This window comes from Flagellimonas pelagia (genome assembly GCF_003584135.1).
Classification (GTDB): domain Bacteria; phylum Bacteroidota; class Bacteroidia; order Flavobacteriales; family Flavobacteriaceae; genus Flagellimonas; species Flagellimonas pelagia.
In genome coordinates this window covers 1-44,943 of record NZ_QXFI01000034.1, presented here as the reverse complement: position 1 = coordinate 44,943, position 44,943 = coordinate 1, and the positions used below count along the sequence as shown (strand labels likewise).

The 44,943-nt window shown below is 44.8% G+C and carries 46 protein-coding genes; 29 read left to right on the top strand and 17 right to left on the bottom strand.

Annotated elements, in window-relative coordinates; genetic code table 11:
* Positions 1-39: 39 nt before the first annotated feature.
* From D2V05_RS16430 to D2V05_RS16355, 17 genes are all read right to left on the bottom strand, one after another.
* Complete coding sequence (locus D2V05_RS16430) at positions 40-249, bottom strand: heavy-metal-associated domain-containing protein (RefSeq protein ID WP_051947607.1); 210 nt, start codon at positions 247-249, stop codon at positions 40-42.
* A gap of 27 nt (positions 250-276) precedes the next feature.
* A complete protein-coding gene (locus D2V05_RS16425) occupies positions 277-2,535 on the bottom strand; it encodes a heavy metal translocating P-type ATPase (protein WP_119647235.1) in 2,259 nt (752 codons plus the stop codon).
* A 297-nt stretch (positions 2,536-2,832) separates the two neighbouring features.
* Complete coding sequence (locus D2V05_RS19840) at positions 2,833-3,171, bottom strand: DUF305 domain-containing protein (protein ID WP_234414759.1); 339 nt, start codon at positions 3,169-3,171, stop codon at positions 2,833-2,835.
* A 336-nt stretch (positions 3,172-3,507) separates the two neighbouring features.
* Positions 3,508-3,732 carry a heavy-metal-associated domain-containing protein gene (locus D2V05_RS16415; protein WP_036383512.1) on the bottom strand — a complete coding sequence of 75 codons (225 nt, stop codon included), beginning with the start codon at positions 3,730-3,732 and terminating at the stop codon, positions 3,508-3,510.
* A 203-nt stretch (positions 3,733-3,935) separates the two neighbouring features.
* A complete protein-coding gene (locus tag D2V05_RS16410; RefSeq protein WP_036383511.1) occupies positions 3,936-4,523 on the bottom strand; it encodes a helix-turn-helix domain-containing protein in 588 nt (195 codons plus the stop codon).
* Position 4,524: 1 nt separating this feature from the next.
* Positions 4,525-4,707: a hypothetical protein gene (locus tag D2V05_RS16405; RefSeq protein WP_072882342.1), complete on the bottom strand. Its 183-nt coding sequence runs from the start codon at positions 4,705-4,707 to the stop codon at positions 4,525-4,527.
* 77 nt (positions 4,708-4,784) lie between these two features.
* Positions 4,785-5,486 carry a PepSY domain-containing protein gene (locus D2V05_RS16400; protein ID WP_119647234.1) on the bottom strand — a complete coding sequence of 234 codons (702 nt, stop codon included), beginning with the start codon at positions 5,484-5,486 and terminating at the stop codon, positions 4,785-4,787.
* Positions 5,486-5,983: a YybH family protein gene (locus D2V05_RS16395; protein WP_072882341.1), complete on the bottom strand. Its 498-nt coding sequence runs from the start codon at positions 5,981-5,983 to the stop codon at positions 5,486-5,488. The genes D2V05_RS16400 and D2V05_RS16395 overlap by 1 nt, the downstream gene beginning before the upstream one ends.
* A gap of 31 nt (positions 5,984-6,014) precedes the next feature.
* The gene (locus D2V05_RS19910; protein WP_262706548.1) at positions 6,015-6,140 is read right to left on the bottom strand and encodes a hypothetical protein; all 126 of its coding nucleotides are present in this window, start codon (positions 6,138-6,140) and stop codon (positions 6,015-6,017) included.
* Between the two features lie 182 nt (positions 6,141-6,322).
* Positions 6,323-6,781: a heme-binding domain-containing protein gene (locus tag D2V05_RS16390; protein WP_036385864.1), complete on the bottom strand. Its 459-nt coding sequence runs from the start codon at positions 6,779-6,781 to the stop codon at positions 6,323-6,325.
* Positions 6,782-7,411: a DUF3347 domain-containing protein gene (locus D2V05_RS16385; protein WP_119647252.1), complete on the bottom strand. Its 630-nt coding sequence runs from the start codon at positions 7,409-7,411 to the stop codon at positions 6,782-6,784.
* Between the two features lie 131 nt (positions 7,412-7,542).
* Positions 7,543-8,850 carry an APC family permease gene (locus D2V05_RS16380; protein WP_036385867.1) on the bottom strand — a complete coding sequence of 436 codons (1,308 nt, stop codon included), beginning with the start codon at positions 8,848-8,850 and terminating at the stop codon, positions 7,543-7,545.
* On the bottom strand, positions 8,851-11,307 hold the full coding sequence (locus D2V05_RS16375; RefSeq protein WP_036385870.1) for a multicopper oxidase domain-containing protein: 2,457 nt from the start codon (positions 11,305-11,307) through the stop codon (positions 8,851-8,853). It lies immediately after the preceding gene.
* Positions 11,308-11,332: 25 nt separating this feature from the next.
* Entirely contained in the window at positions 11,333-13,174 is a 1,842-nt protein-coding gene (locus tag D2V05_RS16370) for an efflux RND transporter periplasmic adaptor subunit (protein ID WP_119648632.1), read from the bottom strand.
* Positions 13,175-13,178: 4 nt separating this feature from the next.
* Complete coding sequence (locus tag D2V05_RS16365; RefSeq protein ID WP_090294896.1) at positions 13,179-14,402, bottom strand: TolC family protein; 1,224 nt, start codon at positions 14,400-14,402, stop codon at positions 13,179-13,181.
* 1 nt (position 14,403) lies between these two features.
* Positions 14,404-18,240 carry an efflux RND transporter permease subunit gene (locus tag D2V05_RS16360; RefSeq protein WP_036385877.1) on the bottom strand — a complete coding sequence of 1,279 codons (3,837 nt, stop codon included), beginning with the start codon at positions 18,238-18,240 and terminating at the stop codon, positions 14,404-14,406.
* Positions 18,241-18,344: 104 nt separating this feature from the next.
* Complete coding sequence (locus D2V05_RS16355) at positions 18,345-18,761, bottom strand: HYC_CC_PP family protein (protein WP_036385878.1); 417 nt, start codon at positions 18,759-18,761, stop codon at positions 18,345-18,347.
* Positions 18,762-19,324: 563 nt separating this feature from the next.
* On the opposite strand from D2V05_RS16355, the gene D2V05_RS16350 reads away from it, so the two are divergent.
* From D2V05_RS16350 to D2V05_RS16210, 29 genes are all read left to right on the top strand, one after another.
* Positions 19,325-19,744, top strand: a complete 420-nt coding sequence (locus D2V05_RS16350) for an HYC_CC_PP family protein (protein WP_036385880.1) — start codon at positions 19,325-19,327, stop codon at positions 19,742-19,744.
* 166 nt (positions 19,745-19,910) lie between these two features.
* Positions 19,911-20,492 carry a helix-turn-helix domain-containing protein gene (locus tag D2V05_RS16345; protein ID WP_036385881.1) on the top strand — a complete coding sequence of 194 codons (582 nt, stop codon included), beginning with the start codon at positions 19,911-19,913 and terminating at the stop codon, positions 20,490-20,492.
* A gap of 108 nt (positions 20,493-20,600) precedes the next feature.
* Positions 20,601-20,975, top strand: a complete 375-nt coding sequence (locus tag D2V05_RS16340) for a c-type cytochrome (protein WP_226789941.1) — start codon at positions 20,601-20,603, stop codon at positions 20,973-20,975.
* Complete coding sequence (locus tag D2V05_RS16335) at positions 20,972-22,129, top strand: hypothetical protein (RefSeq protein ID WP_036385884.1); 1,158 nt, start codon at positions 20,972-20,974, stop codon at positions 22,127-22,129. The genes D2V05_RS16340 and D2V05_RS16335 overlap by 4 nt, the downstream gene beginning before the upstream one ends.
* Before the next feature lie 20 nt (positions 22,130-22,149).
* On the top strand, positions 22,150-22,467 hold the full coding sequence (locus tag D2V05_RS16330; protein ID WP_147378303.1) for a hypothetical protein: 318 nt from the start codon (positions 22,150-22,152) through the stop codon (positions 22,465-22,467).
* A 24-nt stretch (positions 22,468-22,491) separates the two neighbouring features.
* Complete coding sequence (locus tag D2V05_RS16325) at positions 22,492-23,004, top strand: hypothetical protein (RefSeq protein WP_119648631.1); 513 nt, start codon at positions 22,492-22,494, stop codon at positions 23,002-23,004.
* Positions 23,005-23,034: 30 nt separating this feature from the next.
* A complete protein-coding gene (locus D2V05_RS16320; RefSeq protein ID WP_081894146.1) occupies positions 23,035-23,298 on the top strand; it encodes a hypothetical protein in 264 nt (87 codons plus the stop codon).
* Positions 23,299-23,312: 14 nt separating this feature from the next.
* Positions 23,313-23,528 carry a heavy-metal-associated domain-containing protein gene (locus D2V05_RS16315; RefSeq protein ID WP_036385886.1) on the top strand — a complete coding sequence of 72 codons (216 nt, stop codon included), beginning with the start codon at positions 23,313-23,315 and terminating at the stop codon, positions 23,526-23,528.
* A 27-nt stretch (positions 23,529-23,555) separates the two neighbouring features.
* Positions 23,556-23,774 carry an SHOCT domain-containing protein gene (locus tag D2V05_RS16310; protein ID WP_036385889.1) on the top strand — a complete coding sequence of 73 codons (219 nt, stop codon included), beginning with the start codon at positions 23,556-23,558 and terminating at the stop codon, positions 23,772-23,774.
* 39 nt (positions 23,775-23,813) lie between these two features.
* Complete coding sequence (locus D2V05_RS16305; RefSeq protein ID WP_036385890.1) at positions 23,814-24,029, top strand: SHOCT domain-containing protein; 216 nt, start codon at positions 23,814-23,816, stop codon at positions 24,027-24,029.
* Between the two features lie 39 nt (positions 24,030-24,068).
* Positions 24,069-24,515: a hypothetical protein gene (locus D2V05_RS16300; RefSeq protein ID WP_036385892.1), complete on the top strand. Its 447-nt coding sequence runs from the start codon at positions 24,069-24,071 to the stop codon at positions 24,513-24,515.
* Positions 24,516-24,589: 74 nt separating this feature from the next.
* A complete protein-coding gene (locus D2V05_RS16295; RefSeq protein WP_036378938.1) occupies positions 24,590-24,865 on the top strand; it encodes a DUF5676 family membrane protein in 276 nt (91 codons plus the stop codon).
* 146 nt (positions 24,866-25,011) lie between these two features.
* Positions 25,012-25,806, top strand: a complete 795-nt coding sequence (locus D2V05_RS16290; protein ID WP_051947114.1) for an AlbA family DNA-binding domain-containing protein — start codon at positions 25,012-25,014, stop codon at positions 25,804-25,806.
* Between the two features lie 4 nt (positions 25,807-25,810).
* On the top strand, positions 25,811-26,524 hold the full coding sequence (locus D2V05_RS16285) for a lycopene cyclase domain-containing protein (protein ID WP_036378939.1): 714 nt from the start codon (positions 25,811-25,813) through the stop codon (positions 26,522-26,524).
* Positions 26,525-26,552: 28 nt separating this feature from the next.
* On the top strand, positions 26,553-27,011 hold the full coding sequence (locus tag D2V05_RS16280) for a universal stress protein (protein WP_036378941.1): 459 nt from the start codon (positions 26,553-26,555) through the stop codon (positions 27,009-27,011).
* 119 nt (positions 27,012-27,130) lie between these two features.
* Positions 27,131-28,495 carry an NAD(P)/FAD-dependent oxidoreductase gene (locus tag D2V05_RS16275; RefSeq protein ID WP_051947539.1) on the top strand — a complete coding sequence of 455 codons (1,365 nt, stop codon included), beginning with the start codon at positions 27,131-27,133 and terminating at the stop codon, positions 28,493-28,495.
* Positions 28,496-28,517: 22 nt separating this feature from the next.
* Complete coding sequence (gene nhaA, locus D2V05_RS16270) at positions 28,518-29,828, top strand: Na+/H+ antiporter NhaA (RefSeq protein ID WP_231562577.1); 1,311 nt, start codon at positions 28,518-28,520, stop codon at positions 29,826-29,828.
* Positions 29,825-30,838, top strand: coding sequence for a type II glyceraldehyde-3-phosphate dehydrogenase (locus D2V05_RS16265; protein WP_036378943.1), 1,014 nt, complete (start codon positions 29,825-29,827; stop codon positions 30,836-30,838). The genes nhaA and D2V05_RS16265 overlap by 4 nt, the downstream gene beginning before the upstream one ends.
* A gap of 9 nt (positions 30,839-30,847) precedes the next feature.
* Entirely contained in the window at positions 30,848-31,909 is a 1,062-nt protein-coding gene (locus D2V05_RS16260; RefSeq protein WP_036378945.1) for a class I fructose-bisphosphate aldolase, read from the top strand.
* 16 nt (positions 31,910-31,925) lie between these two features.
* Positions 31,926-33,296, top strand: coding sequence for a dicarboxylate/amino acid:cation symporter (locus tag D2V05_RS16255; RefSeq protein ID WP_036378947.1), 1,371 nt, complete (start codon positions 31,926-31,928; stop codon positions 33,294-33,296).
* Positions 33,297-33,303: 7 nt separating this feature from the next.
* Entirely contained in the window at positions 33,304-34,998 is a 1,695-nt protein-coding gene (locus D2V05_RS16250) for an alpha-amylase family glycosyl hydrolase (protein WP_220473567.1), read from the top strand.
* Positions 34,999-35,041: 43 nt separating this feature from the next.
* A complete protein-coding gene (locus D2V05_RS16245; protein ID WP_235855480.1) occupies positions 35,042-35,938 on the top strand; it encodes an alpha/beta fold hydrolase in 897 nt (298 codons plus the stop codon).
* A gap of 43 nt (positions 35,939-35,981) precedes the next feature.
* Complete coding sequence (gene glgP, locus D2V05_RS16240) at positions 35,982-38,522, top strand: alpha-glucan family phosphorylase (protein WP_036385906.1); 2,541 nt, start codon at positions 35,982-35,984, stop codon at positions 38,520-38,522.
* Between the two features lie 24 nt (positions 38,523-38,546).
* Positions 38,547-38,768 carry a hypothetical protein gene (locus tag D2V05_RS16235; protein WP_036378951.1) on the top strand — a complete coding sequence of 74 codons (222 nt, stop codon included), beginning with the start codon at positions 38,547-38,549 and terminating at the stop codon, positions 38,766-38,768.
* Positions 38,769-38,782: 14 nt separating this feature from the next.
* Positions 38,783-40,081 carry an acetate/propionate family kinase gene (locus D2V05_RS16230; protein WP_051947116.1) on the top strand — a complete coding sequence of 433 codons (1,299 nt, stop codon included), beginning with the start codon at positions 38,783-38,785 and terminating at the stop codon, positions 40,079-40,081.
* A 126-nt stretch (positions 40,082-40,207) separates the two neighbouring features.
* A complete protein-coding gene (locus tag D2V05_RS16225; RefSeq protein ID WP_036385910.1) occupies positions 40,208-41,176 on the top strand; it encodes a 6-phosphofructokinase in 969 nt (322 codons plus the stop codon).
* 7 nt (positions 41,177-41,183) lie between these two features.
* Positions 41,184-43,541, top strand: a complete 2,358-nt coding sequence (locus D2V05_RS16220) for a hypothetical protein (protein WP_147378302.1) — start codon at positions 41,184-41,186, stop codon at positions 43,539-43,541.
* On the top strand, positions 43,538-44,620 hold the full coding sequence (locus D2V05_RS16215) for a site-2 protease family protein (RefSeq protein WP_036378954.1): 1,083 nt from the start codon (positions 43,538-43,540) through the stop codon (positions 44,618-44,620). Before D2V05_RS16220 ends, D2V05_RS16215 begins: the two co-directional genes overlap by 4 nt.
* On the top strand, positions 44,620-44,943 hold a 324-nt coding region (locus tag D2V05_RS16210; protein ID WP_235855466.1), incomplete at its 3' end, for an MgtC/SapB family protein. The genes D2V05_RS16215 and D2V05_RS16210, both read left to right, overlap by 1 nt.

Sequence of the window (44,943 nt, the reverse complement as noted above, 5' to 3'; positions counted from 1 at the left end):
CCTATTCGAACCATTTAATATATTCTTCTGGACATTCCTTTATTTCTTGGTCAAATGATATCCAGCCGATTCAACAGCAGAAGTGATTTCCTCTTCCGTAGCACTTGTAGTCTGTACGGTCAACAATTTGTCTTGGGAGGCAAAGTCAACAGACCAATCGGTCACGCCATCCACCTTATCCAAAAATGGTTTTACGGTATTGGCACACCCACTGCACTTAATATTTGATTTGAATTGTAATGTACTCATGTTCATCGATTTTAAATTAGAAAATTACTATAGTTTAATCGTTTTAAGCCTCAAACTGTTCAATACGACCGATACACTGCTAAAAGCCATAGCGGCACCAGCTATCATCGGATCTAACAAAAATCCATTGATCGGATACAGCAGCCCTGCAGCTATAGGAATTCCAATGATATTGTATATAAAGGCCCAAAAAAGATTTTGCCTTATACCTATAACGGTCTTATGGGAGAGCTTCAACGCTTTGGGAATGGCATTTAAATCAGAGGTGATCAAGGTCATTTTCGCGACATCCATGGCAATGTCGGACCCTTTGCCCATCGCGATACTGACATCTGCTTGGGCAAGTGCCTGCGAATCATTGATACCATCGCCCACCATGGCGACCACCTTTCCACTTTCTTGAAGCCTTTTCACAAAATCAGCTTTCTCTGATGGGAGTACTTCGGCTTCATAGCTTTTGATACCCACCTGTTGTGATACGGCTTCGGCGGTCATCTTGTTATCACCGGTCATCATGTAAACTTCCATACCATTCCCCTGCATTTCCCGTATGGCTTCCTTTGAGGATTCCTTTATACTATCCATAATGGTCAAAATCGCCTTCACCTTGCCTCCACCGCCAAAGTATATGACCGTTTTGGCCTCCTGCTCTAACCCTTCGACCATGTGCCCCAGGTTGTCATCCATGGCGATTCCTTTTTCGACCATCAACTTATGATTGCCCACAAGGTATAGGGTTCCATCCAATGCCTCAGCGCGAACACCTTTTCCTGTAATACTATTGAAGTTCAAAATTTCGACCGGATTTACCTTTCTATTTTTTAAAAAGGAGACCACGGCTTCAGCCAAGGGATGTTCGGACTGTCCTTCCATGGCATATAAAATTTGCTCCAGGGCCCTGTGATCGGTCACATGGTCCGCAAAGACCATATCGGTCACCACAGGCTTTCCTTCAGTTATGGTACCCGTTTTATCCAGGACAATGGCATTCACTTTGTAACCCAACTCCAGGCTTTCCGCATCTTTGATGAGAATATTGTGGTCGGCCCCCTTGCCGATTCCCACCATGATGGCCGTGGGGGTTGCCAAACCCAGCGCACAGGGACAAGCTATTACCAATACGGCAACTGCGGTCAACAGTGCATGGGTAAAAGCGTCCTCACCTCCCAGGAACATCCAGGTGATAAATGTCACCAGTGAAATCGTCATTACCACGGGAACAAAAATACCGGCAATCCTGTCCACCAATTTTTGTACGGGCGCCTTGCTCCCCTGTGCTTCCTGCACCATCTTGATGATCTGGGACAAAAGGGTCTCCCCTCCCACCCGGTCAGCTACAAACTGAAAGCTTCCTTTTTGGTTTACGGTACCGGCAAAAACTTTTTCATCCTTTGTCTTTTCTACAGGGACGGGTTCGCCCGTGATCATACTTTCATCAACATAGGAACTTCCTTTGGACACCGTTCCATCCACAGGGATTTTCTCTCCCGGTCTGACCAAAATCGTTTGACCTACCTTGACCGAAGAAATAGGGATTTCCCTTTCCTCCCCATCTGCTATCACCTTTAAGGTCTTGGGCTGCAACCCTATCAATTTCTTTATGGCGGAGGATGTATTTGATTTCGCCTTTTCTTCCAATAATTTCCCCAATGAAATAAAGGTGATGATCACTGTGGCCGCCTCATAATATACATGGGGTTCCATGCCTTTACTGAGCCAAAATTCAGGAAAAAAGGTATTGAATGCACTGAACAAAAAGGCAATGCCCGTACTGAGTGCGACCAAGGTATCCATATTGGCCTTACCGAATCTGGCCTGTTTGAGGGCATTTATGAAAAAACTTCGGCCAAACCAGAACAGGATAGGAACGGCAAGTACCAACGAAATCCACCTACCCAGGACCCAATCCATAAAAAACATCCCCAGAAGGAAAATGGGAAGTGTCAAAATAGCGGACCAAAGGGTTCGCTTTTTTATGGATACATAATGCTTTTTCGAAAGCTCTTCCTGTACTTCGGTAGGATCCTCGGCATCCACAATTATATCATAACCGATTTGACGTACCGCATTTTGAAGATCGCTTAGGTCCATAGCACTGTCATACTCCACAAGGACCGTACTATTGGCAAAGTTGACACTGGCATTGTAGACCCCTTCCGTATGGCCCAGCATGGATTCCACGCTGGATGCACAGGCAGCACAGGTCATTCCAGTGACCGGGAAAGATTTTTTTGACACCGTCTTCGCTTTCCTTTCGGTGTCCTCAATAATATCGATTGCATCCATTTTCTACTCCGATTTGTATGGTACAAATTTCAGAATAGACCTAAAATGCACTGTTACGTTATTTACTGAAAGAGTTGTAGAATTTTCCGAAAAATCAACCTTTACCTTTCTTCGTCAAGTACTTAACCTTAATTGGTGAGTGGTTTTTAGAATTCGGCAACATCTATGAGATCAGGTTCGCCCACGTCAATCTTTTTTGGAGAATTTGCCCCGATCAGTTTAGAATATATTCGATAGGACAAACCATTGTAGTGAACTTGGGGCAAAACGAAAGCATTGGTAGTAAGTAATCGCCTCTCATTCGGCCAGATTCTTTGTTTCTTCGCTAAGCGATCCCTCGAATTTAGGAATAGGCCGCTTTTCTTTCCCAGCTTCGGTTTCCACTATTCCATTTTCCTTGATGTCGTTTATCAACCATTGCATTTCCATTATCTCCCTGCGTTGTGCCTTGATAATTTCATTGGCAAGCTCCCGTACCCTGACATCTTTTATTTGAGAACGTTCACTGGTCAAAATAGCAATGGAATGATGGGGTATCATTCCTTCCATGTAGTCGACCCCTGATACGGTAACCTGACTCCTGACCAGCCATATCCCACCTGCAATCAACAAAACACCCAAGGCTAATATTGACATGTTCTTGCGTCGGTCTTTATACATCTGTAGCATATATAGCAGCATAATAATGATCATCGATCCCCCCATGATCAAAGTCATGAAAAATCTAGTCTCACTATACCAAAAGTGATCAATGATTTGATATGAGTGGGTGTACATTAAAAAAAACATGGCGACCATTGAAGTACCAATCATCGCAAAAAACTTTAAATAATTATTGGATTTCCTTTGACTATCTTCCATTGTGCAAATTTTATCTGGTTATTGTGATTATTCCTTGACTTTCGAGTATTGTATTGTTCCATTCCAATTATAGGCCTGACAATTTACCTGTCCCAGTTATCGTATATCGGTTTAATTGGCTTTGTTCATCGCTTGTATTTTATATTGACCCCCCTTATTTTCCAATGCCTTTTGTAGATTTTCAAGGGGGACCTCAAATTGCGACTCCACTGTAGCTTCTGCGTTTTTTAGATTGACCGCTACATCGGCTACACCGGCCACATTGAAAAGAGCTTCTTCAACGTGCCCCCTACAGCCATCACAAGTCATTCCTTCTATTTGGTATCTTCTTTTCATGTTGTGATCATTTTTTATTTTAACAATTTTACACCTAGAATCAACAATGTTGGTTCCAACACGTATGGGAAAAGTAACATTTTCTGTATAGGGGCGTTGTTTGAAAAAAACAAACCTTGACCCATTTGCGAAGAAAGGTGTTTTTTAAATAGCGTTTAGGAGGCTGGTTCCTTGGGAAGGTATTGCGCCCTTAATGGTTGAGGTTAAATATCATCAAGCGATATTCTATTTTGAATGGCACTTTTCTTAAATTGTGTAGGTGTCATTCCAGTTACTTTTTTAAATTGGTTGCTTAAATAGGCAACGCTGCTATAGTCCAATTGAAACGCTATTTCCTTTAAGCCCAATTCGTCATAAACAAGAAACTCTTTGATCTTTTCAATCTTTTGGTTGATGATATATTGCTCCAAGGTAATGCTTTCCACCGCGGAAAACAGCGAACTAAGATACTTATAGTCAAGATGCAATCCATCGGAAAGGTATTCGGGCCATTTGACCTTTTCCATGGGTCCGGTGTAATGTATCGCCTCAATCACTAGGTTTTTGATCTGTTCTATCAACTGACCCTTACGATCGTTGATGATCGTAAATCCAATTTTCTCAAGTCGTTCGTTGAGACCTTCCCGTTTTTCAGGCGTGATTTTCCCATTGAGGGTGATTTCACCCAACGACACATTCATATAGGGAATGCCCTCATCGTCCAAAATACCTTTGACGGCCATGATGCATCTCGGACAGACCATGTTTTTGATGTACAACACATCTTTCGATTTACTGGACCCAACTTCCATATCATGCAGTGAATTTCCACAGGGCCTTCAAAAAAATGACGACCACTGCCAATATAACGATCAATATCAAGGCCAATATGCCAAGGATTTTCATTCTTTTTTCCTTTCTATTCTTGGCCGGGTCCCGTTTCCTTTTCGCCAGCCCCCTTTTTTTCTTTCGTCTTTGCCTCCTAAGTTCGCTCATTTTTCCAAAAATGATTCAACTGGTTCAATGGTCAACTATTTGCTCCTCACAGGAGTCCTTTGCCAAATAAGTTTGAACTATCGCCTTTTCCATAATTTTCTGATTGTTGGCGAGCTGACATACCACAACAAGAATCCGCTCAAAACGGTAATCAATCCCATCAGGGAAAAAATCCGTAAAACCATGGTGTTAAAATCGTCCCGTCCCTCATAGTCCATGGTATGGGTCATCCACAAAAAATCGAACCATCTCCAGGACCGATGTCTTACATGTTGAAACGACCCATCGGTCTCTGAGACATACGCTTTAAGGTTTTCATCCGTTTCATAGGTGATCACATAGGCCGGTAATGGACGTCCACGATACTCGTGCTGCCCACCTGTTTGGGTGAGTCTTTCAACACTTTTGACCTTAAGTTCGGGCAACATATAGTGTGAAGCAACGGCCAAGGCCTGTTGTTCATCGATACCCTTTTTGATCTCCCCCGTTTGTGCATCCATCAAAACCCCACCATTGATCCAATAATAGGGACTCCCCCCTATATTTCTCATTTCCAAAGATTTGATTTTAACGTTCCCGTGTCCATTGGGAGCAATTAAATTCCCAAATTCTGACTGGTCCGGATGCTCCTTGATGAATTGATCTCCATGGATCTCGTCAATGTCCGTCCAACTAAAATATAGTCCACTGATGGTCCACATTAGGAACTGGATCCCAATAAATAGGCCAAGATATCTATGTATCTTTCTGACCTTCATCGATGTTTTTCTTCCGACCATTAGTTCTTCCCGTTGTTCCGTGAGGAGTTATGCATCTTTACAATTTTCCAATCCCCATCCGTTTTTTTAAGGATGGTGGTGGCAACCCCTTTTCTGCTGATCGTTTTGCCCTCACCTCCATTTTCCGATTTTAGGCCAATGGTATAGACATAGCTTTCCGTAGTAAAGGCAAAGGGTAGCTCCACCTTCACTTCAATGGTATAATCCGAGAACCTAAAACTGTTGAAATGTCCAAGTTCTGGACCTATATGATGGTCGTGATAATGTTGATAGGTGCCTTCCACGCCCCCGGATTCAAAAACTTCGGAATCTTCCGCAAAAAGCTCCAAGGTACCTTCCGTGGTCAAGTTTTGCAGTGCTTCTTTATAGCTTTCCAATATCCTCAGCACAGCGGCCCTGTCCTGGTCTAGGTTTTCCTTGTTAGGGTTTGTTTGGCCAAAGCTTGTCCCTGTGAGAAATACGGCCATTAGAAAAATCTGTAAAGTAATACGTTTCATTGGTTTGTTTTAGCATTGTTTAGGTTAGTATTTATTGTATGATAAAGGCTCCCAGGGCAATCGAAATGACGATCCCATACAGGATATGGGCCAACCATTTTTTTAAAATGGCCTTTTTCGACTGGACAGGTCCATTGTCACGACAACAATCTTTCATCTTCTTTTCCATTAGTGCCTGACAAGGGAAGGGAACGATTAACTAACTAACTCACCAACCAATCAACTTTGGGTGTTCCCCTCCCTTTCAGGACTTTATTTCCTTATTCATAGTAACCGGACATGACCAACAACAATAGCAATATCGTTTGTCCCGGTTTTAGGGTGATTTCCATGTCATTTTCAATTATCCAATTCTTCCATTAGATCATTTACCAAGGTCAATATCCGTTCTTTCTCTTCCACCGATAATTTTGCATCCTTATGGATCAGGGTATAGGAAGATAGGGGCATCTTATCGTCTTCGATCTGACTTGCGATGGACTTTAGTTTGCTCCTTTTTCTTCGATCCGAATAGTCGCCCCATTCATTGAAATTGAGTTCTTCCTTTCCCTCTTTTATGTGTTCTTCCAAAAACCAGGCGATGGGTTGGACCTTATTGTACCACGGGTATTGGGTGTTGTTACTGTGGCAATCATAGCAAGATACCCGCAAATCGTGTTCGATATCCTTGGCAACCTGGTTCACCGACATGAAGTCCGTATCGGGAACCACATCGCTCAAGTTGGGATCTGTGGGCACAAACTGGATGCCCACAAATCCCAACAGCACTACCAATACTATGATTTTCAGTACTTTCATTTAATTGATTTCCTTTTGCACCTTACCACAGGTCAACATCTTACTTCCAAAAAATGGATTCTGGATTTCGCTGCTTGCGCTGAGCCACGTTCCTCCTTGGTTGTTGTTGTACATGGGGCAGAATTGTTGGTACAAGGTTTTGGAAGTCCCGGTTATGGCAATAAAATCGACCATATCCTTGCCCAGTCCCTCAAAGTGTTCCCGTTGGTGACCGATATCACTTTTGGCGATATGCTCCCCATGTTCCTTGGCCACTTCAATGATATCGGACAGCTCCTTCTGTTGCTGTTCATCGTATCCGCTGATATCAAAGCTGCCCAAGGCACTGGCCAAGGCTTGGCCCGATTTGGCCGCTTCATCCTTATTGTCCGCCACCAGGGCATCCTTCAGTTGGAGGTAGCTATCGATCACAGATGTGCCCTGTGCATCGGACGAACCCATATCATGGTCCATGGTCCCGTGGTCCATTTCCCCCGCAGAGCTCTCATGGTGATGGCCCTCTTCCGTTCCCATCTCCATATGGGCTCCTTCCTTGTCATTTGTTTCCTTCTTACCGTCCTTACAGGAAATCACGGTAATGGTCAAAAGCGCAATGGCAATTGTACTTAATGTAACTGTTGTTCTTTTCATTGTAATTGATTTTAAGATTAATTCCTCATTTTGATTGCCCAGGGTCGGCATATTTGTATTATCCCCCATTATTGTTGCTATTTTAATTTTTTCATCTAATTTTCCATTTCTCCCACGCAGGCACTCTACCCTTATTCTTCCTCGACCGTACGCTTTTTCCCCAAAAACAATCGTTCCCCGAAAAAAATAAGCACCATCAATACCAGGGCAACAATGACCACCAAAAGATCACTACCGGCCTTTGACCAAATAAAGGCGCCCAACACCAGTACATCCAGCACAAGGGCCGTAATGAGGATAATGGGATTTGCACCGATTTCCTTTCGTAGATTGTTTAGGACCCCCCAATGGATCCCGATATCCATGATCAAATAAAAGATGGCCCCCAATGCAGCGATCCGGCTCAGATCGAACAACATGGTGAGCCCTATGGCAATCACCACGGTATACACCAACATATGTTTCTGTATGTCCCCGGGAATCCCAAAATGTCGATGTGGTATCAATTCCTTTTCAGTGAGCATGGTGGTCATCCGGGAAACGGCAAAAATGCTGGCAACGACCCCGGAAACGGTGGATATGATCGCCAGACCAACGGTGAACCAGACCCCATATTTTCCAAAAGCGGGTCTGGATGCCTCGGCCAGCGAATAGTCCTTGGCCGCAATGATTTCCTGGATGGAAAGATTGGAAGAGACCGCAAATGCCACCATGAGATAGACCAGGGTACATATCACCAAAGAAATGACAATGGCCCGTCCCACGTTACGTTTGGGATCGACGATCTCATCCCCACTATTGGTAATGGTGGTAAAACCCTTATAGGCCAATATCGACAGTGCCAATGCCCCCAAATAATCCACCAGGGAATGCTCGGTCAAGGACTGGGAAGGAACGACCTGATCAAAGGTAAATCCAGCTGCCCAAAGGCCACCAATGGCAAAAACCGCTATCCCGCCGATTTTTAGTATGGCCATGACCAAGGACGATCCCCCGATAGCTTTGTTTCCCATCACATTGACAATAAAGGCTGTGATCAACAACAATACCCCAAGGATCGGGGGCCAGAATCCTTTCGACTCCACATCAAAAAGCTCCAATACGTAGGTCCCGAACGTCCGGGCCACCAAACTCTCATTGATGACCATGGAAAGGGCCATCAGCAGTGCACCGGTAGCGGTCCAGGCCGTTTTACCGTAAACCTTTTTGAGGTACATGCCAATGCCCCCGGCAGAGGGGTAGGTATTGGACATTTTGACATAGGTGTAGGAACTGAAACCTGAGATGACTGCCCCGATTAAAAAAGCAAAGGGAAACCATTGGCCGGAGAGTTCGGCAACCTGACCCAAGAGCGCAAAAATTCCCGCACCGATCATCACACCGGTTCCCAAAGCAATGGTATTGGTCAGACTCAGGCTATTTTTTTTGTATTCTGCCATTTAAAAACGGGCTAGCAGGCCTCCGCCCCAACCATATCGGTTGTTGTAATTGGCCTGGATTGAAAAATTACGTGAAAGGATATAGGAGGCCCCTACCAGCCATTGGGTCTCACTTTCATAGGATGAATTCCCCAAATCGTTGACCCATCCAAAATCGGCCCGAAATTCATATTCCCCCTCGAGGAAAATCCTGGGAAAAAGCAATAGTTCCCTATCCAACCTTATTCTTGGACGCAGCTGGTGGTCCATACTCACATCCATATTAAAGCGGTATGGGGTAAAATACTTGACCCCTATCAGTCCCACTGTATTGAAACGGTCATAGGAATCAGGGATGGAGGTTTCCGTGTTTACCCCTGCATAGACCCGTACCCAGTCATTGAGATACCTGTTATAATTGACTTCCACCTCGGCATTTTGGTCGTAGTCAAATTCTGCCCGTACCCCAAATTCATTCCTGATATTACTTGAAACAAGGAAGAGTTCATTAAAATTGGAACCCAATCTGGCAGCACCCCAAGCATAATAATGGTCAGTTTCATCTACCAACTTTTGAACAGGAAAATCCTTCATCCTCAGATCCCTTGGGGTATCATAACTGAAAACCCTGGCCATGCCCCCCATCATGTGGTAGAGGATATGACAGTGGAAAAACCAATCCCCGTACTCTTCATTATAAAATTCGATGACCACTTTCTGCATGGGCGGCACATTGACCGTATGTTTCAAGGGTGACTTTTCACCATTCTCATTGATGACCCTGAAATAATGCCCATGGAGGTGCATCGGATGGTGCATCATGGTCAGGTTGTTGAGGGTGATCCGGGTTACTTCCCCACCTTTGATCTTGATCTTATCGGTTTCTGAAAGTGGCACACCGTTCATACTCCAGATATACCGTTGCATATTTCCCGTCAGGTTCAACAGAATGTCATTGACGGGCAGATCGGCATTATAGGTAGTACTTTCCTTTGCTTTTAAGAAGTCATAGTTGAAATACGTTTTACGGGTATCGTAATCAAAAGCTGAAGTGTCTTTCTGCATCATTGGCATAGTCTGAACCATAGGGTTTTCCATCTTGTCCTTATGTCCGGTGGATTTCATTGACGTTGAATCCTTTTCCATTCCTGCCATATCCCCCATCTTTTTATCCATCTCCATGTGCCTATGATCTTCATTCGCATTCATAGGCCTTTTATCATCCATCTTCGCAATGGGTTTATCCTTTTGACCGCTCATTTCGGTCTTATCCATCGACATCCCATTGTGCATACCCATATCCATGCTGCCATCCTTCATGTCCATCTGCATCCCATACTTTTGCATCAAATATTCGGGTGTATTTTTCTTCTTGTTGCCGGCCATTGCCGGAGCTCCCATTTTCATGTCCATTTGGGCCATTTGTTTCATCATCGCCACTTTGTCGGGCCTATCGATGGTCGTTGCGGGAAAAAGCGTTCCCTGCCCTAAATGCAACGAGGTATGCCCGGAGCCGTCCTGTGCCGTGGCCGTTACCTCCAAAGTGCCTTCAGGAACGGTCACGATGACATCATAGGTCTCGGCAATGCCAAAAAGAAAACGACTTTTGGAAACAGGCTCCACATCGACACCATCCCCGGAAACCACCATGGGGTTACCGCCACCGAAATCCATCCAATAATAGGTGGAGGCAGAGGCATTGACGAACCGGAGCCGCACTTTTTCCCCTGGTTTGAAATCAGGGTATTCGGCCAATGTTTTCCCATTGGTCAAAAATGCGGGGTAGTAGATATCCGCAATATCCGCTCCTTCCATACGATCTCGCCAAAATTTGAGTTGTGCACCTAGTGCACCTTCCTTGATGACCCTGCTCAAGGGCACCGCGGTCCCTTTTTTGACCTGGTACCACTCGTTTCCCCGTTTAAGGTTTCGGAGCACGTTCATGGCCTTTTCGTTCGTCCAATCGGAGAGCACCACGACCAAATCCTTATCGTAGTCCAACGTCTTTTCCTTGGGATGGATCAGTATCGAGCCATACACCCCCTTTTGCTCTTGCAGCATGGTGTGGGAATGGTACCAATAGGTACCTGATTGGTTGATCGGAATCCGATATTGGAAAGTTGTGCCAGGTTCTATGGGCGGTGTGGTCAAATAGGGAACCCCGTCATAAAAATTGGGCAAGATCAATCCATGCCAGTGTACGGAGGTTTCCACATCCATCTTATTGGTCACGTTGATCAGGGCGAAGTCACCCTCGTTGAATTCCAAGACCGGTCCCGGAATACTCCCATTGATGGTCATTGCATCGGCAGTGACCCCACCGAGGGTCAATTTGTTCTGTTCCAGTACAAGATTGTATTCCCGAACGGGTCTACCTTCCTCTTTTCTGTCCTCACCATTTGTCCCCACTTGCCCAAAAACATGGGTCGTCAAGGCAGTTAGGACAAAAAACAAGATTTTAGATTTCAATATTTTCATCATTCATTCATTTACATTTGTTCAATTACATTTCATCGGTGATTTCACCGCAGGTCAACATAGCCTCTCCGAAATAGGGATTTTTGATCTCTTTGGTCGTACTCAACCAATAGGCACCTTTGTTGTTATCGGCCATCGGGCAAAACTGTTCGTATATCTTTTGATCGACCCCAAAAAGCTTGACACCTTTGGATAGATGGGCGGACAGATGTTTAAAATGATCGCGTTGGGCTTTGATATCCGATATCTTTGAAATGGAATTCGCCGAATTGGAGATTTCCTTCGATATCGTCATCCAATGGCCGTGCGCCTTTTTGTCCGTCAATTGTTTCATATCCACATGTTCCAAGGCCGACAACACTTTTTTTGCAGCGGCATTGGACTTGGCGGCATTATCATTGACAAGCGCATCCTTTAACTCCAAGTAGGCGCTCAACACCTGTTTTAATTGGTTTTTAAAAGTCGCTGTCGCCGTCATTCGCTGGTTCATATCAGAATGGTCTGTTTTGTTTTCCAAGCCGGGATCCCCCATATCCATTTCCGAATGATCGCTACCGCCTGTACCCTTGTCATCCCCCATCTTCATGCCTCCGTGGTTATGTCCCGTCATGGCGGGCCCACCTTCAGGATTCATCATGCTCGGTTTCCCGGCCAATTGGGCCGCCGCGTCGATACTAAAGGTCCCGTTTACCGCGATCTCATCCCCTTCTTGCAGCCCCTCCTTGACAATGAAACCATTTCCCAACGATGGTCCCAAGGTGACATCGCGCAACACAAAATTCACCCCATTGGACGTGGTATTCTTGATGTATACCACAGAACGTTCCCCGGTCCACATCACTGCCGACTTAGGAATGGTTATCGCTTCTGATGCAATGGGCTGTTTTGCTTTTACGGTTCCGGAAGCGAACATTTCCGGCTTTAACCTTAAACCGGCGTTCCCGATCTCGATTCTGGCCTTGGCAACCCTAGTCATGGGATTGATCACCGGGTCGATATAGGAAATCCTGCCTTTGAAGTTTTCGCCCGGGAGCGAGGGTATGGTAAAGACCACTTCATCGCCTTTTCTTACCCAGGGCATGTCGGACTCATAAATATCGAACAGTACCCAAACGCTGTTCAGGTTGGCAATTTGATATAATGCCTTGCCCTTGTTGACATAGTCGCCAAGGTTTACCATTTTTTCGGTAACGTAGCCTGAAACATCGGCATGTATCGGCAATTCCTCCTTAACGGTCCCGGATTGAAGTATCTGTGCGATTTGGTTGTCGGAAAGCTTCCAGTTTTTTAATTTTTCCTTGGCGGCATTAAAAAACTGCGGTTGGGTGTCCGCCACCTTTCTTGCTTCAAAAAGTTCCTCTTGTGCAGTGACCAGATCAGGGGAATAAATATAGGCGATGATCTGCCCCTGCTTGATATACTCCCCTGTAAAATTCACCATTAGCCGTTCCACCCTGCCGGGAATATGGGAAGATTGGGAATAGATCGATCGTTCATCCGCTTCCACCTTGCCATTAAGATCGATCAATTTGACCGGGGCGGTCTTGCCCACGATTTCCGTAGTGACATTGGCAAGCTGCATGGCGGTTTTCGACATGCTAACGGCCATGGGGTCCAGTTCCGAACCGTTGTCATTTTCCAAAGGGATCAAGTCCATCCCACAAATGGGACAATCTCCCGGTTCCGTCTGTCTGATCTGGGGATGCATGGAGCAGGTCCAAATGGTTTCTCCCGATACTTCCGAAGTATGTTGGTGTTCCTCTGTGGCATTGCCCTTGGAGCCCCCGAACAATAGCCATCCCAGCAAAAGTCCAAGAACCAAGGTGGACAAGGCTATTTTTACTATTTTTTGTGTTTCTGATTTCATCTGATTATTTTTTTGCCGTGATATAGTTAAACTTGGCCAACGCTATTTCATATTGCGTCAATGCGCTTATTTTCAATTTAGTATACTTCAACAATTGTTGCTGCATTCGTAACACCTCCTCGAAGTCCTTCCCGGAATTCCCATAGGCTGTGAACAACAGATTGAGTGCTTGTTCCGATTCCATGATCTGTTCATCAAAGAGGGAAATCAAATCCGTCTGCTGCCTTATGTCAAAAACGGCCATTTCATAATTGGTCTTCAATGTATTGGTGACTTCCTTTTTTTGCAGTGCATAACTTTCCTGCATCAATTGGGCCTCCTTTTCGGCTGCCCTGTACTTACCCCTGAATAGGGGCAGGCTCAAGGTAACCATGGGCATCAATACATCCTTGCCATTATCGGGAACCACCATGTCGGTACGCTTATCAACCATTACATAGTCCAGTCCGACCCCCACTTTTGGCAGGCCTTGTTTAAGGGCTGCCCTTTCGGATGCCGCTGCAGCCTTGACCTTTAATTCCAGGGAATTCAAGAGCGGATGGTCCACTACCAAGGAATCTTTGACATAATCAATGGGCAGTACATTGACCCCAAAGGTCTCAGGGATGTTTATTTGTTCATCTTCCTTACGGTCCAATAGTTTATTGAAGGACGCCAAAAGGGGGATTTCCTTATGTTTAAGGATACCCAGATTCGTCCGGGCTTCCTTTAAAAGCACGTCCACCCTTAAGACATCGACCAATGATCCCAAGCCATTTTTGAATTTCGTATTGGAAACCGTCCTGTAGGATTCCAGAATGGCAATGTTGTCCTCTTCGATCCGTACCCACTCCTTAAGTTCGTACAATGGAAAATAAGCTGCTGAAACCTCGTAATAAAGTTTGTTCCTGGCATCCAAAAAAGACTGGTACTTGGCCTCTGCCATAAGTGCAGCGGCATCACCTTGGGCCTTTAAGGTTCCAAACCAAGGAAACATCTGAGTCAGTGAAAACCTTGCCTTTTGGGGCCCTACCCGGGTTTCGACCGGGGAGATGAAGTACCCAAAGGACAGGTTTGGATCTGGTAAAGCCTTCACCTGCGGTACTTTTTGTAACGCCGCCTCAAAATCTTTGTACTGTGAAAGCAACCCTGGATTGTTCTCAGCCGCTACCTTAAAGTAATCCTCCAAGGTCTGGCCGTTGGAAAGGATACTTGTCAAGACAAATATGATGGTCAATACATTTTTCATTTTACTGTATTTTTTTCAATGCTTTGTTGCGATTTATAATGACTGTTTCCCTCCAATAGGCTTGGAGTACCGGGACCACGAACATGGTCATGATCTGAATGGCCATTCCCCCAAAAGTCGGGATGGCCATGGGAATCATAATGTCGGCCCCTTTTCCGGTAGAGGTCAGCACGGGCAAAAGGGCGATGATGGCCACGGCGGCCGTCATCATGGCGGGACGGACCCTTTTTTTCCCTGCCTCCAAAACCGCCGCTCTTACATCCGGTACGGTTTGAGGGTTCTTTTCCTCAAAAACCTGGTGGATGTACGTACCCATGATGACACCATCATCGGTGGCAATACCGAAAAGTGCGATAAAACCAACCCAAACCGCAACGCTTAAATTGATCGTGTGCATTTGGAACAGATCCCGCATGTTGACCCCTGAAATGGCAAAATTCATGAACCAATCCTGACCATAGAGCCAGAGCATTATGAAACCTCCCGCAAAAGCAACAAAAACTCCGGAAAAATGGATGGAGGATGCGATGACCGTCTTGAACTGAAAAAACAGGAGCAAGAAAATCACAATCAAACTGATCGGTATGACAATGGACAGTCTTTTCACTGCCCTGATTTGGTTCTCATAACTCCCAGAAAACTTATAGCTTATTCCGGCGGGAACCGTTAATTCCCCTGCATCGATTTTTTTCTGGATGGCTTCCTGGGCATCGTTCACCACATCGACTTCCGCAAAACCGTCCCGTTTATCAAAAAGCACATAGCCCACCAAAAAGGTGTTTTCGCTCTTGATGGCCTGAGGCCCGCGGACATATTCAAAATCCACCACTTGGGATAAGGGAATTTGCGCCCCTACCGGTGTGGGAATCAAAATTTTCTTCAACGATTCCGGGTCGTCCCTCAATTCCCTCGGGTAGCGCACCCGCACGGGAAAACGTTCCCTACCTTCAACGGTGGAGGTGATTTTCATCCCACCGATCGCTGTTTCGATGCTTTGCTGCACATCTTCAATGTTCAAACCATATCGGGATATCCCGTCCCTGTTGATATTGAGGTGCAAATAAGGTTTGCCCACTATTCTATCGGCGAATACGGCTTCTGCCTTGACCGAGGGCACTTCCTTCAAGATACCTTCCAATTGCATCCCAAAATCCTCGATGGTCTTCAGATCGGGACCAAAAACCTTGATCCCCATGGGAGCGCGCATTCCGGTCTGCAACATCACCAACCGGGTTTCTATGGGCTGTAATTTGGGAGCAGAGGTTATGCCCGGGATCTTGGTGACCTTTACGATCTCATCCCAGATATCGTTGGGGGATTTGATATGAGGCCTCCAGTTTCGGAAAAACTCACCGTCCTCATCCACGATCAGGTCCTTCTCGGCAATCCCTAACTGCAAGGCCTCCTCATTGGTCAAAGTGTCTTTATGCTGGGTAATGAACCTGTCCTTTCGATCTACTTTATAACGGACCCTATGTCCGTCTTCATTCACAATGAATTCAGGTTTATAGTTGATGATGTTCTCATACATGGAAATGGGTGCAGGGTCCAGTGCGGATTCAACGCGACCGAGTTTACCGACAACCAAGTCCACTTCGGGTATGCTTCCCAAGAGCATATCCAACTGTCCAACCACCCTTTTGTTGTATTCCACCCCTGAATGCGGCATGGATGTCGGCATCAACAGGAACGAACCTTCATTGAGCGATGGCATGAACTCGGATCCTATTCCCGGGAATCTCTTGGAAGCTGCCTGCCATCCCGAGGTCTGTCTGACACTTTTCCAACCTACCGATTCAAAGCCTTTGGCCACGATTCCAAAGGTGCTATCGAACCCCAGCCAAACCAATACCCCAAAAAACAGGGTCACGAATGGGATGAGCATGAACTTTCCTTTGTTTTCCAGACACCACTTTAGGACCGGGGTATAGAAATGTACGATTCCCATCAAAGCGGCCAGGATAATGCCCACTAGGAACAACACAAAAAAGTAGTTGACCACAATACCGTTTTGGGGTCCCAAGGGCATCCATTCCTCGGTCAGGAAGAAGGAAGCGATAAAAACGGTCAGTCCCAAATTGATATAGTTGGGAAACGATTTATAATGCTCCGGCCATTTGGGTTCCATCAAATTGTTCAACCCAATGAGTGAAATGACCAATGGCAACCACATCTGGGCATAAAATGCAAAAATAAGCCCGGTGGATATCAATAGAATGGACCAAAACCGTCGCACCCGTTTCTTGTCATAATCCACCCCCATTACAAAATGGGCCAATGCCGGAAGCACAACGATTCCCAGCACAAAGGCGCTCAACAGGGCAAAGGTCTTGGTAAAGGCCAAGGGCCTAAATAGCTTCCCTTCTGCCGATTGCATGGCAAAGACAGGCACAAAGCTCACGACGGTGGTCGCCAATGCGGTCGTAATTGCCGAGGCCACTTCCACGGTGGCCTTATATATTACCTGAATGAGTTCCTTGCCCTTGGCACCATGGTTCTCGGGCATTTCCAAATGACGGATAATGTTCTCGACGAACACGATCCCCACGTCCACCATCACCCCTATGGCAATGGCTATCCCGGAAAGGGCCACCACATTGGCATCTACCCCGGCATATTGCATGACAATAAAGGTCATTAGGACCCCGACAGGCAATAGACTGGATATGATCACAGAGGCCCTCAGGTTGAGGACAAGTACCAGTACAACGATGATGCTGATCAGTATTTCGTGGGACAGGGCATTTTCCAAAGTACCTATGGTCTCGTGGATGAGCTGTGTCCGGTCATAAAACGGGACCACGGTCAATTGGCTTTCCACACCATTGGCCAATGTCTTTTTGGGCAAACCGGGTGCGATTTCCTTGATCTTGTCCTTCACATTATTGATGACCGCCAAAGGATTGGAACCATAACGGGCGACCACGACGCCACCTACCACTTCGGCGCCCCCTTTATCGAGCACGCCCCTTCGTGTGGCCGGTCCCAAGCTGACCACCCCAATATCCTTGACCCGAACCGGGACATTGTCAAAGACGGCAACCACGGCCTTTTCTATGTCTTCCGTATTTTTGACATATCCCAAGCCCCTGACCAAATATTCTGCTTGATTGACTTCAATGGTCTTGGCGCCCACATCCCTGTTCGACTTCCGTACGGCCTCCATGACCTTGTATAAAGGAATATTATAGGCTTTCAGGGCATCTGGATTTACATCCACTTGATATTCTTGGACGAAACCACCGATCGAAGCCACTTCGGACACCCCGTCCACGGCATTCAACCCGTATTTCACATAAAAATCCTGGGCAGTCCGTATTTCGTGCAGATCCCATCCTCCTGTAGGGTTCCCATCCTTGTCCCTTCCTTCCAGGGTATACCAATATACCTGTCCCAATGCCGTGGCGTCAGGACCCAAAGTCGGGGTTACCCCATCGGGCAACAGCCCTGCGGGAAGTGAATTCAATTTTTCAAGGATCCGGGAGCGCGACCAATAAAATTCCACATCATCATTAAAAATGATATAGATACTGGAAAATCCAAAGATGGATGAACTACGGATCGTTTTCACCCCTGGAATTCCAAGTAAATAGGTCGTCATTGGATAAGAAATCTGATCCTCGATATCTTGTGGCGATCGCCCGGGCCATTGCGTGAAAACAATTTGCTGGTTTTCCCCAATATCGGGAATGGCATCCACGGGCACCGGGTCTTTTGGGAGAAAGCCCGTATTCCAATTGAAGGGGGAAGTGACAATCCCCCAGGTAACCAACGTTATTAAAACGAGAACGGTCACCAGTTTGTTCTCTAAAAAGTATTTTATGATTTTATTAAGCATATCATGAGTTTATTGTGTTGGAAATAGTGAAAATGTTCCAAAGGCAATAAATACCTAGGGCCATGCCAAAAACCATAGCACGGCCAAACGTCATCGATATGCTCTTAAATAAGGAAAGTTTGATCAAGAATCTGAATATCCTTGACCAAAAGGGGCGGAGGGTAATGTACGACAGAAACTATATTTTCCTGTAATCCCTCAAAAAGATTGATGTAACTGTACGTGAAGGCAACCAGGAACTGATGCTCCCCAACACTTAAATTTTCAACGGAAAGCAATAGATCCCCATTTCCTTGTACGGAAAGCGTTTCGTCATCGCAACACTGTTTTTTCTGCAGCTTGTGCTGGTGTGAATCCGATGGCTGCTGCATATCCATTCCACAGGATTCCGCTTTACCGAAGAAGGAAAAATCAACAAGATCTTCCCCACAATAGTGTTGTGCCACCGCAAAGGAAAAGGTGGATGCCAGCACGTTGAGTGCCATAAAACAAGATAATATTTTGAACCAAAATATTCTCATAAGCGGTTACAAAACTACAAAAATTTTAACAACCTCATTAAATTTAACACAATTTATACAAGGATTCCGCATAAAGCCCCTGCTTTTCAAAGTACCGACCATGGCACCCCATACTTTTGACCATCAATCATTTATACGACCATCGTATCTGATCCGGGACGGTATAAAGCACATCGTGGTTCGAAGGCCCTCCTTACTGGCAACGGATGGAACCCTGACCAATAGCATTGTATTTTCAACCCGATTAAAGGTGGAACCCTTGTCTTCAATCGAACCATAACAGACCTTAAAGTTCCTCGATACCGAATCCGATCGTTGGACAGCTGACGGTCATTCCTTTCCCCACATATTGTATACCAGTATAGTATTGTGATCCTTGTGGTGGCCCAATGCCAGTACTTTTGGTAAACCTGATATTTGTCATGTTTTTTCCGAATCCCATACCTTACATTTGGAACCAAATCCTGCTGAAATCACACACAAACAGTAATCATATGGATAACTGCATAATTGATTACAGTTTGATTTTTAGCGAGTTAAACAAAATTTAGTAACTTTAGGAAGTGAAGCAAACCACATCGAAAATATTGTCCCTGTTTCTGGCCTGTTCTGTATTGATCAGTACCACTTCCTTTGCATCGAATGCCCATTTTTGCTGTAACAAGTTGGTCAGTTTTTCTGTGACCGGCAAAGCAAAACCCTGCGACCAAAAGCTTCAAAATCCCAAAAACACCTCAAGGAAGTGCTCTTTGGAACAAAAGGATTGCTGCAGCACCGATACCTATGCCAATATTGGCAAGGATGACCTGATGCTGGATTCCTTTGACCTTGATTTCGGCACACTTGTATTTCTAAATGCCTTTATTTTTTACCATATCGATCGTTTCGAAGGGCTACAGGAAAACATAATCCCTTTTAAAGACTACGATCCCCCGTGGATCGAACAGGATCTCCTTGTCCTTCATGAAACTTTCCTAATTTGATTTTTACACTGGCGGAACGTCAATGCAATCGTTCGCTCTTCACATTGGTCATGGCCACTAAATGACCTTTTTTGTCGTGTGCTATCTCCACGACGGCATATCCTGATCGATTCTCCTATCGGGTTTTGACCCGATATTATTTACGCTTAACAATAACTCAGACACCATGGATTCCAAAAAGGAATACTGGATAAAGCATATGGTCTGTAGGCGATGCCTCAAGGTCATAAGACAAGAATTGCATGACCTGGGCATTGAGGTTCTATCCCTTGAACTGGGGAAACTTACGGTAAATGCCCCGGAAATAGGGATTGCCGAAGTTGACCAAAAAGTCGTGGACGTCCTACATTCCAATGGCTTTGAAATAGCCAAAAGCGAAGAGGAAATGATCGTTGAGAAAATCAAGATAGGCTTGATTTCCTTAGTGACCAACGTCCCGATTAACCACAAAGGGAACACCTCGGACTACCTTGTCGATTTATTGCATCGCGATTACAAAGTACTGAGCAAGGTTTTTTCCAGAAATGAAAACATCACGATCGAAAAGTACTTTATCAAGCTCAAGATCGAAAAGGTAAAGGAGCTTATCCAACTGGGACAATATTCATTTTCCGATATCGCCTATATGCTCGATTACAGCAGCGTCAACCATTTGTCCGCACAGTTCAAGGAAATTATGGGGATGAGCATGACGGATTACAAAAACGGACAAATGTGGCAAAGGGATTTTCTTGACGAAATAATATAAAAATCCAGGAATATTATGAAGATGGCCTGTCAGGTCAAACAGTAGTTTTAACGCAACAACCTAACAAATAATAAAATGAAACTTACACAAAAAAAATCAATACCCATAATGCTAACGTTCCTAATGACCCTTTTGGCCCTACAGGCGACCAGAGCACAGACCCAATGGGAAGCCCCGGCCAGTGCGGACAATTTGAACAATCCCTTAAAAAATGATGCCACGGCGACAGAAAGCGGCAAACGGACCTTCAGAATGCTCTGTGTGATCTGCCACGGGGCCAAGGGTAAGGGAGACGGCATGGGCGGAGCCGGATTGACCCCAAAACCCACCGACTTGACCAGTGCCAAGGTACAGTCCCAATCGGACGGTGCCCTATTCTGGAAATTGACCAACGGTAAGCCCCCTATGGCTTCCTATGAAACCGCACTTCCCGAAAACAAGAGATGGGAATTGATCAACTATATCAGAACCTTGAAAAAATGAAAAAACTACTAATGACCCTAATTATCTTAGGGTTGGGATCTTCGGCTTTGGCCCAGACCTACAACACCTTTGAACCCAGTAAGACGCAGTTCATGCTGCGTGGTTACGGACACACCGGATTTGAATATTTGGATACCGGTGGTGAACAAGAATCCACCTTTCTAGGGGCCACATTCGCCCCTATATTCCTCTACAAGCATTCCGACAAGCTCATGTTCGAGGCCGAACTGGAGTTTGAGCTCGAAGGAAATGAATTGAAAACGGGACTGGAATATGCCGATGTGATGTATGTGCTCAACAAGCACATGACCGTAAGGGCCGGTAAATTCCTGCTTCCCTTTGGAACCTTTATGGAGCGTTTGCACCCTGCATGGATCAACCGACTTCCAAGCAGACCCCTTGGATTTGGTCACGACGGAATTGCACCGGCCTCCGATATCGGCGTCGAACTCAGGGGGGCATTCGATCTGGGCGGTCCCAAACTGAACTATGCGGTTTATGTGACCAACGGTCCGCGCATCAAAGATGGAAGTGAGGAGCCTGAAGAAGCGGGTATGCTGGATTTCGGTTATTATGAAGATGTGAACCTGGCCAAGGCCTTGGGTGGCAGGATCGGCCTACTCCCGCTCTCGGATTCATCCATGGAATGGGGGATTTCCGCCTATACCACCAACAGTACCGGTGCAGAGGACTCCGATTACAAGGATGTGGGTGCCTTTCTTTGGGCGCTGGATCTTTCCTATGTAAAATCGATCACCCCCTTACAAGGGGTTGTGGACATCAAGGCCCAGTACAACAGTTCCAATGTGGATACCGCCACCTACTATGAAATCGAAGATGGGATTTCCGAACCTTACTCCTTTGACAACCAAAGCAGCTCCTTTTATACACAATTGAGCTATCGCCCCATCATGTCGGGAAGCGACTTTATGAAACAACTTGAATTTGTGGGTCGATATTCCGATTTCAACGCACCTGAGGGAGCGGAGTGGGAAGAGAAGTCAACGCAGTACGCTTTTGGTTTGAACTATTGGCTGAGTTGGCGTTCCGTGGTCAAATTCAGCTATCAAACCACCAAGATGGAAGGTGGTCATGACAGTGATGGCACGACCCGTACCAATGGATTGTTTGTGCATTGGGCCATTGGATTTTAAAATCAAAAAAAGAAAGTGAAATGAAAACAACAACGAATTTTAAAGCAGCAATAATCCTGTCCGTCATGGCATCGATCATGGTCGCCTGCTCCTCCAATAAAAAACCCATTGCGACGGATACCGCGACCGAGGTGGCGGGGAGTGAAGTGGATTTCAAAATTGAAAAATCCGGGGCGCAGCTCTGGGGCGAGGTGTGCAACCGATGTCATATTGCCCCTTCACCCGCGGATTACAACGATACCGATTGGGAAACCATAAGCCTGCACATGCGGGTTAGGGCCAATCTGACGGAAGAGGAGATCACCAAAATCGAATCCTTTCTGAAATCAGCCAATTGACGATTAATCCTTAATTCATATACAATGAGAAATTTAGTAATTATTTTTTCTGTGATAGGGCTTTTGTCCTTGAACGGTTGCAAACAATCAACCGATGTACAAACCTTGCTTCAAAACGAGGAAACCAGAAGCGAGATCCTTAAAGATCTGGTACAAAACCATGATTATATGATGGAATTCATGGAACAGATGCAAGGGAGCGACCATGCCATGCAAATGATGCAGGGAAACAAAAAAATGATGGGCACCATGATGAAGGGACAAGGCATGCAAATGATGATGGGCGACAGCACCATAATGAACCAAATGATGGGCAACAGACAAATGATGCATTCCATGATGAACGGAATGATAAAGGATGGCGAGATGATGGGCGAAATGATACAAATGATGCAAGACAAAGGGATGATGAGCAATGATTGTATGGAGTCGTGCATGAATATGATGAAGGAAAAGGGAATGGATATGGAAGGAATGGGAATGATGGATGATGGTACAATGAAATCAAAAGGAGATGACCATTCTGAGCACCATTAACACATAATAGGTAACGAAAAAATAAAAATCATGAAAGGACATTGGATTTGGATGGTCATCGGTTGTGGTCTCCCGCTATTGTTGATTTTTTTTGCGCCTGCATTTGGCATTACAGGGTACAATGGGCTTTTTTCCTTTATCATCGTGATGTTTTTGATACACCTTTTCATACCTCACGGTGGTCACGGGCATGGTGATCATGGAAAATCTGATAACAGTAAATACCATGATCATGACAAAGAGCAAGATTCCACTGAGACCCAAGAAGATCACCGGGGGCATCGGCACCATTAAAATATACTTTCGAAATGAAGTACAGATATCAAATTAACGGAATAAGCTGCGGTGGCTGTATCACAAGAATCAAGAAGACCTTGGAAGAACATCCTGAAGTAGAGCAAGTAGAAGTTTTTTTACAGCCTATGGGCGCAACCATTGTAACAATGAACAAGAAGCTTACGGTAGAAGAACTGCAAGGGCAACTCAACAAACTTGAGGGCTATACCATAGCAGAGATTAGTTAAAATCATAAAAACCTTCAAATTAAAAATATGTTTTACAAAGATGGATTTTTTTGGGGCATGCACCTGATCTGGTGGGCCATTTGGATTGTGGCATTGGGCTGGATTTTCTTTGCCCCAACCAGTTCCTCCTATGAAGAGATTGAGGGAGATGACCCACTAATGTTGCTCAAAATCCGCTTCGCGAAGGGCGAGATTTCCAAAGAAGAATACGAGCAATCTAAGAAACTTTTACAATCGGACAAATAGTCCGAAAACAAGTAATGTATAACCTTTAAAACTAAAACTATGCATTTTTTCGACGGACATTGGGGCGGCATGCACGTCATCTGGTGGGTCATATGGTTGATCCTCTTGATATGGATATTCTTGGTGCCATATGACATCCCTTACAGAAAATCAAAGAAGGAAGACCCACTTTCAGTTCTAAAAAAGCGCTTCGCCAATGGCGAAATCTCTAAGGAGGAATATGAAGAATCAAAAAAGATCTTGAAATCAAATTAAGGAATGTAGGGCAAATATTAATTACTAAAAAAAGTCAAAATGAAGATAAAAGTTTATAAGACAGGCATAATGGTATTGGCTACTTTACTCATTTCGGCCTGCTCACAAAAACAGGGTAGTTCTGTAAAGGATATGCTCGAGGACCACTCTCAGCAAGAAGAGGTATTGTCCGCACTTGTCGAAAATCACGATCTGGGCAAAAAATACATTGCCAACATGATGGATAACGACCATGCCATGGGAATGATGGTGGACGAACTCGTAAAAGCAGCAGCAAAGGATACCATACTAGCGAACAAATTGAGCGATATGATTACTAGATATCCTGACCTTATGCTACTGACCACCCACCATTTTATGCCGGTCATTGCTTCGGACAGCCTTTTGACCGATTCTTTTTGTGATCACACGTTAGAACACGAGGATCTCGCCAAGGCCATGCACAATAAAATGGAATACAAAAAGAGCCTTGAGCGCAACCATTGACTCCAACTTTGGTTTTTGCACATGAACAAACTCATAAATGAATAATAACAACAATAAACATTAAAACAAGAATCATGAATCGTATCAATGTAAAAAAATTCGGTTTTGCCATGGGGCTGACCGCTGCAATCCTCTACGCCGGCTGCATGATTGTTTTGGCGACAGCAGGACAAGAAGGAAGCATAACCTTTTTCAACAGCCTGCTGCACGGCTTGGACACTACCAGTATAATACGGGTAGACGTGCCAATTTGGGAGGCACTTATTGGCATTGTCCAGACATTTATCATTGCTTGGCTCACAGGTGCCCTGATTGCAGCATTTTACAACACACAGATTAAGAGTAGATAATCTGAACAAAAGATCGGAGAGACTTTTTAGGAACCGGTGTCGCATCGACCACAGGCAATTTGTTGGCGGAAAGTGCCAAAGAACTGAGCAATTGACAATAGAATCCCGGAATTGAACCTAGAGTACAACCATATAAAGTAGAATAAGTGAATAGTACTGCAAGAAATATCAAAACAATTTTCACCCAAACGGCAATATGGGGGGGCATTTTCTATTTCCTTGTCCATCCTTTTACCATGGTGCTCTATTGGTTTGAATTTAGCAATACACCATTTTCATTTTCCCTGTTTTGGGACGTCTTAAAGTCGCAGTTTTTAGAATCTTTCACATTTGATATGAGAGGGATGAGCGTCTCGCTTACAATCCTTGGCATTTTCCTAGGGATAGTTTCCGGTCTATTTTTCATAACCCTCAGGCGAAAGAACAAGCTTATAGGCACACAACAGCAGTTGTTACTGCGTGATTTAGAAGAATTGATAGAGGCGGGTGAGAATGAACGGGTAGAATTCAAGTCATCTATTCGTTACGATTATTTTAGGAAAACCACGAACCGCGAACTGGAACTAGTCATTGCCAAGACCATCACTGGTTTTATGAATGCAAAAGGTGGAAAATTGATCATTGGCGTTGACGATGATGGCAACATTGTGGGCCTTGAAAAAGATTTCAAGACCCTAAAGCACAAGAACAAAGATGGATATGAGCGTGAAATTTTCAGGATAATTTCAACACAGTTAGGTCACGAGGCTTGTTTTAGCAATCACATTTCATTTTACAAATTAAATGGTGAAGATGTGTGCGTAATAGCTGTCGAACCTTCTAAAAAACCAATCTATGTCAGCGATACCGAAAATACAACCTTTTATGTCAGAACGGGGAATGCCACCTACCCCTTGACGGTCAAGGAAGCGGTTGATTATTTAGAAACCAGAAAATTATAATCTTATGCAATACGTTTGGTTTATATGGTCCCTTATCATACTGGCCCTTTGGGGCGTGGTCTATCTTTTGAAGAAGGATTCCCGTAAAGAAATGTTGAGGATGAGTTGGATAACCATGCCCTTTGGGCTAACCGAGCCGCTGTTCGTTCCCGAATATTGGCACCCGCCATCGCTCTTCGATTTGGCGATAAAGACCGGGTTCGATATTGAAAGCATCATTTTCTCTTTTGCCATCGGGGGTATTGGCACCGTACTTTACAATCTTATTTTCAAGCGAAGGTATGTTAAAATACCGCATACCGAGCGTAACCATTATAGACATAGGTTGCATCTATATATCCTTTTCGTACCGGCGGTCGTGTTTTTGATATTGGCCCTTTTCACTCCCATGAACCATATTTACTGTGGAATATTGGCCATGTTCTTGGGTGGAATGGCCACGTTATACTGCCGCCCAGACCTTAAGACCAAAATCTGGATAAGTGGATTTCTGTTCACGGCATTGTACTTTGTTTATTTTGGAAGTATTCTCCCGTTTTACCCCGACTACGTAACATTGTTTTGGAATCTGGAAAACCTGAGTGATATTCTAGTGGCCGGCATACCAATCGAAGAGCTTTTGTTCGCTTTCACTTTTGGCATGTATTGGTCAGGCCTCTATGAGCATTTGTATTGGAGAAAATTAATCAACCCAATTGTTTTGAATCAAAATTTTTAAGTTAAGTCTATAAATAAAAACGAAGAAGATGAAAGTATTACTCGCAATTGACGGCTCTGAATTCAGCAAAGATGCCATCGATGAACTAGCGGCAATGTCGCTGCCAAAATTAGTTAAAATACATGTTCTAAATGTTTATGAAAATCCAATGTTAACTGTACCAGGGGCTTTCCCCTTAAGTGGTATCGGCCATTATAAAGAAGAAGCCATGTCAAATGCGAAAAAATCGGCTGAAACCATCGTTAACAATGCTGCAAAGTCGTTAAAACAAAAGAACGGCAAGTTGTCGATAACGACCAATATTGTAGAAGGGTTTCCCAAAAATGCAATCTTGGAAAAGGCAACTGATTTGGAGGTGGATCTTATCGTATTGGGATCACAAGGCCATGGCGCATTCTCGCGCTTTTTGCTTGGTTCGGTCGCCCAATCCATTGCCATGCACGCGCATTGTTCTGTTTTGATTGTCAGAAAAAAACATCAAAAATAAAATATGGCCACTTACAATGTGACAGGATAAATTTTGTCCGTAGAAAAATAAAAAAGCAGATCATGGGAAATCAGAATACCTGCATATCAAAGAACAATACCGATGCCAACTGTGAAGTGATGGAGTCTGTTTGTTTGCCCAAAACATTTTTGCCGCGTATAGTGGTTGTGGGTGGTGGCTTTGCAGGGCTGGCCCTGGTAGAAGGCCTTAAAAACAAGGAGGTACAGGTCGTGCTGATAGACCGTAACAACTTCCATCAATTTCAGCCCTTGTTCTATCAAGTGGCCACCAGCGGTCTTGAACCGGACAGTATCGTATTTCCCTTCAGAAAACAGTTCAAGGGCTATGGTAATGTGAGCTTTAGGTTTGCCGAAGTGACGCAAATCGAACCCGCTTCCAACACAGTTGTAACAGACAAAGGCAAGCTCACCTACGATTATCTGGTCTTGGCCACCGGAACCAAGACCAATTTCTTCGGCATGAAAGAGGTGGAACAAAACAGTCTTGGTATGAAAGACATCAAGGACTCGCTAAACATACGTCATATGATGTTGCAAAACTTGGAGCAGGCAGCCATAACCTGTGATGATGAAGAACGCGATGCGCTGACCAATTTTGTGATTGTGGGCGGTGGCCCGGCCGGTGTCGAAATGGCAGGTGCCTTGGCGGAATTCTGTAAGTACATCCTTCCAAAAGACTATCCCGAGTATCCGAATAGCATAATGAACATCTACCTGATCGAAGCATCGGACGAACTATTAGCCTCAATGTCCAACAAAGCCTCGACAAAAACACTTCGGTATCTAAAAAATCTAAATGTGCAAGTGTTGTTGAACGAGGCCGTGAGCGGTTACGACGGTAATGTGGTATCTACCAAAAGTGGAAGGAAAATCATGGCGAAAAACCTGATTTGGACGGCAGGTGTAACAGGCCAGGTTCCAGCGGGCATCAATCAAAAACATATAATTAATGGGAACCGTCTAAAAACGGATACCCATCTAAAAGTGGAAGGCATGGATAATGTTTTTGCCATTGGGGACATTGCCGGGGTAATCACCGACGAGACCCCTAAGGGCCATCCACAGGTAGCCCAAACCGCCATTCAACAGGGCGGTCATTTGGCCAAAGTGCTATTGAACACCGTTCAATCAATGCCTTCCAAACCATTTAGGTATAAAGATAAAGGTTCATTGGCCACAGTTGGTAAAAGAAAAGCGGTCGCTGATTTAGGAAAGCTCCACTTCGGCGGGTATGCTGCCTGGCTTTTATGGTCCGTGGTTCACTTGCTTTCCATCAGCGGGTTTCGAAACAAATTTTTGGTGGGCTTCAATTGGGCCATCAGTTATTTTACCTACGAAAAAAGCAACCGGGTAATCATAAGAAGTTTCAAACGTGATGCTTATATGAAAGCCTCCTTAAAATATAGTTCCAATAATGAATGGGAAAAGGATGTAAATCCCAAAAAATCCAGCATTGATGCCTAGCCATTATTCAAATAACAGTATTATGAAATTCTTCGGCAGCTCGATCAAAAGACTGCACAACTATGGCATTGTGCTCTTTATCACTGTTGTTATTGCTATGGTGTGGGCCAACTCGCCATGGAAGGGATATTATGTCGGCCTAATGCAAACCGAATTTGCCTTTAGTGTGGGTACATTTCAGCTATCTGAGTCGCTACTGTTATGGATCAACGATGGCTTAATGGCACTATTTTTTATGCAAGTCGGTCTAGAGCTGAAACGTGAAATAATCGGTGGTAAACTGTCGTCCCCAAAGGATGCAATACTGCCCATCGGTGCAGCAATAGGTGGTATGGTGCTCCCTGCCCTTATTTATTTTATGTTCAACAACTCGGGCGAGGCTTCCAATGGTTGGGGCATTCCCATGGCCACGGATATTGCATTTTCATTAGGGGTTCTGGCCCTTGTCGGAAAAAGACTTCCTTCGACCTTGAGGGTTTTTCTTATTACACTGGCTATTGTGGATGATCTAGGTGGTGTCTTGGTCATTGCCCTCTTTTATACCTCAGGTATCTCGCAGATGGATCTACTCCATGGACTATTGTTCTTCGCGGCTTTGATAATTGGTAATTATGCGGGAGTAAGAAGCACATGGTTCTATGCCATTATTGGCATCGGTGGTGTTTGGTTGACCTTCTTTTTTTCAGGGGTACATCCAACCATTGCCGGGATTCTGACCGCATTTGCCATTCCTGGTAGGGTAAAAATTAAGGAGACTACCTTTTTAGAGCGTTTAGACCGTTTACATAAGAGATTTCAAGAAACCAAGTCCATAAAGGGGACGCTTATCTCAAAAACGCAATTGGAGATATTGGAGGATATAAAGACTGCAAGTTCCGAGGCCGAAACTCCACTCCAAAAATTGGAAAGGACTTTAAACCCAATAGTGGGCTTTGTAATTCTTCCCTTGTTCGCTTTGGCAAATGCAGGAATACATCTTCATGGAGATTTGCTGAAAGTACTATCCAGCCCGGTTAGCTTGGGGATTGGTCTAGGTCTCATTTTTGGCAAGTTTATCGGTATTACTGCTTTTTCAAGACTACTCGTTGCATTTAAACTCGCCAAGCTTCCGGAAAACGTGAATTGGAAAATGATTTATGGTATAGGTTTTCTTGGCGGTATCGGTTTTACCATGTCGTTGTTTATAACCGAACTGGCTTTTACGGACGAGTCCCTAATATTTACGGCCAAGGTAAGCATCCTATTCGCTTCATTGACAGCGGGGGTAATGGGTGCTCTATTATTATACAGAAACAGAAAACAATTAAGAACAGTTAAACATAAAAGAACATGAAAAACATTGCAGTAGTAGGATACGGAGTTATCGGGAAAAGAGTGGCCGATGCCATTAATGTACAAGATGATATGAGCCTTATTGGGGTTTGTGATGTCATCAGCGATTGGCGCATACAAAATGCGGTGCGAAAAGGGTATGCAGTTTATGCGGCCACACCCGAAGCCGAAAAAGAAATGAAAGCAGCCAATATTGCCATTGAAGGAAGTATGCAAGACATTTTAGAAAAAGTAGATCTTGTAGTGGACTGTACGCCAAAGAACATCGCCGCGAAAAATGTGGAAATATACAAAGGGCAAGGGATCAAGTTTATCGTACAGGGAGGTGAAAAACACAAGACCACAGGCCACTCCTTTAGTGCCGAGAACAATTATAGCACTGCGGTAAATCTAGATGCTACCCGGGTGGTTTCCTGTAACACCACATCTATCTTAAGGACATTGACCGCTTTAAAAAAGGCAGATCTATTGGATTATGCACGGGGAACATTATTAAGAAGGGCGACCGACCCATGGGAAAGCCACTTGGGCGGCATCATGAACACCATGGTGCCGGAAAAGGACATCCCGAGCCATCAAGGTCCCGACGCGCAAAGTGTCGATCCGGATTTGGATGTCATTACTTCTGCGGTCAAAGTTCCCGAGACTTTGAGCCATATGCATTACTGGAACGTTAAGCTACGAAAAAAAGCCTCAAAGGAAGAGGTGTTGAACGCCCTCAAAACCTCAAGTAGAATCAAGTTCATTCACTATGATCAAGGCTTGGTCTCCAACAATACCATCAAAGAAATGTTTTTGGATATGGGTAGGCCTTGGGGCGATATGTACGAGGTGGCCCTATGGGAAGACATGCTCAAGGTTGTGGGCGATGAACTTTTTTATGCCTACGTGGTCGATAACCAAGCGATTGTAATCCCTGAGACCATTGATGCCATTCGGGCCCTCACGGGTATTGAGACCGATGCACACAGATCCATCGAAAAAACCAATGCAAGTTTAGGAATCGGATAAAATTTCATTATGAAAACTTATGATAACATAGTCGCGCATTTAGGGGACAAAGCATCTTTCTATTTAGATCATGTAAGCCAGAAGGTCACCAAAGATGAACTGCAGTTGCCCGATAAGAATATTGTGGACAACGTATTCGTCAATAGTAATCGAAATCAACAAGTACTCCGAAGCCTTTCGCAATTATATGGCCATGGTAATCTGGGAGGTACGGGGTATCTCAGCATTTTACCGGTAGATCAGGGAATCGAGCACAGTGCCTTATTTTCTTTTTACAAGAACCCCGATTATTTTGATCCCGAGAACATTGTAAAGCTCGCCATCGAAGCCGGTTGCAACGGTGTGGCCTCCACTTTTGGGGTGTTGGGCCTTTGTTCTCGGAAATATGCGCATAAAGTCCCCTTCATTGTCAAGATAAACCACAATGAATTATTGTCCTATCCCAACACTTATGACCAGAACCTGTTCGGAAAAGTCAGGGAAGCGTGGAACATGGGCGCGGTTGCAATCGGGGCTACCATTTATTTTGGGTCCCAGGAAAGCAATCGACAGATAAGGGAGATTGCGGAAGCCTTTGCCGAGGCCCATAGCCTTGGTATGGCCACAATTTTGTGGTGCTACACCCGCAACGATGCTTTCAAAACAGACAAAGAGGACTATCACACCGCCGCGGATTTAACGGGTCAGGCCAACCATTTAGGGGTAACGATACAGGCCGATATCATCAAACAGAAGTTGCCCACGACCAATTTTGGTTTCAAGAACCTGAAATTCGGCAAGTTTGATGATGCCATGTACGAAACACTGACCACGGAGCACCCCATAGATCTATGCCGGTTGCAGGTGGCCAATTGCTACATGGGCAAAATAGGTTTGATAAACTCAGGTGGCGGTTCACAAGGCGAGTCAGATATGTCGGATGCGGTCAGAACTGCGGTCATCAACAAAAGGGCAGGCGGAGCAGGATTGATCTTAGGGAGAAAGGCCTTTCAAAGACCTTTTAAGGACGGTGTGGAATTATTGCATGCCGTGCAGGGCGTTTACCTTGAAGAAAGAATAACAATAGCATAAGTCATCTGATAAAAGAATGCTGGATACGGAAATAAAATCATTAAAATCATTAAACCACTACCTACAAAGGTTGGTTGAGAACCGGCTTTGGCTCAAAGTTATCATTGCTTTGTTTCTTGGTGTTGGAGTAGGCCTGTTGTTAAGTCCCCAAAACGGTTGGATCACCAAAAGCACCGCCGATGTTCTGGGGAATTGGCTGGCCCTGCCGGGCATGCTCTTTTTGAAATTGGTCCAGATGATCATGATACCACTGATTGTGGCCTCCATCATCACCGGCATAGCGAGTAACGACAAGGAAAATCTGAAAAGATTGGGCGGGGGCGTACTCTTATATTTTATATCGACAACGATTATATCGGTAACCATAGGTACGGTTCTGGCCTTGATCTTTAGACCGGGAAAGTTTCTCCACCAACAGGCGGAAGTCGATCATGCAAATGCTTTGGCCAATACGGACGAAAGTACGGAACTGTCGTTTGGAATAAACGATATACCGAATGTCATTACCGATCTACTGCCTGAAAACCCATTGGCCTCGATGGTCAGTGGTGAAATGTTGAGCATTGTGATTTTTACCATTATAATCGGGGTTGCCGTATTGTCGCTGCCTGACGATTTGCTCAAACCTGTCAAGCTGCTCTTGGGTGCCGTACAGGAAATCTGCATGACCGTGGTCAAATGGGCCATGTTGTTGGTACCCATCGCAGTATTTGGTTTAATGGCGCAACTTACATCCAGTGTTGGTCTAAACTCCCTTTCAGGTTTGGGCTTTTATGTGCTCGTGGTACTGATAGGGTTATTCCTTTTGGTCGGTGTTTACCTGTTATTGGTAAGTCTATTGGGCCAGAGCAATCCGTTTAAATTTTTGAAAAAGATCACGGATGTTCAACTATTGGCATTCTCGACCACGAGTTCTGCCGCAGTAATGCCCCTTTCCTTAAAAACAGCGGAAGAAGAGCTCAAAGTGAACGGCTCCATCAGCAATTTCATTATTCCGATAGGGGCTACCGTGAACATGGATGGAACAGCACTTTACCAAACCATAACGACTTTGTTCATCGCTCAGGCTTATGGCCTTGAAATGGGCCTTCTGAATATTATTGTTGTCGTGGTCACCATAGTTGCCGCCTCCATCGGCACCCCTGCCATACCCGGTGGCGGTGTGGTGATTTTGGCTTCCGTTTTGTCAAGTGCCGGAATACCGGCTGAAGGCATTATCATAATTATAGGGGTGGAGCGCTTGCTCGGCATGTTCAGAACTGCGGTCAATGTTACCGGTGACCTAACGGCCTGTATGGTTTTCAACCGTTTTTATGGAGCAAGATCACAAGAAAGCAAAGAGGTAGATATAACTACAAATACACCATATTCCAATGTGAATGTTTAAAAACGAGATGATGTTAAAATCAATTGAGGAAATAGAACTTTCACCACGCCCAGACAAGAAATATTGGGTAAACTGCCATAGGGAATGGCGTGAGGAGATCATTTACTTTCTTATGGTTGACCGGTTTCATGATAGCAATGCACGGCACTCAAAGAATTTCGATATCCGGCACCCTGGTTTCGGGAATGAAGATCAATTGCGAAAGCCCTTTGGCGGTACTCTTAAGGGGATCATCAACAACATTGACTATATCAAAAACTTGGGCTGTACGGCCATCTGGCTAAGCCCCGTGTTTGAAAACAATCCAGAGTCCTACCATGGCTATGCCATTCAGAATTATATGGATGTGGACAAACGCTTGGGCACAAAGAAAGACTTGGAAAAACTCGTTGACAAGGCACACGGGCTTGATATACGGGTCTTTTTGGATATCGTTCTGCATCATTCTGGCGATAATTGGTCCTATCCCTTTGATTACAGCTATTATTATTTCAAAGGAGAGCGTTTTCCGTTGGGTGATTGGCGAGAAAAGGACAGACCGATACCCCTTGAACTGAGAAATCCCGAAATGTATAACCGTAAAGGGCAGATCAAGAATTTCGATGCGTATCCCGAGACCCAGGAAGGCGACTTCTTTACCTTAAAAACATTTCGGAACGATGGTTCCCCCGCCAGTGAAGACTTACAGGAGCTACTGGCCAAAATCCATTGTTACTGGATACGTGAGGTGGATGTTGATGGTTTTCGTTTGGATGCTGTCAAACATATGAAAGGGCAGGATACCAGCCGTTTTTGTTCGAGGATTCGGGAATATGCTTACTCTTTGGGCAAAAGAAACTTTTTCCTGTTCGGTGAAATTATCGGCAACGATGAAATGAGCAATCCCTATATAGGCCCTAAAGTACTGCCTGAAGACCGTAACATCTATTATGGGCTTGATTCTATCTTAGATCACCCCCTGCACAGTGTCCTGGCGGAAGTGATAAAGGGCAATTCATCACCGAACCTATTGATACGGCGCTATGAAGAACTGCGAAAGAATGCCCTTCACCGTGGCGAGTATGGCGAATTTCTGGTGACCTATATCGACGACCACGACCAGGTTGGGATGGATTTTAAGCACCGCTTTGGCCACAATGCCGCTCCCGAGCAAATTGTTGCGGGCATGGGCTTTCTCATTTGTGCCCTTGGCGCTCCATGTATTTATTACGGTACCGAACAAGGTTTTGAGGGCAACGGTACTGATGATCGGTATATCAGGGAGGGCATGTTCAATCCCGATGATAAGGAGACCAACGTATTGAACCAAGGGTCATGGCTATTCAAGAGAATTTCGTTCTTGGCACATCTTAGGCAAAGGGAAGCCATTCTAAAATTCGGTAGAATGTATTTTAGGGAAACTTCAGAAAATGGGCTCGATTTTCGGTTTCCAGATTGTGAACAATGTCTTTTGGCATTTTCAAGGATCCTTTATCAGGGCGAGATACTTGTCGTCTATAATTCTTCTCCAAAGAATACCAAAGAAGGATACGTAACCATAGATAACGCTATCAACAAAGAAAATCTTCTAATGGAATGTATCTATGGGAACAAGAAAAAAGTCAAAATCGAAAAAAACACAGCTTTAGAAACCGATCGCCTTTTCATCAAGGTAAAACTAAGACCCATGGAGTTTTTGATCTTCAAGAACAATTGGGTGTAAGAAAAAACGAGGTCGGGTTCGACATAGGATAATGAAACATGCAATGATGAAAATAGCGAAAAAGACCTTTTGGGCAGTATTGGCGATTGTGGCACTCATCATGTCGGTAGCGGGATACCAATACCTTACGGTCGCCGTAGCTCCTGAATATGATCCAGAAACCATGCCCTTGAACTATGAAATAGTGGGTTCGGGAGATAAAAACATGGTCTTGATCCATGGTCTGGCAGGTTCAAAAAACTATTGGAAAAGGGGTTTAGAACAAATTACCGGAACGCATAGACTTCTTTTGGTCGATTTGTTGGGCTTTGGCGACTCTCCCAAGCCCCAAAGCGAATATACCCTCGAAATTCAACTTACGGCCCTTGAAAAGGTCATCTCGGCAGAGGGGTTTGACAAAGGAGGGAGCCTTATTGTCGGTCATTCCATGGGAGCCATAATATCGCTGGCATTATTCGAAAAACATCCTAACTGGTTTAAGGGAGCGACCGTAATCGGCTTTCCCGTCTTTGAAAGCAGGGATCAATTTTTGGAACAGATGCCCGATGGTTCTTATTTTGATACGCTCGCCGTAGGCCGATATGGAAAATTGTTCTGTATGCTACACCCCTTATACATTGTTAAATGGTTCAAGCCCGAAAATCTGACCGATGACGTTTTTAAGGACTCAAAAAAACATACTTGGCAGAGCTATTACAATTCGTTGAACGAAGTAATTCTCAACACAAATTTATTTGTACTTGCCAAAAACATACGTGACCGGAAGATCCTCTTTATCCAAGGCACAGTCGATAAATTGGCACCCTACGTAAATGTAGAGAATTTTGCAAGTCTATTTACCAAGAGTAAGTTAATGCGTGTGGAGAATGGTGACCACCAACTCTTTCTAAAAGAGCCCTTTAAGGTTTGGAAAGCGATAAGCGATTTTTTTGATCATTAACCGCAATGAACAATATTGGAAGAAATGTAAGGACAAAATGAAAATGAAAGAACAAAAAAATCATATTGATCAACTCTACGGATTGATACACACTGATGTCGAGGGAATCGATGACCTTTTGGAACTTGCCCTGAACATTCGCTGGTCATGGAACCATGCCTCGGATAAACTATGGCAACAATTAGACCCCGAACTTTGGAAACTTACCCAAAATCCATGGGTAATCTTGCAGACCGTTTCACGCGACCGGCTTGAGGGGCATTTGAACGATCCAGAATTCCGGGCGAAAATCAAAAGCCTTTTGAATGAGAACGAAAAAGCACTATCGGCCCCGAACTGGTTTCAACAAAACTATGCCAAGACCCAGCTTAAGTGTGTTGCCTATTTCAGCATGGAGTATATGCTGAGCGAGGCACTGCCCATTTATGCAGGCGGCCTGGGCAACGTGGCCGGAGATCAGTTGAAATCGGCAAGTGACCTGGGCGTACCGGTCGTGGCCGTGGGGCTACTCTATGCCAAAGGGTATTTCCGTCAGGAAATCGACAAATTTGGCTCACAAAATGCCTTGTTCCCGCACAATGACCCAGGGCAATTGCCCGTTACGCCCTTACGCCTACCCAACGGGGAGTGGCTTCGCATAAAGGTATCGTTGCCCGGTCACCCGCTATGGCTAAGGACATGGCAGGTACAGGTAGGAAGGTCAAAGCTATATCTATTGGATAGCAACGATGCCGCCAATTTGCCCCTCCATCGTGGTATTACCGACGAGCTATATGGAGGTGGCCCCGACCATCGCATAAAACAAGAGATTGTTCTGGGTATCGGGGGCTACAAATTACTTAAGGCCCTGAATATCCAGCCAGAAGTGTGCCATATGAACGAAGGCCATGCAGCCTTTCTCGTGCTGGAACGTGCCAGCGATTTTATGAAGATGAATGGAACTTCTTTTGAACGGGCACTTGCCGTTACCCGGGCAGGCAACCTGTTTACCACCCATACAGCGGTTGCTGCCGGTTTTGATCATTTCAGTCCAATGCTAATGGAACAGTTTCTTGGCCAATACGCCAAAAACGAATTGGGTATCGATTTCAATGACCTGATGGCCTTGGGCAGGGCAGATTCCAATAATCATTGGGAGAGCTTCAACATGGCCTATCTGGCCATTCGCGGTAGCGGTGCGGTGAACGGCGTCAGTCGTTTACACGGCGAGGTTAGCAGAAATCTTTTTCGAAATCTCTTTAAGCGATGGCCGATACAAGAAATACCTGTTGGCCATGTCACCAACGGGGTTCATATGCCCTCTTGGGATTCTGAATATGCGGACAAGGTATGGACAGCAGCCTGCGGAAAAGATCGCTGGCGGGGCGAACTCGATGACCATTCGGCACATATTTCTAAGCTATCCGACGGAAAACTTTGGGAGTTTAGGAACCAATCCAGAAATCGTCTTGTCGATTTTATAAGGGAAAGGTTTGAGAGACAGGCAATAGTCTCGGGCCTACCATCTGAAGTGGTCGAAATCGCCGACCAAGTTCTTGACCCGGACACATTGACCTTGGGCTTTGCCCGCCGGTTTGTGCCTTACAAAAGACCGGATCTCTTATTGTACGATCCCGAACGTTTGGTCCGAATTCTGACCAATTCGGAACATCCGTTACAATTGGTTTTGGCCGGCAAAGCGCCCCCATTTGATGAAGCGGGAAAAGGGTTGATACAAAAGTGGGCGCAGTTCATCCAACAACATAATTTGTACAGGCATGTCCTTTTTCTAAGTGATTATGACATGCTGTTGACGGAAAATTTGGTCCAGGGCGTTGATGTATGGCTCAATACCCCGAGACGGCCCTGGGAAGCCAGTGGTACCAGTGGCATGAAAGTACTTGTAAACGGTGGCCTCAACTTATCGGAACTGGACGGTTGGTGGGCCGAGGCATTCACCCCAGAAGTGGGCTGGGCATTGGGTGATGGACAAGAACATGGTGATGACCCTGCTTTGGATGCTGCCGAGGCGATAGCTTTATATGAAATTCTGGAGCAACAAATAGTACCCGAATTTTATTCACGTAACAAAAAAGGCATCCCTGAACAGTGGGTAGGGAGAATGCGAAAAAGTATGGCGACCCTAACGCCCCGTTTTTCGACCAATCGAACGGTAAGGGAGTACACAGAACAATTTTATCTGCCTGCAGCAGAAAAATACAAGAGGCGTGCGGCAAAAAAGGGAGCTGCTGGAAAAAGGATTTTAGACACGCAAAACGAACTTATGAAAAGATGGGATACCATAAAATTCGGAAAAGTTCAGATTGAAAGTGAGCGCCATAAACATCATGTTAGAGCACCCATTTGGCTGAATGGTATTGACCCCAAGCATATTCAGGTAGAACTTTTCGCAGAAGGTGTTAACGGCAAAACGCCCGAAAGAAACACGATGAAATTTGATTGGATGGGCGAAGAAGGGGAACATAACTTTTACGCACAGGTAATTACTGACCGGCCAATTGATCACTACACGGTTCGTATTGCACCGAACTACGAAGGTGTATCCGTACCGTTGGAGAATAACTTGATATTATGGCAGCATTAAATCAAATTTCAAATAATCGGACAAATGAAAACACTGGAATATCACGAAACCATATTAAAAAAAGTCAGCTTCGACAAGAGGTTGTTGAGGATGGAACTGAAAAAGGCGGTCCGCAATACCACGTCTTTCGAACAGCCGGCCCTTCTTGAATGGTGCGGAGAGCACCTTGGCGAGGAATACAAAAAGATGGCCGCCGAATTTATGGAAAACAAGAGCTGTGCTTTTGAAGATAACGATAACCAATAAAATCACAAGTTAAAATGTACCTGCAAAACCCACTCCTTTTAACAATCAGTGCCGGACCATCAAATATTAGGTTCACAATGTATGAAATGGCAGAAAATCCCGTGAAGGAACTTTTTGGTGATATTCGTCACCTCGGATCCGGCAAAGAGGTTTTCAGGGTTACCCATGTTAAAGGCAATGAAAGGGAAAATTCACGGATATACGCTCCTGGCTTTTATCAAGCGACCGTTTTTTTAATAGGTTGGCTAAAAAACCAACCCGGCTTCGATCGTATTGGTTACATAGGACACAAGATAACATATGGATTGAACTATCCTGGGCCGAAAGTAATCGATACCGCCCTATTGAACGAACTGAAACAGATTGCCGACTATAATATTCCTAACTGTCTTTCAACTGAGATTGAGATTGTTGAAACGTTCACAATGCGATTTCCGGCATTACAGCAGGTAGCTTTTTTTGATACCAGTTTTCTGGTGAACCTGCCCAAGGCTGCCAAGATACCCCCTTTCATTCCAAGGCATTTTGAACGGGCACGCACGCACGGGCATGGCTTTCATGGGCAATCGTTTTCCCATATCATGATGGAACTTAAAAAAAGGATAGGTATTCAAAAAGCCGATGGAAGGCTCATTCTTGCACATCTTGGCAAAGAGGCCAGTATAACTGCCGTCAAGGAGGGCAAGAGCATAGATGCCGGCATGGGGTTTACACCACTGGGGGGGTTCGTCATGGGTACAAGAAGCGGAGATTTAGATCTTGGCGATTTTGCGCATTTACTGAAAAAAGAACGGATGGGGTCAAAACAGCCCAACAGCTTAACAGATGATGAGGGCGGTTCGCCAAAAATCTCCGAAACAAGTACGAATATGCTTGATTTACTTTTAAAAGAAGATGTTGACCGAAGGGCAGCGGAAGCTGTAACTTCCTTCTGCTATCAAGTAAGAAAGTGGATCGGGGCGTTTACCGCTGTCTTGGGCGGTTTGGATGTGCTGGTTTTCTCGGGTGACATCGGTGAAAATTCCCCAATAATACGATCCAGGATTTGTCAAGGACTTGACTTTTTAGGTATTGGGCTCGATGAGGGACAAAACAGAAAAAATTCATCTAAAATCTCTAAAGAGCAAAGTAAAGTGCTGGTCATGGTAATTCATGCCGATGAAGAATTGGTTATTGCAGAGAGCTTGGCCAATCAATATTTTAAAGATAAAAGTTATGATAAAGTAATTTCACCCCAAAAGAGGGGAGGGCAAAAAAGGCCAAGGGTTTCCACTCGAAAAAATATTGACAAATTCACCATATGGGATGGGTAAAAAGAATATTCCGGTTTCCCTGTTCCGGTCCGGTGCTAAATATCCGTTTGTCAGAACGAAGCGTTGAAAACCGGGCTGGGTGATTTTCTTGTAATATACCTGTAAAAAATTATGAAGAATAAGAGTATGAAGACTATTAAACACATAGGCGTATTCACATCTGGGGGCGATTCCCCGGGAATGAACGCCGCCTTGCACGGGGTGGCCAAAACGGCTGAGATGAACAACCTAAGGCTCAGCGGTTTTAAAAAAGGTTACGAAGGCCTAATCGACGGTGACCTAGTACAGTTGGATTCCAGTCAACTGAAAAAGAACGTTCACAGAGGCGGCACATTGTTGAAAACAGCAAGGAGCAAGCGGTTTTTGACGCTGGAGGGAAGACAACGAGCTATGCAAATTCTTGAAACGAACAAGGTCGATGCCCTGATTGCTATTGGTGGTGATGGCACCTTCAAAGGGCTATTGGCATTTTCAGAAATCTGTGACCTGCCGTTCTTGGGCATTCCCGGCACCATCGATAATGATCTGGCAGGTACCGATTTTACACTCGGTTTCGATTCTGCAGTGAACACCGCAATTGAAAACATTGATAAGATCAGGGATACGGCGGAGTCCCATAATCGAATATTTCTGATAGAGGTAATGGGCAGGGACTGCGGGTATATTGCCATCCATTCCGGATTGGGTACGGGTGCAGATGCCATTTTGATACCTGAAAGTGGGCATGACTTTACTCAATTGTTGGAAAAGGCGGGAAGCTACGATCGTGAAGAGGCCTTTGTTGTGATTGTTTCAGAAGGGGATGAACTAGGGGTCGAGCCGGCAGCCAAAAAGATAAAGGAAATAAACCCTGAAGTGGACTTGCGCATTGCCAAACTGGGCCATGTACAACGCGGTGGAAACGCCTCGGCATTTGATCGAATGTTGGGCATACGGCTCGGCACTGCTGCCGTAGAGGCACTTTTACATGGAAGAAAGAATGTCATGGCGGGAATCTTGAACAACCAACTGAGCCTTACCCCGTTTGACCAAGTGGTAAAGGAACATCAAGTGAACGATGAACTGCGGAGTCTCTTGAAAATTTTCGGAAGCTAAAATTACAATGAAAAGAGCGTCGACCAACATAGCGATTATTTTCTTGCTGACTGCGGCTACCATAGTCTTCGAGATAAGTCTGTCAAGACTGTTCTCGTACCTTCTTAGTTTTCATTTCGTCCTCATTATCATTGCATTTTCCATACTGGGTTTGGGTATTGGCCAGATCACGTATGCCAAATATTCCAAGATGATTAATCATTCATGGCTTTGGTGGATGGCACTACCGTCCGTCACGATGTTTCTCAGTTTTGCCCTTTTGCTCAGCCTTTCACAACTGGGCGTTTCGTCGTCCACTGATTTTGGCCTGCCCATTTTTATATTCTTGTCAACTATTCCGTTCATGGCCATCGGAATAGTCTATGCCCATATTTTTGAAACGGATAATCGGCACTTGTCAACCTTATATGCCTTAGACCTTATAGGGGCGGCCACAGGTGCACTCACCTCCGTTTTTTTGCTCAACACGTTTGGCTTGGCACAGGTGGTGGCGATTGCTATAGGGTTACTGCTGCTGGCCCTGGTAGTAGCCTTGATAGCACACAAGAACCGTTATTCAAAAATACTGGCCCCCTTAGTGCTTGGCGTTATTTTTCTAATGGGATTTGCAAAAGATGCCCTGAACTTCACTATACCCGTTGCCAAAGACCCGTCCAAGGATTTGTACCGATTGATGGCCAACCCCGCTTTTAAAAGCGAAAAAATCGAAAGCCGCTGGAGTGCTTTTGGTCAGACGGATCTTGTAAAGTTCACATATCCTGATGGTACCGTGTCCAAATCAATGTTTATAGATGCTGCTGCGGGAACCAAAGTTATCGATATCGATGAACTTGCAAAGGATACTGTTAAAATGAGAAAAGTATTATCCGGATTTCCGGCCGTATTTGCTTTGAACTTTTTAAGCGAAAAGGAAAAGGATTCGGTGCTGATAATAGGTCCCGGTGGTGGAATAGATATTGCCACAACATACTTCATGGGCTTTAAATATATCGAGGCAGCAGAGGTCAACCCTTCCTTTGTAGCATTGATGGAAAAATACAATCCCTCTACCTTCCTCGATAAGGAGAACATAAAGGTACATGTGAACGAAGGAAGAAATTTCATAATTGAGAACAAGGGAAAATTTGATGCCATCATATTGACCATTCCGGTGACCAAAAGTTCAAGGGGCACCGATTTTTATGGACTTACCGAGAACTATCTGTTCACCATGGAGGCACTTGCCGATTATTTGGATGGTTTAACGGAAGACGGGGCCATCTATTTTACGATGCACGGAAGGCAGGAGGTATATAAAATGTTGGCGAACTTTTTGGAGCTCCAGGATCGGATGGGGGTCAATCAAATAGAGGCGTTAAAAAAGGTGTATATCTATTCCGACGAAATGAACCCTGTATTGGTCATTAAAAAGAACCCTTTTGAACAAAAAACAATGGAGGAGGCACATAATACCGCACACTATTATGGATTGGACAAGGAGCCGTTTTATTTTCCGTATATCAGACAGGAAAGTTTGGACACCATCGTGCAGAACGTAAACTATCAATGGTTCATGTTCGACAAACTGTTGTACGATATCTCCAACGGATCTTATGCGTATGATGAACTTTGGAAAGCCGCTTCCATAAACTTGAGTCCGGTTTCCGATGATTCCCCCTATTTTTTTAATTACAACAATGGCCTACCCGATGCCATGACCACCCCTTTATGGCTTGGTCTGTTCATCATCGGGTGGTTCATTTTCAATCATATGAACGGATGGAAATCGGTCTCTTTTTCAGAAAGCACCTCTTTATATATACGAAGAAAATTTAGGGCCTGGGCACTCGTTTCCTTTTTGTTGGGGTTCTCATATATCCTCGTACAGGGATATCTTTTTCAGGTACTCAACTTAAAACTTTCCAATCCATCACAGTCTTTTTCATTGCTGCTTTTTACATTTTTGTTGGGCAATGGCTTGGGCAGCCTTGTGACGGGGGCTTTCAAAAAAAATCTTTCCCGAAAGCTCATCACATACACGGTCTTGGTTATTTTGGTTTCCTTACTAACCGTTTACGTACTGCTCCCTATATGGTATAAACAACTATCTGAATTCTGGATCGCCCTATTTTTGCTGCTTCCGTCTTTCTTTATAGGAATCCCTTTTCCGGTATTGCTGAAAAAGGCCTCCTCCCTGAAAGAGAAGAAAAGCATTCCCTATTTATTGGGTATATCAAGCGTGGCAGGCGTTGCCGCCTCGATCTTTGCCGTTGTCATTTCCATCCTTTACGGTTATAGATTTGTATTCCTTCTTGCCCTGTTAGGATACGGTTTGGTGATAGTGCTGGCGTACAGATCAAAAACCCTTAAAATACAGAACACATGAAAAAATGGTCCCTCTTTATTGGAAGCTATGCGGGCATCAAGGTCTTCGTCCACTGGACGTTTTGGATCATTGTCGGATGGATATTCATGATGCATTTTGAAATGGGCCATGGTTGGACAGAAGGCATAAAGGGAGCATTTTTCATCATCGTTCTCTTTGCCTGCGTTGTCCTACACGAATTTGGCCATGCGCTCGCGGCCAAAAAATATAATATCCCAACGCGTGATATTACGCTCTATCCCATTGGTGGCGTCGCCAGTCTCAATAGAATGCCGGATAAACCTGCCCAGGAACTGGTGGTGGCACTGGCCGGCCCTGTAGTAAATATTGTGATTGCCGGGACCCTTTTTGTTCTTCTCTACGTTAACGATGAACTGTTGCCAATTTCGAAAATAGACCACATGAGCGGTGAAGATTTCTGGTTTAACATCATGGCTGCGAATTTGATCCTAGCGGTCTTTAATTTGATACCAGCTTTTCCAATGGACGGTGGAAGAGTGTTGAGGGCACTATTGGCATTCAGGTTAGATAAGCTGAAAGCAACGACCATTGCCGCACGGGTAGGCCAGTTTTTAGCCATAGTATTCGTTTTTCTTGGTTTTTTCTCTAATTTCTGGTTGGTTTTTATTGGCCTGTTCATCTATCTAGGTGCCGGAGTCGAGCAAATGCACGAAAGTGGCAAATCTGCTCTGGTCGGATTTACCGTAAAGGATGTTTTGATTGCACAATATACCTGTTTATCGCCCACGGAAACCTTGGGAAACCTGGTGCAGATATTGCAAAGTACCCAAGAAGAGGTTTTTTTGGTCACAGAAAATAATCATGTGCATGGCGTGCTGACACGAAAGGACCTGATCAAGGGGCTTTCCTCATATGGCAATGATTCCTATGTATCCGATCTTATGAGAAAAGATTTTGTAACAGTAGACACAAATATGCCCCTACAGCAGGTGTACGAAAAGCTCATGTCTAACAATTCCCAGTTTGCCACGGTCTTGGATGACGGGCAGCTGAAAGGAATTGTGACCCTGAAAGGAATTAATGAAATGATAATAGTTACAAGGGAAAGAAAAAAATAATGCAAACACATCAAAACATAAGTGAGCTATTAAGCCCCTACATTCTGGGGGTACTCCTAAGCACGGGTATAGGTCTTATCCTTGGACTGGAAAGGGAATATGACAAGCTAAAGGATGAGCAGGGGTTTGCCGGTATTCGAACATTTCCGATAACGGCCATAATCGGTTTTATGTTGGGCAGTTTGAACGAGACTTATACCTCTTGGCTTGTCATTGTTAGTTTGGCGACCATTATTTTGTTCTTTGCCATCAGCCATTTGTCCATTGTGCAGAAACATTCCATGACCGGTAATACCACAAATCTCGCTTTGATTGCCACATTT

Coding starts and splice junctions, on each gene's coding strand:
- D2V05_RS16235 (WP_036378951.1), top strand. CDS start 38,547: ATGAAAACACTGGAATATCACGAAACCATATTAAAAAAAGTCAGCTTC.
- D2V05_RS16370 (WP_119648632.1), bottom strand. CDS start 13,174: ATGAAATCAGAAACACAAAAAATAGTAAAAATAGCCTTGTCCACCTTG.
- D2V05_RS16400 (WP_119647234.1), bottom strand. CDS start 5,486: ATGGTCGGAAGAAAAACATCGATGAAGGTCAGAAAGATACATAGATAT.
- D2V05_RS16345 (WP_036385881.1), top strand. CDS start 19,911: ATGGATTCCAAAAAGGAATACTGGATAAAGCATATGGTCTGTAGGCGA.
- D2V05_RS16255 (WP_036378947.1), top strand. CDS start 31,926: ATGCTGGATACGGAAATAAAATCATTAAAATCATTAAACCACTACCTA.
- D2V05_RS16315 (WP_036385886.1), top strand. CDS start 23,313: ATGAAGTACAGATATCAAATTAACGGAATAAGCTGCGGTGGCTGTATC.
- D2V05_RS16325 (WP_119648631.1), top strand. CDS start 22,492: ATGAGAAATTTAGTAATTATTTTTTCTGTGATAGGGCTTTTGTCCTTG.
- glgP (WP_036385906.1), top strand. CDS start 35,982: ATGAAAGAACAAAAAAATCATATTGATCAACTCTACGGATTGATACAC.
- D2V05_RS16250 (WP_220473567.1), top strand. CDS start 33,304: ATGATGTTAAAATCAATTGAGGAAATAGAACTTTCACCACGCCCAGAC.
- D2V05_RS16375 (WP_036385870.1), bottom strand. CDS start 11,307: ATGAAAATATTGAAATCTAAAATCTTGTTTTTTGTCCTAACTGCCTTG.
- D2V05_RS16390 (WP_036385864.1), bottom strand. CDS start 6,781: ATGAAAGTACTGAAAATCATAGTATTGGTAGTGCTGTTGGGATTTGTG.
- D2V05_RS16260 (WP_036378945.1), top strand. CDS start 30,848: ATGAAAACTTATGATAACATAGTCGCGCATTTAGGGGACAAAGCATCT.
- nhaA (WP_231562577.1), top strand. CDS start 28,518: ATGAAATTCTTCGGCAGCTCGATCAAAAGACTGCACAACTATGGCATT.
- D2V05_RS19910 (WP_262706548.1), bottom strand. CDS start 6,140: ATGAAAGATTGTTGTCGTGACAATGGACCTGTCCAGTCGAAAAAGGCC.
- D2V05_RS16220 (WP_147378302.1), top strand. CDS start 41,184: ATGAAAAGAGCGTCGACCAACATAGCGATTATTTTCTTGCTGACTGCG.
- D2V05_RS16430 (WP_051947607.1), bottom strand. CDS start 249: ATGAGTACATTACAATTCAAATCAAATATTAAGTGCAGTGGGTGTGCC.
- D2V05_RS16365 (WP_090294896.1), bottom strand. CDS start 14,402: ATGAAAAATGTATTGACCATCATATTTGTCTTGACAAGTATCCTTTCC.
- D2V05_RS19840 (WP_234414759.1), bottom strand. CDS start 3,171: ATGTCAATATTAGCCTTGGGTGTTTTGTTGATTGCAGGTGGGATATGG.
- D2V05_RS16360 (WP_036385877.1), bottom strand. CDS start 18,240: ATGCTTAATAAAATCATAAAATACTTTTTAGAGAACAAACTGGTGACC.
- D2V05_RS16340 (WP_226789941.1), top strand. CDS start 20,601: ATGCTAACGTTCCTAATGACCCTTTTGGCCCTACAGGCGACCAGAGCA.
- D2V05_RS16330 (WP_147378303.1), top strand. CDS start 22,150: ATGAAAACAACAACGAATTTTAAAGCAGCAATAATCCTGTCCGTCATG.
- D2V05_RS16380 (WP_036385867.1), bottom strand. CDS start 8,850: ATGGCAGAATACAAAAAAAATAGCCTGAGTCTGACCAATACCATTGCT.
- D2V05_RS16335 (WP_036385884.1), top strand. CDS start 20,972: ATGAAAAAACTACTAATGACCCTAATTATCTTAGGGTTGGGATCTTCG.
- D2V05_RS16275 (WP_051947539.1), top strand. CDS start 27,131: ATGGAGTCTGTTTGTTTGCCCAAAACATTTTTGCCGCGTATAGTGGTT.
- D2V05_RS16215 (WP_036378954.1), top strand. CDS start 43,538: ATGAAAAAATGGTCCCTCTTTATTGGAAGCTATGCGGGCATCAAGGTC.
- D2V05_RS16285 (WP_036378939.1), top strand. CDS start 25,811: ATGCAATACGTTTGGTTTATATGGTCCCTTATCATACTGGCCCTTTGG.
- D2V05_RS16265 (WP_036378943.1), top strand. CDS start 29,825: ATGAAAAACATTGCAGTAGTAGGATACGGAGTTATCGGGAAAAGAGTG.
- D2V05_RS16415 (WP_036383512.1), bottom strand. CDS start 3,732: ATGAAAAGAAGATACCAAATAGAAGGAATGACTTGTGATGGCTGTAGG.
- D2V05_RS16305 (WP_036385890.1), top strand. CDS start 23,814: ATGCATTTTTTCGACGGACATTGGGGCGGCATGCACGTCATCTGGTGG.
- D2V05_RS16245 (WP_235855480.1), top strand. CDS start 35,042: ATGATGAAAATAGCGAAAAAGACCTTTTGGGCAGTATTGGCGATTGTG.
- D2V05_RS16295 (WP_036378938.1), top strand. CDS start 24,590: ATGAATCGTATCAATGTAAAAAAATTCGGTTTTGCCATGGGGCTGACC.
- D2V05_RS16280 (WP_036378941.1), top strand. CDS start 26,553: ATGAAAGTATTACTCGCAATTGACGGCTCTGAATTCAGCAAAGATGCC.
- D2V05_RS16385 (WP_119647252.1), bottom strand. CDS start 7,411: ATGAAAAGAACAACAGTTACATTAAGTACAATTGCCATTGCGCTTTTG.
- D2V05_RS16320 (WP_081894146.1), top strand. CDS start 23,035: ATGAAAGGACATTGGATTTGGATGGTCATCGGTTGTGGTCTCCCGCTA.
- D2V05_RS16230 (WP_051947116.1), top strand. CDS start 38,783: ATGTACCTGCAAAACCCACTCCTTTTAACAATCAGTGCCGGACCATCA.
- D2V05_RS16405 (WP_072882342.1), bottom strand. CDS start 4,707: ATGAGCGAACTTAGGAGGCAAAGACGAAAGAAAAAAAGGGGGCTGGCG.
- D2V05_RS16310 (WP_036385889.1), top strand. CDS start 23,556: ATGTTTTACAAAGATGGATTTTTTTGGGGCATGCACCTGATCTGGTGG.
- D2V05_RS16225 (WP_036385910.1), top strand. CDS start 40,208: ATGAAGACTATTAAACACATAGGCGTATTCACATCTGGGGGCGATTCC.
- D2V05_RS16425 (WP_119647235.1), bottom strand. CDS start 2,535: ATGGATGCAATCGATATTATTGAGGACACCGAAAGGAAAGCGAAGACG.
- D2V05_RS16355 (WP_036385878.1), bottom strand. CDS start 18,761: ATGAGAATATTTTGGTTCAAAATATTATCTTGTTTTATGGCACTCAAC.
- D2V05_RS16300 (WP_036385892.1), top strand. CDS start 24,069: ATGAAGATAAAAGTTTATAAGACAGGCATAATGGTATTGGCTACTTTA.
- D2V05_RS16395 (WP_072882341.1), bottom strand. CDS start 5,983: ATGAAACGTATTACTTTACAGATTTTTCTAATGGCCGTATTTCTCACA.
- D2V05_RS16410 (WP_036383511.1), bottom strand. CDS start 4,523: ATGGAAGTTGGGTCCAGTAAATCGAAAGATGTGTTGTACATCAAAAAC.